The following is a 57,671-nucleotide window of genomic DNA, read 5'->3' on the forward strand; positions in this document are numbered from 1 at the left end:
TAATGGACCTATGGAATCAGTATGGGGAATGATGAAAAGTGAAATTTATAAAGGAAATAAGAACTTTTCTTTTATAAATTATGAACAGGCACTAATAGAATTAGCTAAATATATCCATTTTTATAATACTAATCGAATTACATTAAAAATGGCCAAATCCATAGCTTAGCTATGAATTCGACCAAAAAGACATTTTTATTATTTAGTTGTCTACTTGACAGGGTTCACTTCAGTTTGCGGATTGAGCGTTTTATTTTGAATGCTTGTTTTTTACATTTTCTTCAATTATAAAATATTATGAAACTTGTTCTTCAATTTTTCCATCACTTAGTTTTATTACTTTATCAGCGAATTCAAAAATTCTTTCATCATGAGTAATCATAATTCCTATTGATTGATTATTTTTAACATTATCTCTAATCATTTTAACCACTTCTATTGCCCGGTTAGAATCTAGACTTGCTGTTGGTTCATCAGCTAAGATTAATTTAGGTTCATTCATCCAAGCTCTCATGATAGCTACACGTTGTTTTTCTCCGCCTGATAATTCATTCGGATAAGATTTCAATCTATGTTCTAACCCTATATCTATTAATAATTTCTCAGCTCTTTTTTTAGCTTCATTCTTACTCATTCCGGCCATTTGTCCAATGTACATAAGTTGATCAGTAACGTTTAAATAAGGTATTAAATGTGACGATTGAAAAATAAATCCGATTTGATTTAATCTCATATCTGTTAATTTTTTATCTGATAAATCAACATAGCTTAAATCATCTAAAGTTATATCTCCAGAACTTTTATCTAATAAGCCACCTATAATAGATAATAATGTTGATTTTCCAGAACCTGATGCACCATTTAATACAATGAGTTCACCTTTGTTTGCTGTAAAATTAATATCATTCAATACTTGAGTTTTTGCGTCTTTTTCACCAAATGATTTTGTAACATGTTCTACTACTAATCCCATTATTATTCTCCTCCTATAGCTTCTAGTGGTTCTATTTTCATTACTTTAATAAGTGATAATACTGCACCGATTAATGAAACAATAATAAATACACCAACCATCAATAACATTAAGTTTGTATTTAAGTAGAATGGCATTGTCACTGGCATTACAGTATTTAGTCCTAAGATAATTGCAATAGCTAATGCCACACCTATTAACGTTATGATTAAAATTTGAATCATTAATGATGAAATAAGTTGTTTGTTCTTAGTACCTATTGCTTTCAAAATACCAAACTGGCTTGTTTTTTGAATTGTCATAACATAGAAGAATGCTGTAATCACAATCGCAGAAATTACGAATAAAAATACAATCATAAGATTTAAAGGTTGTTGCTCTGCATTATAACTTGGTATTGCATCCATCAAATCAGATTGTGGAATGACTTTTACATTTTCTAAATCATTAATTTGATTTTTTTGATTACTATTTAAATTATCATAAGCGATTAAAGCAATATGATTGCCTTTCAAATCATTCATTCCCGCTTCATTCACATAAGCCATTGAAGTATGTGAATACATTAAATTATCTGCAAATCCTACAATTTTAAACGTTTGATTCTCATCAGATAATTTAATTTTGTCACCAATCTCAAATCCTTCAGCTTTTAATTTTTCATTTAATAGAACTTCGTTACCGTTACTAGGTAATTCTCCTTCTGAAGGTTTAGGCTGAATGTTATTTGTAAGTTGTGTAAACATGATGTCTGCTTTACCATCATCTGTATTAATTTTTTGCATTGCAGTTCTAATCGTGTCACCTTTTGCAATGTTTTGTACTTTTGCTTCATTTTTACCCGAAATGTCAGATTGTCCTAAATTATTATCCGCATCGTTAGCAATTACATATTCACTTTTTTTCCATTGTTCTACTCCAGAAACGTTCTCTTTAGCTAACCCTTGTGCTAAAGCTGAAATAAATAACACTAAAAATGCTAATAAGAATAAAATCAATGTTACAAGTAAGTATTTAAATTTGTAATACTTAAGTTCTTTTAATGCTAGTTTCATGCTTATCCGTCCTTCTCTCTTGAATTTATATATATATCATATCTTCGCAATGTGAACTGAATATGAACAAATGAGAGAAAAACAAAAAATAAATAATTAAATTAAAAATCGTCATAACTAGCTAAACCTTTAGTCAATTTGTTAGTGTAGTTACACGCCTCTTGATACAATGAAGTTAAATATTACGAGGAGGACTTAAGATGATTAAATCTATATGGAAAGGCAACAAAACATTTACAGCACAATCTAATTTCGGTCATGATATCATTTCAGATGCACCAGCCGCATCCGGTGGCGATGATAACGGGCCATCTCCAGTTGAATTGATGTTAAGCGGATTAGCAGGATGTACTGGAATTGACGTGACAAACATAATGAAAGAAAGATTAGCAGATGTAACAAAATTTGAAATCACAGTAGATGATGAACGAGAAGACACTACATCCCGTGCAGTAAAAAACGTTACACTTACTTTTGATGTTGAAGGAGAAGTAGATTTAAAAAAATTAAAACGCGCAATCTCTTTAAGTGTCGAAAAATATTGCACAGTTGCACACTCACTTAAAGCATCTATAGATCCAAAATTATTTTATAATGGTACAGAAGAAGAACTTTAAATAAAAACTTCTATATTTTACTACTCTCAAAATATAAAATATCGAAATCATATATATTTATAAAATAAAAAATAACCATTCTAGGTAACTGTCAAAGCATTAACTAGATGGTTATTTTTTGATTATTATTACTAATTTACGCTAAATACCCTATTTAATATTCCTCAAATATGGCGCTCTCCAAATGTAAAATGTTGCATAAGAGCTCCACTTTTCCCAATCTTTATTAAGTTCTATCATAAATTCTTTAGAAGGTTTCTGTTCTAATTCTAAAATTAATTTTAAAGCATTTTGCAAACCAACATCTCCTACAGGATAAGCATTTTTTATACCTAATGATCTCATCATGACGTAGTGTGCTGTCCATGGTCCTATACCTCTTAAATCTGTTAGAGCTTTCTCTATTTCTTCTTTATCTGTTAGATTTAACAACATTTTTTTCGTTATAATTTGTGATTGAATTTTATTTGCAATATCTATAAGATATTCTGCTTTTCTACGTGAAAATTTTAGCTCCATTAATTCTTCAATTGTGACATTTGATATTTTTTCTGGTGATGGATGAATGTAATATTGTCTGTCTTTATATGGTATTGATTCACCATATTTTTCAACTAACCTTCGTTTTAATTTATAAGCAAATGATAAATTGATTTGTTGTCCTATGATTCCCCATGTAATAGCTTCGAAAAATTCTGGAATTCTAATTATTCTTAATCCATATAACTCTTCAGTTAATGGTGCTAATATTTTATTATCTTTAACATCATTATAAAATGAAGATAAATCTGTTGAGAAATCAAACCATTCTTCTATATATGAAATAAGTTTTTCTACGATTAAAGGCGTAATCAAATCTTGATTTAAAATTTCTACTTTTAAGTAATGTGGTACGTATGATACGTGTATTAATATATTAAGGTTATTTATTTTAACTGCTTTATAAATTTCTTGATCAACTACGCTAAATAAAATTTCATTTTCATTTCTTTTAAAGTATTCTAAACATTGTTCAAAATCGAAAATCTCTGGACATTCTATTCGAATTTCTTCCACTTCAACCCAGCCCCTTTTATTTAACAAATACTAAAGTTTTAAATCTTTGTTTTTGGAAAATATGTTATAATCGAAATCTATTATCAATTAGGAGAGATACATATGTCTAAAAAATTACTTGTTTTCTTAGCTACCATTTTACTGATTTTAGCTGGATGTAACAACAAAGATGACGATTCATCGAGTAACGAAGCTCATAAATATAAAACAGACGAAGGTAAAACAATCAAAATTCCAAATAATCCAAAACGTGTTGTCGTATTAACAACTAACCAAGGAAACTTCCAAAAACTTGGTATAGATCCAGTCGGTGTGGATGCAGATTTTCCTAAATCTAAATTTGTAGATGATAAAGATGCTAAACGCGTAGGTTCGGAAGATATAGAAGCAGTAACGAAATTGAAACCAGATTTGATTATCACATATAATGCAAATCCTCAAATTAAAAAGTATGAAAAAATTGCACCTACAGTTCCTTTCGACCATAGTAAACGTACTTTTAAAGAAGTTCACGTTGAAATAGGTAAATTGTTAGGTAAAGAAGACAAAGCTAAAGAACAAGTAAAAGAACTAGAAGATTTAATGACTAAAGAAGGAAAAGACGTAAAAGAAAAATTAGGCAAAGATAGCACAGTTTCTATAATGGAAGTCGGGCCTAAAGAATTAACGTTAATCGGAAATAACTTTGGTCGTGGTTCGGAAGTTATCTATCAAGGCTTTGGGTTTAAACACCCTAAATCAGCAGAAGAAGATATTCCTAAAGAAGGTTGGTTATCAACTTCATTAGAAAACTTTAGTAAATATTCTGGAGATTATTTATTAATCCCTACCGAAGATGGTAAAAAACCAAAATCTTCACTAATTGACGGAAGCATATGGAAAAATACTAAAGCTGTCAAAGAAGATCAAGTTTACTATTATCCAAAAAACTTGTTTATGTATTCTGACCCGATATCTATAGAAAAACAAACGAAATATTTAAAAGACATGCTTACAAAATAATAAAAATTTAAAGAGTTCGAGACATAAATCATTGTCTCGAACTCTTTCTTTATATTGGCAGTAATGGACTGGATAATTATGTTACACGTGGAACTCGTCTTGCAACATCTACGATTTTATTTACTAAAACAAAAAAAGGGTGGAACTACGAAATCTTTTTATCAAAATAAGATTTCTGTCCCACTCCCCAATTTTTATTGTACGCGCTCGTTTACGTAATCTTTGAAAGCTTCTACGTCGCCTTCTTCAATATCGATCATTGCTACTTTTCCTTCTGGAAATTCGATAAATAATACACCTTTGTCTTCAATCGTTACCGCTTTAATATCTTGGTAACTGAAAACTCTTCTGTATGGTTCACCGTTCATATCGACACTCATTATTACGCGTTCATTTGTAGTAATATAAGCACCTTTAAATTGTGATTGTTCTCCTACTTTATAAATAATTGTACCAAGTACACTTGGTCCTAATTTTTCAGTAGGATATAATTCATTTACATCTATTTCATTTAATTTCATGATTTATACCTCCATTTTATCTTCAGTACCATTGTACGAGAATACATGACCATGAAACAAATATTATGTTTACAAACTTTAATTTTCTAATTCTTTATATGCTTTTCTTCTTGAAAGTACAATCGTTACTACAAATGCAACAATTATAGCTATTGCCATACCTATAATATAGTTTAACCAACTACCTGTCGCAATTGAAATAAATCCAGGTAACCCAGCTGTACCTAAAGCAATTGCCTTTACTTTAGTCGCTGCAATATAGCACGCTCCTGCTCCTGAACCAACAATAGCTCCTATAAATGGATAACGTAGTTTCAAGTTAACACCAAACATAGCAGGTTCTGTGATACCTAATAATGCTGAAATACCAGCAGCTGATGCTACACCTTTTAATTTTTTATTCTTAACAATAAAGAAAGCTGCTAACGTTGCTGCCCCTTGAGCCACATTCGACATTGCTGCAATTGGGAAGATAAATGATCCGCCAGTTTTTGCAGTATCAGCTATCAATGTAGTTTCAATTGCAATAAAACTATGGTGCATACCAGTTATTACAATCGGACCATATAGTAGACCAAATAACAATCCTCCAATTGCTCCACCTGATTCGTACAACCAAGTTAAGCCATCAGATAATAAGTAACCACCTGAACGCGTGATTGGTCCTACTGCAGCAAAAGTGATAAATGCAGTAAAGAATATTGATAATAACGGTGTTAATAGATTATCTAATGTTGAAGGAATGACTTTTCTAAACCCTATTTCTAATTTAGCAAGAATATATGAAGCTACCAATATCGGTAAAACTTGTCCTTGGTAACCTACCATTTTAATAGATAAACCGAAAAATTCCCACGTCGGAATTTTTTCGCCTTTCGCTAAAGCTTCTGGGTACTCATAACCGTCCATTAAACTAGGATGTACCAATATCATACCTAAAGCAGCACCTAAGAAGGCATTACCTCCAAACCGTTTTGCAGCACTAAACCCGATAAGAACTGGTAAGAATACAAATGGCGCATTAGCAAACACGTTAATCATACTTGCTAAACCTGAAAATTGATCATGTACTTCTATAAAAGATTGATTATCATAAAATAAATCTTTTGCTGTTAAGATATTGTTGAGTCCCATCAATAAACCACCAGCAACTATGGCTGGAATAATTGGAACAAATATATCTGATAACATTTTCACGAATTTTTGTATTGGATTTAACTTTTTAGAAGACTGATTTTTCACTTCTGAAGATGTTGAAGCTTCAAGTCCTGTTAATTTTTCCATTTCATTAAATACTTTATTAACTGTTCCTGAACCAATAATGATTTGATATTGTCCACCCGTTGAAAAAGTCCCTTTTACAACTTCCAGATTACTTAACTTATCTTCATCTACTTTATTTTCATCTTTTAATACTAATCTTAACCTAGTCGCACAATGTGCAATAGCATCTATGTTCTCTTTACCGCCTATCGCATCAATTATGCTTTCAGCTTCCTTTTTATAATTCATTTAATTCACTCCTCTATAATGGTACCGGTTCCCAAAGCTTATAAAAAATAAAATATTCACTTTTTATTGTAACCGGTTCCATTCACTTTGTCAATATCCAAATAATGCATTATTTGGCATCTCCAATAACTACAAGATAAAAAAGGCACTGCTTCTTTAGTTGATTTTTTTCAACCTTGCAGTGCCTTTAATAAATTATTATTTTAGTCGTTAAGATTTATATAGCCGGCTCTTATTTTATTACCTTTTTCATCAAAAGATTCCACATATCCATCTTCTCTAACGTTGTAAGAACCTAATAATTTTCCGTTCTTATCAGTATATGAGAATCCAAAAGTATCATCTTTTTTCTCAGGTTCTTTCCAAATTGTTTTGTCAGTATCTACTTTATCAATACCTTCAAATGCTTCTACTGCATCAAAGACATTATCTCGAGTGATGACTGTATTTTCATCATTGCTTGAATTTGAGAATTCAAAGTCATCAGGATATTGCATAATATATCTTATTTCATCATCTTCATTACTGCCTTCTGTATAAACTGCTATTTGATAACCGTTATTCGGCGTTTTATTGTAAATAACGAATGAGTGTCCTTGCCCTCTTCTTAAGTCTTGTGTAGGTTCGCCATGAAAATCAACAAACTCTTTATAAGACACATTCTGATTCGGTATAATACTATATTGTTCAATTGGATTCCCTGCTCCTAAGTAATACATAACCATAAAGTTTCCATAAACGTAGCCTTCTCTTCCTAAAAAGTTTCTTATATCATCTTCTTCACCATATTTTTGTTGAACTTCTTTTTTATTCATATTTTTTATTAGACCTTTGTAGCCTGTAACATGATTAGCATTCATATAATTATCGGAAAAATCTTGTGACAATATATCAATATTAGGAGTAGATTGTTTGTTGTTTTCATTATTTGTGTCATTATTCTCCGATTTATCCTCCTGTTTAGCATTATTATCTTTGGCTGGTTCGCCTATCGTAATACTACAACCAGATAAAATTATTATTGATGCAAATAAAAATGACACTTTATTTTTCATCTCGTTAAATACCTCCGAATCTTTATTAATATTTAATTTATTATTCCCATTATACCAAATAATATTCAGAAAAATTTGATAACTAGTGAATACTTTTATATAATTACCATTATTAAGAGAAAGGAGTATTAATACAATGAGTGAACGAATTTATGGCAATACACCTTGTTTTTTAGGATCACAAAATTTATCAAAGAGTAAAGATTATTCAACTGATGTATTAGTTTATGGTGTTCCATTTGAAGGCCCGTGTACTTGGGGAGACTACACAGGTTGTGAATTAGGTCCTAAGCAAATTAGGCTGTCTTCAGCAAGATACAGTGGTTATCTTCCTGAATTGGATCATATTGATGTACACGAACATTTAACAATCGGTGATGTAGGCGATGTTTCAACAGTACCTCATGACGTTGATGAAACTGTACAAAACATAGAGAAATTTGCCGAAAATTTATGGCGTTCTGAAAAGTTTCTAGTAGGTTTAGGCGGGGATCATGGTATAACTTATCCAATTTTAAAAGCCTTAACTAACACTGGAAAACGTGTAGGTATCATCCATTTAGACGCACATTATGATAATATGCCGAATTATGAAAATGAGCAATTCGCTCGTAATACACCTTTCATGAGACTTTATGAAACTGAAGGTATTCGTAATGAAAGCCTTATTCATACAGGAATACACGGTCCAAGAAACCATCCTGAAACAGGAAAGTTCGCTAAAGAAAATGGAGCAGTTACGATTACAATCAATGATATACGTGAAACTGACGATTTACGCAAGTTCGCTAAAGATATATATTTGCAAGCAAGTAATGATGTAGATGTTGTATATTTAACGATTTGTAGTGATGTGTTGGACTTTGCTTTTAATCCAGGAGGACCTGTAGATGGCAATGGTTTAACAAGTTATGAATTATTAACAATGATTTATGAATTTGGAAAATTAGGTTTAGTTGGTATGGATTTTGTAGAAGTCTATCCAATGCAAGACGCTAATCAAAATTCATCTCACTTTGTATCTACAGCTGTGCTTTACGTATTAGCAGGACATATAAAACATTTAAATAAAGCTTAATGTTTTTGTAAACGAAGGGAATGGTTTAAATCGTAGAAAATAAAAGGAAAAGTAACTTTGGTATATTCGGACCAGGTATGATTATAACCGCTTCTTTCATAGGTCCTGGAACTGTTACAACGATGACTCAAGGGGGTGCAGGCTTTGGATATAGTCTGCTTTGGGCAGTCTTATTCTCTATTATCGCGACCATTGCGCTTCAAGAAATGGTTGCACGTTTAGCACTCGTTACCAATGAAGGCTTAGGTGAAGCAATCCGGGATATATTCAATCATCATTTACTAAAACTCATCACAGTATGGTTTAGTATGATAGCTGTTGCTGTTGGTTGTGCTGCATACATATCCGGAGATTTGCTAGGAACTTCTTTAGGTGCCGCCTATTTAATAGGAGTGCCTGAAAATGTTATCGCACCTATTATTGGCGTTATCATTTTATGCATAGGTTTAATTGGTAGTTACGATTTAATCGAAAAAGTCATGACTGTTCTTGTATTAGTAATGGGTATTATATTTGTTACGACAGTTATTGTTATACAGCCAGACTTTGGTGCAGTACTCAAAGGAGCATTTGTACCAAGTATACCTAATGGCTCTTTATTAACAGTTATCGCGTTAATAGGTACAACTGTCGTACCTTATAACTTCTTTATACACGCGAGTTCTATTCACGAACGATTTAACGGTATTAAAGATTTAAAGGCAGTACGTATAGATACAATCGTTGCGATAGGTTTAGGTGGTATCATATCCGCTGCAATACTGATCACAGCTGGTACATTAATTGAAGGAGATGAAGTATCAAGTCTTGTTCAACTATCTGAGCCTCTTAAGCCAATTCTCGGAGATTTTGCACCATTATTTATGAGTATCGGACTATTTTCAGCCGGATTATCCTCAGCAATAGCCTCTCCAATGGGCGCAGCAGCAACAATAAGCAGTTGCTTACGTTGGAAAGGTGGCGTTAAAAGCAAAAAATACCGCTTCGTATTCGCTGTTGTTATATTTATCGGTATTATAACTTCAGCACTAGGATTTGAACCTCTTGAAGTACTGTTACTCGCACAAGCTTTAAATGGCGTTATTTTACCAATCATTGCGATTTTAATATTTATCATTTTAAACAAGAAAAATATGATGGGAAAATTCGCAAATGGTATCGTGTTGAATATTATCGGGCTGTTTGTAGTACTTGTAGTATCATTCTTAGGTATTTACAGTCTAGTCGATGCTATTCAAAGTTTATTATAATATGGCTTATTGAATTTTTAGAGGCTGAGACATAAATACATGTCTCAACCTCTATTTTTATTGTCATTTCTTGCAAAACCTGTCAATAACGGTAGTCTTGTTGTCTTTTCTCGTAAAACGTGTCAATAACGATAGCCTTATTGCCTTTTCTCAGTAGTCTTGTCAATAAGGAGTATGTTATGTTGCACGTGGAACTCGTCTTGCAACATTCAGAGGCATTATGTTGCACGTGGATCTCGTCTTGCAACTTTCGGAGGCATTATGTTGCACGTGGATCTCGTCTTGCAACTTTCGGAGGCATTATGTCGCACGTGGACTTTCTCTTGCAACATATCTACCTTTTCATCAGTGAAAATCTGATCTCAAATTATAAAAATATAATAAAAACACCTCCGTATTGGTTCATACTACATGAATCTATACGGAAGTGTTTTTCTATAATCAACTTATATTTGTTTCTACTATATAATCTGTAGATATGTCATTCCCTGCATAAAATTGATGTGATCCTGTTATTTTATAGCCATGTCTTTCATAAAATTCTATAGCTCTGTGGTTATTTTCCCACACGCCTAGCCATAATTTTTTCTTTCCATTGTCACGCGCAATTTCAAATGCTTTTTCCATAAGTATGCTACCTATACCTTTGGATTGAAATTCGCGATACATATACAATCGCTGTACTTCCAAATAGTCTTCACCTTTTGGTTCTGTTTGAGCGTCTCCAATGTTTAATTTCATATAACCTGCTACTTCTCCATTATATCTGGCAAAAAAGTACCATGATTGTTTATTACTCATTTCATCTAGTAATGCCTCTGTACTATAAGCCTCTTTGAAAAATGTTTTTAAATCTTCTTCAGACATTGTATGTTTAAAAGCATCACTAAAAGTTTGTTTACAAATTTTAGATAAAATCGTAACTTCTTCATTTTTAATTTTATCAATTGTTACTGAACACATATTTAGGACCCACTTTCATAATTTTTGAACTATTATATTTTTTACAATCATATCAAATATGTAATCCTTTTGCATATGTTAAACTTAGTTAAAAGGAGGATTTTATTATATGTTAAATTTAACTGTTTATTTAGCAGGTCAAATTCATGATGATTGGCGTGATGAACTTGCACAAAAAGCTAAGCAACAAGACTTACCACTAACATTTGTCGGTCCACAAACAAACCATGATCGTTCAGATAACATTGGTGAAGATATCTTAGGAGAGCAACCTAACAATTATTATAGAGATAACGCTGCTTCTGATATCAACAACTTACGTACACAAGTATTGATGAATAAAGCAGATATTGTTATCGCTTTATTTGGAGAAAAGTATAAACAATGGAATACAGCAATGGATGCGTCTGCTGCGATTACTCTAAATAAACCATTAATTATTGTGAGACCTACAGATTTAATCCATCCACTTAAAGAACTATCTAATAAAGCAAATGTTACAGTAGAAACAATTGAGCAAGCATTGGAAGTTATACAGTACATTTATGAATAATATATTTCCTAGGAAATGATAAAATCAGGCGAGATGATTAACTATCTTGCCTGATTTCTTAGTTTCTTTTTAATTTTATTTGTTTACCATAAGTAAAATATAATTTAGATAACAAGTCAGATATTAATAACCCTAGAGCTATAGCGCTAGATATTAAAGCAACTTGTATCATTGTGACTAATGCTTCATGATAATTGTTAAGCACTAAATTTCTAATTGCTTGATAAGCTGTACCACCGGGAACAAGTGGGATAATCCCTGGGATAATAAAAAGGATGGCAGGAGAGAAAAATTTTCTCGACATATAATGACTCATGATACCAACAAAAAATCCACCAAAGAATGATGCCTGAATATCTGAATAATCATAGAATATACTAATTTGAAACATTCCCCAGCCAACAGCTCCAACTAGACCAGCTGGTACAAGTAAATATTTTGGCGCGTTAAACAATAATCCAAAAAAACAAGATGCACCAAAACTAAATACTATATTTAAAATTATTGTTATCAACGTACCTCACCTCTCAAAAGAAAATTAATAATATAATACCTACACCTGTTCCGATAGCAATAGAGGTAAAGGTCGCTTCTAACCCTTTAGAAATACCTACCAACAGTTGTCCTAGGAATAAATCTTGTATTGCACAAGTTATTAATACACCTGGTACAATTGGCATGACTGCTGATATGATAACGATATTAAGTGTATCTCCACCTAGCCAAATTTGATTATAGATGGCAATTAAGGCAATTGCGGCGGCTGCAATAATCTCTGCAATAAATTTCACTCTCGTCCAAGAGTGCACTAATTCTACTATAGTATAACCTATAGCACCTGCTAAAAAGGTAGCCAATATATCTTGCATATCCCCACTATATAAATATAGAAAGAACAGTGATATAAATCCCGCTATAAAAAATTTAAGTTTCAGTGAGTAAGGTAAAGGTGAAGCATGTATTTTATTCAGTCTTTCCAATGCATCTATAGCAGTAATTTGTTCGTTCACGAGCATTCGTGATACATTATTCGCACGATGAATATCTCCCAAATTTGTATCTCTTTTACTAACACGATATACCCTAATATTATCGTTTACGTCTAAAGCAAAGTTGATGAATGTGGAACTAACATAACACTGGTTATTTGGATAGCCTAGATGTTTTGCCATTCTATACATCGTATCTTCTACTCTGAACGCTTCTGCTCCAGCTTCCAAAAGGACACGACCAGCTTTCATTACAATTTCTTGAACTAACTCTTCAGGAACATTCTGTTTATCCATCCACCCACCACCTCACTTTGCTATACCTATAAGAATATCAAAAATTCAGCTGTAATTTAACTGAAAATTCAATATTTATTTATTTTCTATCTTATTTCCAAAAAATTCATATAAATAGTAAATTGAGCACCATAATTTATGTAATTTTATGAACATTTTTGTTACAACTTGACTTTGAACCCATTTCATAATAGGCTTAATTTTGACGTAAGGAGGATGATAAAATGGGTTTACCACCTATTGATAAACAAATTGGTTTCTTATTATATGTTGCGTCAAAAGAATTAATTAAAAAGTATACACCGTTATTAAAGAAATATAATTTAACTTATACTGGATATATCGTTCTTGTAGCTATAGATGAAAAAGAAGTGATCAATATCAAGACGTTAGGTGATAGATTATACCTAGATTCAGGTACTCTAACACCACTTTTAAAAAAATTAGAAGACAAAGGATTCATTAACAGAGAAAGAGCGGTTAATGATGAAAGAAATTTACGTGTTTCTTTAACTCAACAAGGCATTGAAACACAAAGTGCCATTTTAGACGAAGTCGTCACTTCATTTAAAAAATTAGACATGGAAAATGAACAATACACAGAATTAAGAGACTCATTAGAGTGCTTTATTGATAATACTTTAAGCAAAGATATTCAATAGAAAATTCACATCCACTAATTATTAAAACGCCCTTCAAAGTATACACTAAAAAAGTGAAAACTTAGAGGGCGTTTTTGTATTGAAAGAGAAACATATTAAGTAAAAATTACTATACCTTTATTCATTAGATTGATCATTGTTATCTTCTTTGTTATCTTTACTATCATTTTTTTCCTCGAATTCTACAGAACAACACTCTTGTTCTTTAGGTTTTATCTTTTTAAACATATCTTTAATACTCAATTATCTCACCTCCTTTAAATAATAAGGTTAACGATTAAACCTGTTCCTATAGCTACTACTAAGATTGCCATAATAAAAGAAATTACAAATTTCTTCTGAAATAATTTAGATAGCAAAATGACTTCCGGAATACTAGCTCCTGCACCACCTATTATTAAAGCTACTACTGTGCCTACAGACATGCCTTTAGAAACTAACGCTTCAGCTATAGGGAGCATCGTTTCTGGTCTTATATACATCGGTATACCGATTACAGAAGCAATAATGACAGAAATAATACTGTCGCCACTCGCATATTGAGTAATGAATGCGGCTGGTATAAAACCATAAATGAAAGATCCTATAAACACGCCTATTAATAAATAAGGGAGCATTGGGTATAAAAAAGCCCATGCATCATTCAATGCTTGCTTAAAACGAGACCCTGTTTTATTAGCAAAAAATCCATCACCTTTTACATTTATACCTTTATAACTATTCGCTAATTTCATTTTTGAAAATACAAATCCTGTTAAAATACTCAAAATCGCTATTACGATTAAATAAACAATCGCAACTTGCCAACCTAATAACACCCATAACATAAATATCATAAGCGGATTCATTAAAGGAGAAGCTATCAAAAAGCTAATCGCTGGTCCAAAAGATACTTTTGAGTTCAATAGTCCCGCAAGTATAGGAATTGTAGAACAAGAACAAAAAGGTGTAATAGCACCAAATATCATCCCATATATGTAATTAATGGTTTGATTAGGCTTACTTAAGAAATTTTTAATCTTTTCTTCTGAAACTATTTGTTGAATCAAACTCACAATGAAACTAACTATTATAAATAAAGTCAATAGTTCTAAAAATAACATTACAAATGTTTTCAAAAATTCTATTATTTGCTCCACTTTCACATCTAACCTCCATTTTAATTAATCAATTTTTATTGATATATAAATCAAGAAAAATTGATTAATTGTTTTTAAAAGAAGATACTTAAAGTATCTTACAACAAGTATCTTCATTTAATACTACCTGTATTTGTTTTTCATTAATTTTATAATAATTCCAAGTACCATGCTTTTCAGCAATTAGAATATTCGCATTCACTAATTTCTTTAAATGATAAGAAAGTTTAGATTGTTTCAAATTCAATAATTCCTCTAAATCACAAACACATAAAGATTTGGAAGTACTTTGACTTATAGATTTCAATATTTTAAGTCTAATCTTGTCAGCAAGAGCGTTAAACAAATTTTCATAAAAATCTAATTGTTCTTCGTCATCTAAATTTGAATTGGTTTTAATAATTTCCATAAAACACACTCCTCCCTTATATATATTTAATATAGCTATTACATCAACTTTTTTTGATATAATAACTATAAATTAGATTTTCCAACATTGCAAGTCAAACAATTAACATAGACCTATACCTATATAGATGGTACTCTATTAATAGTTTAGGTTATATATTTATACCTAATGTTTACTATATACTAAAAATGAGGACAATAATTATGACTAACAAAACAATTTATTTTATATGTACTGGTAACTCTTGTCGTAGCCAAATGGCTGAAGGTTGGGGTAAATCTTTACTAGGTGAAGGATGGAATGTATATTCTGCTGGTATAGAAACGCACGGTGTAAATCCTAAGGCAATTCAAGCTATGAAAGAAGTAGACATTGATATTTCAGAACAAACGTCTGATTTAATTGATAATAATATCCTGAAACAATCTGATTTAGTAGTAACATTATGTAGTGATGCAGATAATAACTGCCCTACTATACCAGCCAGTGTCAAAAAAGAACATTGGGGATTTGATGATCCAGCAGGTAAAGATTGGTCAGAATTTCAACGCGTCAGAGATGAAATTGGCGACAGAATAAAACAATTTAAAGAAGTATCGGAATAATAATCTTGTTTGTAACTAAAGGCTGAGACATATGTCTCAGCCTTTTATTTTATAATTATTAAATGTTGTAATAACAATGATTTTATTTCGTTATCTTTAATAAAATAGTAAGCCATCTTCCCCTTTTTATAAAAATTAAGTACATCATTTTTATATAAACTTCTCAAATGATGAGAGGTAGATGCAATACTCATATTTAATGTTACCGATAAATCGCATACACACAACTCTTTTTCTTGAATTAAAGCTAATATAATTTTCAATTTGTTTTCATCACTTATCTTTAGTAATGTATTAATTAATTTTTATGATTTATCTTCATTTATAAACTTCATAGCATTTTCAACTTTCTCTTCATGAATACAAATCACATCACAAGTAATTGTTTTATCCATTTAAATCACTATCCTTTATCATAATATAAAGCTTAACAATGTTGAAATAGTTTTATTTTCAATAACAATAAATACTCCCAAGGCTATATAAATAACAGCCATAATCCAACGACTAAATTTCTCTACAACTTCACCAATTCCAGGTATATTTGCTAAATTCTGAGCTGTGAATACTAAAATAAAAATTAATGTCACAAATACTAACAAAGTGGTTAACAATTCAATACTATTTAACGTTACAAAATATGGAACAAAAAGCCCGATATTATCAGCACCACAACTTGCTACCGTAACTAAAACTACAGTACCAACTAATTTTGATAAACCTTTTTTATTTAATTCTTTCTTGGCTCTTTTTTCTCCCTCACAATCATCATAAATAGCTACTTTAATACCTAAATATATAGGAATTAGACCCAGCAAACCTAAAATCCATTTTTCTGGAACATAATTTAATACAAATGCTAAAAATAAACTCACAATTATTAATATGAGAGAACCTAAATATTGTCCAATATAAATATCTTTATATTCATTTTTAGTGTTTGCCTTAGCAAAATAAATTAAAAGAATTACTAATAAATCAACTGCAGTAGCAACATAAAGCATTGTAGCAGTTATTATTGTCTGAAACATAACACACCTCATTCAAATATATATTTGAATGTATTATAACACTATCCATTGTAAAATCATAAACCGCTATACTCTATTCCCTCTTTAACCCCCTTCTTACTCACTCCTTTTATACATATATCCTCTTTACTATTTGGAATCAAGGCTAATATTATATTTATGTCAACCGGTTGACATTCGATTATTGTAAATATATAATACTTTTAACGAAAACGTTTTCAAATAAAGTTAAAGAGGAGAACTGGTATGAACAAGTATTTTCAAAACTTCCAAAATGTTTCTTATTTACAAAGTTCTATGACAATGTTTTTATATTTTGCATCATGGTCTATTTGGTGGTCTCTATTCCAAATTTGGCTTGCATCAGAAGATAATGGTTTAGGATTATCAGGTAGAGAAATCGGTACAATATATTCAGTAAACTCATTTGTAACAATTTTATTTTTATTTGGTTATGGAATAATACAAGACAAGCTTGTTATTAAAAGAACATTAATTATTTTCTGTGCTTCTATGTCTGTATTAGTTGGTCCATTTTTTACTTTAGTATATAAAAGTTTGATTCAAAATCATTTCTTTATTGGTGTAATAGTAGGTTCTATCTTCCTTTCTGCTGGATTCCTCTCTGCAACTGGTGTTTACGAAACAGTTTCAGAGAAACTAAGCCGTTTATTTAATTTTAAATACGGTCAAGCTAGAGCTTGGGGTTCTGTTGGATATGCGATATCAGCTTTAGTTGCAGGTCATTTGTTTGTTATAGATCCTGAGCTTAATTTTTGGTTAGGTTCTTTAATAGCTTTAGTACTATTATTAATTCTTATTTTTTGGAGATCTAAAAGTGAGAAGGTTAAAATTAGAAATTTACGAGATAATCCTGGGGACGATGCTATACCATCAGCTCGAGACTTCATGAGGACACTTAAAATGAAACATCTGTGGATTGTAATGTTGTTCATTATGTTTACAGCTACTTTCTACGGTATTTATGATGGGCAAATGTTCCCAGATTTCTATACAAAACTATTTGATGATCCAAAAACTGGGCAAACTATGTATGGTAATTTAAATGCTATTCAAGTGTTCTGTGAAGCTTTAATGATGGGGGTTGTTCCTATTATCATGATGAAAATAGGAGTAAAACCTACATTGATGCTTGGCGTTTCAGTCATGTTTCTTAGAATAGGTTTAAGCGCTGCTACCGATAGTACTGTTTTAATGTCTATGATTAAAATGATGCATGCGTTAGAAGTACCATTATTTATGTTACCGGCATTTAGATATATCACATTACACTTCGATCCAAAGTTATCAGCAACACTATATCTAGTAGGTTTACAAATATCTGGACAAATCGGTTCAGTAATACTTTCTACACCATTAGGTATGTTAAGAGATGCTGTTGGTTACAATTATACATTTATCATTATTTCTGTCATCGTAATGGTTGCAGGTATATTCGGGCTGTTTATGCTGAAAAATGATGATGAAATGGTCGATGGAGATGCGTTTATTAGAAATGCTCAAATAACGAATTAATATAGTTCTTCTTTTCTCTTGGAAACAAAAAAGATAAATAAAACGAGTCTGGAACATTTTTAATGTTTCAGACTCGTTTGTTATATTGTAAGAACTGTTTTTTTAAAATAAGGTTTCTGTCCCACTCCCTAATTTTATCTATTATAAGTATGGAAAGGACAAGTTATAATATGATCATCAATTATGCCTATGCTTTGTAGAAAAGAATATACGATTTTTGGGCCGACAAACTTAAATCCACGCTTTTTCAAGTCTTTACTAAGTTGAATGGATAGTTCTGATTCTGCAGGTACTTCATTAATATCCTTCCATTCGTTTATTATAGGTTCATTTTTTACATAAGACCATAAAAAGTTAGATAAACTGCCCCACTCTTCTTGAAGTTTTATCACTTGCACTGCATTGTTTCGAACGGACTTTAACTTTCCCATATGTTTTATGATATTATATTGTTCTTTAATGTCTTCAATTTCTTTGTCTGTTAGTTCGGAACATTTTTTTATATCGAAGTTATGAAAGGCTTCTTGATAATCTTTTCGTTTTTGAATGACAGTTTCCCATGACAATCCTGCTTGAGCGCCTTCTAGCGATAGCATTTCAAATATATATTGGTCATCTTTACTCACCCTACACCATTCATTTTTGTGATAATCTTTCATTAAGTCGCTTTTAGGCCAAGTGCATTCTTGAATCATTCCATCACCTATTCTTCTTTTTTCTTCTTATCTAAATCATAGTTATGTATCATAGATAATAAAATTGTTACACCAAATATACCCAATATAATTATTGCTTCCCACATTCCTAGGTTAAATGGCTTACCGTATGCTGTATATATACCTTTAATAGCTAGATATGAAAATAAGGCTACTGTTTCAAATTTCAGAACATCTATTAAAAACTTAGCACTTGAAATCTGCTCGTTACTCGGTGGACCATATAATGTAGAAACATTTATATACCGATCCAATTTAGTCCCACGTGTTATGAAATGTAATACTCCCCAGATTATTAGACCTAAAGTTGGTAAAAAGAAAATAAAGGCTTTTATAGCCCAAGCATCCGCTTCGCCTGAGACATTATAATGACTTGGAATTTCACTAGGCAACGAAGGATAATTAATCAATATAATTAATAGAGTAGCAATCCATAAACATATACCAGAAATATCTAAAATTCGTTTAATCACGGTTTGTCCTCCTTATTAAAAAAAGCAACAAGTACACTATAAGTGCTTGCTGCTTTTAAAATTAACTTATTAAATAGATTATCGCTTATTTAAGTTTACCAAGCAAATAATCCGACGAATGCTGCTGTTAATAGTGATACTAATATACCTGATAACAACATCATTGGCACATATTTAGAAACAAAGTTAGATACATCATCTTTAACGATACCTTTTAAAGTACCAATTATCATTCCAATTGTAGAGAAGTTAGCAAATGATACTAAGAATGTACTGATAACTGCAGCTCTATGCGTAGAATATTCACCTATTTCTTTGCTGATAGTGCTCATAACTACGAACTCATTCGTTACAATTTTGAGCGCCATTTGTTGTGCTACAACCCAAGCTTCTCCGAACGGCAAGCCTAATAGCAATGCAAATGGATACATAAAGATACCAAGTATATACTCTAATCTTATTTCTGGTAAATATGGAATAGGATCCATAATGCCTAATAATTTATTTATCAAGTCTGCTATCGCAACAAATGCAATAACGAATGCGATAATGATTAATACCAATTTACCGGCGTTAATAACTGAATCTCCTAAGAATGAGAAGAATGGTTGTTTTTCTCCTTCGTCTATTTCAGCTACCACATCCTCTTCTGGATCTAAATCAAATGGATTTAATATTGTTGTAACGATGATTGCATTAATGATGTTTAATGGAATAGCTGTTAATACAAATTCTCCCGGAATCATTTGTATGTAAGAACCAACAATCGCACCTGAAACGGAACTCATAGACATCATTGCAACTGTTAATACTCTCACTTTATTCATAGATGTTAATTGTTTAGATGATACTGCTAAAGCTTCTGTGTTTCCTAAAAACATCATTTCAATTGAGAAGAATGATTCAAATTTAGGTTGTCTTGTTATTTTTGAAATGACTAAACCTAAGAATGAGATAAATTTAGGTAATATACCTAAGTACATTAAAATATCAAATACTGGTACTACAAGTAGAATTGGTAATAAAGCAGAAACTGCCATATCCATTTTTCCTGGTCCCGGTGCTACAAAACTGTCGAATGCAAACCCAATACCTGAGAATGCAGACTCTAATAACCATGACACGCCATCTGCCGCACTTTTAACAAATTTTGCCCCGAATGAAAATTGAGTGAAGAACCATGCTAATACTAAGTTAATAACAATAAGTATTAGAACCGATTTCCAATCAATATTCTTCTTATCCCTAGAAAAAAGAAAAGCGACTCCAATGAATATTAACAAACCAATTATATTGATGATTAAAAACATCGTTATTTGTCCACCTTTATGATTAATTAAAAACAACATCATTATACCATGCATAACCTATGTATGTTACTAGATTTAAGAAAGAATTTTACAAATTTTTAATAAATTATGACATATAAAAAGCAATTGAGCACAGTGGCTCAATTGCTATAACTTTTAATCATTATTTGCTTTATATTCTTTTTGTTATTTGTATGTTTGGTCAAATTGATCAAATTGATTAATAGATTGATCGCATTTCATACTTATAGCTAAATACACTATATAACCAGAAACCAGTACCATGATTAAAGTATAAACTGTTAACACATAAATATTTGAAATAATAAATGTATTAAACAGCAACAACATGAGTATCAATATCGCATCTATAATGCTTAATGAAATGACACATACGCGTTCCATACTAACCCTTCTTTACTTCATAATATGACCTCTAGCTCATAGCTATACTGTCTTACGCAATGAGATACATGTTACTACAAAGTTATAGTGAATTCAATACGTTTTCAAGAAGTTTTTTTAAAAGAATTTTACCGACTTTTATTTATTTTTGAAATCTAAAAATTCAATCTATTTATTATAATATGATATAGTTTGATATATAGTAAACATAAAAATATTGGAGGCGTTTTTTTCATGGAAAATTATAATTTAATTGATGGACACGTAATACCTCAAGTCGGTTTTGGTACATATAAATTGAATGGCGCATCAGGTGTTCATGCAATTGTAAATGCACTTAACAATGGTTATAGAGTATTAGATACTGCATATAACTATGAAAATGAAGGTACTGTAGGTAAAGCGATGCAGCAAAGTCATGTTAGTCGCGATCAAATTATTGTTACCTCTAAATTACCTGGTCGCTATCATAGTTATGAGCAAGCAGCTAGAACAATTCAAGAATCTATATACCGTCTTGGCGTTGAGTACATTGATTTATATTTAATTCATTGGCCAAATCCTAAACAAGGTTTATACGTAGAAGCTTGGAAGGCATTAATTGAAGCTCAAAAAATGGGACTGGTAAAATCAATTGGTGTTTGTAACTTCTTACCAGAACATCTTGAAACTTTAGAAAAAGAAACAGGTGTACTACCGGCTGTTAACCAAATTGAACTGCATCCGTACTTTAATCAGAAAGATGCTATTAAATATCATGAAGAAAAAGGCATCATAACTGAAGCATGGAGCCCGTTAGGTCGTGCATCAGAAGTTATTCACGATAAAAACATCGAACAAATCGCAGAAAAATATAATAAAACAATTCCACAAATTATATTAAAATGGCATGTGCAAAATGGTGTAGTTCCAATTCCTAAGTCAACATCAAACGCAAGACAAATACAAAATCTTGATATTTTCGACTTCTACATAGAATCAGAAGATTTACACACTATAGACAATTTAACTAAATCTGATGGTAGACTAAAAGACCAAGATCCAGCAGAATACGAAGAGTTTTAATAACAAAATTAATTAAAGGAGTCTGGGTCATAAATAATTGTTCCAGACTCTCTTTTTGTATTGGCAGTAGCTTTAAGCATTAACCTTTAAATAAGTCTTAGTTAAATGATAAGGTATATATATAAAAGATAAGGAGTGATTTTTGTGACAGAGCTTTCAAAATTAGGTAAAACAGATATCAAAGTTAATCCAATTGGTTTAGGTACAAATGCTGTTGGTGGGCACAATTTATATCCAAATCTTGATGAAGAACAAGGTAAAGATGTTGTGAGAGCAGCAATTGAAAATGGTGTTACCCTTCTAGATACTGCGTTTATATATGGACCAGGTCGTTCTGAAGAACTCGTTGGAGATGTTGTCAAAGAATACAATAGAGAAGATGTTGTAATCGCAACTAAGGGTGCTCATTATTTTGACGGCGATGAAACAAAACTCTCCAATGACCCTGAATTTTTAAAAGAACAAGTGGAAAATAGTCTAAAAAGATTACAAACTGATTATATAGATTTATATTATATACATTTTCCAGATGAAGACACACCAAAAGATAAAGCAGTAGCAACACTACAAGAATTAAAAGAACAAGGTAAAATTAAAGCAATTGGTGTTTCAAACTTTAGTTTAGAACAATTAAAAGAAGCAAATAAAGATGGACATGTTGATGTCGTACAATTAGAATATAACTTATTAAATAGAGAAAACGAAGAAATTTTAAATTATACAGCAGAAAACAATATTACTTTTATCCCTTACTTCCCATTGGTTTCTGGACTATTAGCGGGTAAATATGATGAAAATACAACATTTAATGACTTAAGAGCAGATAATCCAGAATTCCAAGGTGAACGATTTAAAGAAAATCTTAAAAAAGTCGATAAATTACGTGATATTGCTAAAGAACACAATGTTGAAGTTGCACACATTGTACTTGCTTTCTATTTAACAAAACCATCATTAGATGTTATTATTCCAGGTGCTAAACGTAAAGACCAAGTCATCGATAATTTAAAAACTTTAGATGTAAAATTAACAAAAGAAAACTTAGATACAATTGAAAAATTATTCCCAGTTGAATAATTTTTAGGATTTAACTGAAAATAAAATATTATATATTCGAAATTACCCACCTAAATTATAACTTTAGTGGGTAATTTTTTATTTATTAAATTATTACAATCTATTCAATGATATTGATTATCATTTGCAGATGTAGGATAATACTCGTAAGTAGAAAAATAGGAGGAATCACGATTTATGAATATAACAGACGTTACGATTATTGGCGGGGGTCCAGCAGGTTTGTTCGCAAGCTTCTATTCGGGATTAAGAGGAATGAGCGTAAGAATTGTTGATTTCCAAGATAAATTGGGTGGGAAAATGCATGTGTATCCAGAAAAAGTTATATGGGATATTGGTGCACTTGCTCCAAAACCTTGTTATGAAGTTATACAAGATCTAGTAGAACAAGGGTTACATTTTAATCCTGAAGTATGTTTAGGGGAAAAAGTAGTAGACATTCAAAAAGTAGAAGAACAACATTTCATAATATCTACAGATAAAGAAAATGAATATCATTCAAAATCTATAATTATTGCTGTCGGCGGCGGAATTATTAAACCACTTACACTTGATATAGAAGGTGCAGAGCGTTTTGAACTATCAAACTTAAACTATGTTGTACAATCTATCCAAAAATATAAAGATAAACATATATTAATTTCAGGTGCTGGGAACTCAGCTCTAGACTGGGCTTGTGACCTATCTGAATATGCTAAAAGTGTTACAATCTGTTATAGAAAAGAAGAAATATCAGGTCACGAACACATGAAAAATCTCCTAGAAAAATTAGACGTTATTAAGAAACCTAGTATGGTCATCAAACAGTTAAACAGTCAGCCAGATAAACCTGTTATTTCAGAAGTTGTGTTAGAACATGTTGAAACGAAAGAACAAGAAGTGATTCCAGTTGAAGAAGTGATTATTAGTCATGGTTTCGATCGTGAATCTGAATTGCTACACAATGCACAAACAAAAGTTAACTTAGTAAATGATTTCTTTATTGAAGGCTTAGGTAATACACAAACGTCAGTACAAGGTATCTTTGGAGCTGGAGATATTCTTAAACACGATGCAAAAGCACACCTTATCGCATCATGTTTCAATGACGCAGCTAATGCAGCAAACTTAGCTAAAAGTTATATAGATCCTGAAGCACAGGCAGGCGGCCGTGTATCAAGCCACAACGATATTTTCAAAGAAAAAAATAAAGAAGTTATTAAAAAATATATTTCACAATCATAAATGTATAGCAAACCACCGATTCATTAGTTGAATCGGTGGTTTTAATTGGACTGAGTATGTTAAAGGGAGATCAAATGTTGCACGTGAACCTCGTCTTGCAACATTCTCACCTTATATGTTGCACGTGAACCTCGTCTTGCAACATTCTCACCTTATATGTTGCACGTGAACCTCGTCTTGCAACATCCTCACCTTATATGTTGCATGTGAACCTCGTCTTGCAACATTCTCACCTTATATGTTGCACGTGAACCTCGTCTTGCAACATCCTCACCTTATATGTTGCATGTGAACCTCGTCTTGCAACATTCTCACCTTATATGTTGCACGTGCGCCTCGTCTTGCTACATAGAACTTCATATATGTGTTCAACTCAAATATACTAAACTATAAACAAGCATGATAATACCTCCAAGCAACATAGCTATACTTGGTAAAAGGTTCTTTTTCTTATTTTCATTATTATCTGTTATGTCTTTTATTATAGAAGTCACCGCTATGATAATTAACATTATCATAGCAATATATGCTACTATCATCTTCTTGTCTCCTTTTTATTTTAACAATAACATTTCTTTATCTTGTTGAATATCTGTATTTATATATGTTGTTTTAAAATATTTTAGATACGATTTAATTTCATCTATACTTAGTTTCTTTTCGTAGTCTATTTCGTTATAAAAATTTTGTCTTGCAAATTTCGTGTTTTCACTCTGAAACATTGTTCGATACTTTTTAGGTGTTATACCATAATGTAATTTAAATGAGCTAATGTATGCTGACACGTTATAAAATCCATGTTTTTCTGATATATCAATGACTTTTTCATTTGTATGAATCAAATCGTAAATACTATTCAATAACCTAATATCCGTTAAATAATCTTTAAAATTCATACCCATTTGTTCTTTAAACATTTTTGAAAAATAAGACTCCGATAAATGATATTTAGATGTAAAAGTGTTCATAGTGATTTTCTCATTATAGTTAATATAAATATAGTTCTTGATTTCTTCGATGACAGGGTGTAAACCTTCAGTAGAAATTGTGTCCATATCATAAGAAAATTCGAAACTCGTTTTTATATTCTCTACTATATATAGTAATGTTTTTAATATTTTAATATTTTTATCGTCATCTTTTGTTAAATATATACTGCAAAGTTGAATTAACTGCTCTCTCAGTTGAATCGTTTCTGATTGGTTTTTCAATTGGAATTGATTAGTTAATAATTCAGGAATAAGGTTATCAAGTAGTGATTCATAAAAATGTATTTGTACGACGATATTTCCTTCAGAAACATCCAACTTATAACATTCATTATGCTTCAATAAAAATATTTCTCCTTCTCGATAAGTTGTACTTTCAGAATTGATGGTCAACATAACTTGCCCTTTTAACACCACAAAGAAAGATAATCCATTATGATTTCTATATTTAGTTGCAGAGTATTTAAAGTATTTGATTTCGTATATATTTTTCATACCAAAAACTCCTAATAAAATATTTTTTTATTTTTAAAAGCATTGCTAAATTTAGCATTAATATTTTAACTTGTTTTACAATAAATTGAAATTAAATTCTTTATATTTTTTGAATTTTTTTGTTTTATTAGATAATGAAAAATACACTCTAAAAAATGAAACCATTCATCTTTTAGAGTGTATTATATATTTTATAGTATTTTATTTTACAATTTCTTGTCCACGTTTATTCCATGTGAATATAAAGCTTAACATTGCTAACACACTTACAATTGTTAACAATAAGAAACCAGAATCCCATCCTAAGTTATCTACAACAAGACCCATGATAATATTAGCCATAACTGCACCACCTAAATAGCCAAACAAACCTGTTAGTCCTGCTGCAGTACCTGCCGCTTTTTTAGGTACATAGTCTAATGCTTGTAAACCAATTAACATTACTGGTCCATAGATTAAAAAGCCTATTGCGATTAAAGCAATATTATCCACCAATGGATTTCCAGGAGGATTTAGCCAATAAATAACAACGGCTATTGTTACACCTAACATGAATATGAAGCCAGCTGGTCCCCTTCTACCTTTAAATACTTTATCTGAAATATATCCACATAATAATGTACCTGGTATACCTGCCCATTCATATAAGAAATAAGCCCAACCAGATGCATTTAAATTAAAATCTTTTTCTTCGCTTAAATAAGTTGGAGCCCAATCAAGCACACCATACCTTACAAAATAAACAAATATATTTGCAATTGCTATCATCCAAACCCATTTATTATTTAGTACATATTTAAACAATATTTCTTTAGTTGTCAGTTCTACTTCTAATGTTTCTCTATTTTCATTTGGATAATCTTGTCTATAATCTTCAATTGGTGGTAATCCCATCGATTGAGGTGTATCTCTAACAAGAATATATGACACTAAAGCAATAATTAGTGCGAGTATTGCTGGATAAATAAATGCCCCTTCGAATCCTTTTAAATATCCAAATGAAAGTGTACCTGTGATAGAGATACCTAATAGAGCAAGTGGAGCCATTAACCCGCCACCCACATTATGTGCAACGTTCCAAATTGCAGTCTTACTTCCACGTTCACTCACACTATACCAATGTACAAGCACTCTGCCTGATGGCGGCCATCCCATACCTTGGAACCAACCGTTTAGGAATAGCATGATAAACATAATCGTAACGCTTGATGTTAAGACAGGAATAAAACCCATCAATAAGTTAACAATAGCAGTTAATACAAGTCCTAAAGTTAAAAATATTCTCGCATTACTCCGGTCACTAATGGTTGCCATAACAAATTTACTAAACCCGTAAGCGATTGAAATAGCTGATAAGGCAAAACCTAATTCTGATTTGCTAAATCCTTCATCAATTAAAGCAGGCATCGCGAGTGAAAAGTTCTTACGTAATAAATAATAACCTGCATACCCTAAGAAGATCCCAATAAATACTTGGAGTCTCAGTTTTTTATACGTATCGTCTACCTCTTCTTTAGGTAAAGGTTCAATATGTTTAGCTGGCTTTAGAAAATTGAACATGCTTTAAACCTCCTCGAATATTAATTTTTTGTAAAGTTTGTTAAGGAATTGTAAAATCTCGTTTCTTAACCCAATAATAGATATTGGTATTGCTAAAGTCAATGACATTTAAACTATTTTATTTTGATACTTTTATTGTATACAGCTATGTTAAAATGTTTTATATATGGTCAAAATACGTTAGATAATGATTTGTACATACTTTCTAATAAAACGATATTGAAAAAATTATTCGTACTGAAATACATATTTTAACGAATACGAAGGAGGACAAATCATGAACTTTATTGTCTGGCTTATTATCTTCTGTGAAATCGCATTTTGGGTAGTTATCTTATTAGGTTTGGTTACAAGATATATATTTAAACGTAAAAATCTCGGTTTATTCTTCTTAGCATTAACACCCGTGCTAGATTTAATATTGCTTGTTTCAACAAGTTTAGATTTATACCACGGTGCTACCGCAGAACTACCTCACGCTATTGCAGCAGTGTACATTGCAGTTTCAATTGTATTCGGTAAAAGTATGATTCAATGGGCGGATGAAAGATTTCAGTATTATATTATGAAAGAAGGTCCAAAACCTTATAAACCGAAAGGCATTGCTTATGCTAAACAATACGGAAAAAGCTGGGTTAAACACTTAATATCTTATATTTTAGGAACTGGTATATTACATCTTATTATTTTTATCATTCACGACCCCAAACGTACAGAAGCAATGGATGATGTCATTAATTTATGGACAATTGTAATTATAATAGATTTAATCATCGCAATAAGTTATTTCATATGGCCACCACACGATAAAAAAGCTTAAAATTATAAGCGTCAAAAAATTTAAAACAGATAAAGTATATGGCAAAATACTTTATCTGTTTTTTCTTTCTCCAATTTTGTATGTTGAAATGCTAACTAATAAAGACTATACTTGTTTCTGATAAGGAGGGATCTCAAGATGCTATTAAATGTGTCATGTTCTCTACAATTATTCATACCCAAAGTTCAAATTAAAATAAGAAGGGATTAATTATGAATAATTTTATTCAACCATATCAATATATAAGTATTAAAGAACATTCAGAAAAACTATTTAACGTATATAAATCAGTCAATGACCCAAAAACAATCGATACTTTTCAAGCAATAACAAACGATCATATAGAACAACTTTTCACAGAAAAATATTCTGAAGTAGATAATTTCATAAACATCATTATGAATCCAAAAATCAATCGTTCACAAATTGAAAAAGTATTGCTTGGCTTAAAAGTTTATGTCATTCCTTTTCAACAACCGTCATCTAAACAAATAGAAAAAGTCTTCAAAAAGACTAAAAAACTTAAACAACCAGATTGGGATAACATTGATTTAAAAGAAACATCATATATCGGATGGAACGATTCTGGAAAACAGAAAAAATATATCATCATGTATGAAGATGATAAATTGACTGGTGTAGTTGGTGATTTATCTACAACTATTAAACCAGGTGTATGTAGTATTTGTAAGAAAGAATCTAATGTTTCCATGTTCTTATCAACTACGAAATCTAAAGGCGATGGCACATATACAAAGAACGGCAATTATATATGTCACGATAGTATTCGCTGTAACCAACAATTAGATCAACTAGAAGGTCTATACGATTTCATACGCACAGTTAAAATGAAATAATGAATGAAAACAAAGGATCCAGGACAAATTTATGTTCTGGATCCTTTGTTATATATGAGGGTATTATAGTGCCTCTAATGGGCAATAAATTTCAGTCTAGCACGTTACATTTTCTAACGGGCTAGTGAATGTAAACAAGCACGTTAGCGCATTATTCTCAATCATCTTAATGTAATTTTATCCTAAATTCATAAGATACTCTGCTCTTACGGGCAAGAAATTTGGGATTAGCACGTTACATTTTCTTACGGGCTAGTCGTTGTAAACAAGCACGTTAGCGCTTGATTCTTCATCACCTTAATGTAATTTTATCCTAAATTCATTGGATACTCTGCTCTTACGGGCAAGAAATTTCAGTCTAGCACGTTACATTTTCTAACGGGCTAGTGAATGTAAACAAGCACGTTAGCACATTATTCTTCATCTTTATTATGTGATTTCACCCTAAATTCATTGGATACTCTGCTCTTACGGGCAAGAAATTTCAGTCTAGCACGTTACATTTTCTTACGGGCTTGTGGTTGTAAACAAGCACGTTAGCGCATTATTCTTCATCTTTATTTGGATTTATATACTAAACTCTTTTTATATCCAACCTTTTTCTATAGCAATTTGCCAAGCGTCGAAACGGTTTTCCGCTTCTAATTTTTCTATGATTGTCGATGTGTAATTTCTTATCGTCCCATCTGACAAAAATAGTTCTTTAGAAATCTCTTTGCTCGATAATCCTTTTCCAATCTTTTTAAGTACTAGTTGCTCTTTAGGATTTAAAGGGTTTTTATATTTAAGCATAGAAGTCATTAATGTTTCGCTATATTCCTTTTTACCATCCATTACATTTTTTATAGTTGTAACTAATTCATCTATTGAACGCTCTTTAAGTACGTATGCATCAATATCATTTGCAACTGCACTTTCAAAATATCCGGGGCGCTTAAATGTAGTCACGATAATAACTTTCGTATCCATATTAGACTCTTTAATTGCTTTTAATACTTCTAGACCTGTCATTTTCGGCATTTCTACATCTAATATCGCTACATCTGGTTTCTTTTCTTTTATTAATGTGAGTGCACTTTCTCCATTTGCAGTATCACCCAAGATTTCTAATTCATCGTTTAATTCCATAAGCTGTACCATGGCTTTTCTCAACATTTCTTGATCTTCAGCTATGACAATTGAAATCATAATGTATCATCCCCCTTTTGGTAAGCTAATTGTCATTTTAAAGCCATCATCTATATTATTCACTTCCAAATCCCCATTAAATACATTGATTCTTTGCTTAATGCTATTAAAATCATTATCGTTTATTTTTTTCATACCTTTGCCATCATCTTCAATAACCATAATAATATTTTGATCATTTTCTATAATTGTCCCTGTTACTTTTGTTGCTTGAGCGTGTTTTATCACATTATTTATTGCTTCTCTTAAAACCATAGATAATGCTGATTGCTTTGTAGGGCTGAGTATACTAGCACGAATTGCATGATTAAATTCAAACGATAAATTTGCATTTTTTAATAATGTGTCCATTGTTTCTACTTCTTCTTCAAAAGATTGAAGTTTCAAGTCATCAACTATCGCTCTTACTTTTACTAGAGCTTCCTTAGATAATTCATTAACTGATGCCATTTCTTCTTTAGCTTGTTCGATATCATTATCAGCTAACTTCATCGCTAATTCAGACTTAATACTTAAACTAGCAAATACATGACCTAAAGTATCATGTAAGTCTTGACCAATACGATTTCTTTCTTGTTCAGCAATTAATATATTAATATGTTCGTTTTTACTATTAATTTCTTTTTTTAACTTATCAGCTTCAATAGCTTTAAAGTTACCTAACAAAAGCAAAATAAAAACAATACTCATAGGAGAAAGAATAAACAAATAATCTTTATAATCAAGTACAACTATCGTTAGGCTCAATGAAAATGCAATGAAATACATAAGCACTTCAATAGAATTTAGCTTTACCTGAAAAGCATAAGGTATAATGAATGCCCCATAAAAGAAGAACATAATATCAAAAGCATGGAAAAATGCCACAAAATATATAATTCCTAAAAAGTGAATCAATAGTAATACTCTTCTTAATTTAACCTTTTCCGTTAAATCTTCATAAATCATAATCAAATAACTTAAAATAAAAAGGATGGTAACAAAAATACCACCCCATAAAGGACCTTTATAGCTTAATAGAGTTAAACTCAGTATTGGAAAAATCAAATAAACGGTGTTTGCAGTACCTATTGGATTCGCTTTAACTTTATCTAATATGGACAATTAAATCACTTCCGTTTTTTTACGTATAAATAATGCTGTACTTATAAATATTATACAATAAACTATTAAAATAAATAGAGATTCATAGTGAAAGCTACCGCTCGTTGTAAAAGAAAGTGAGAGCTCTCTTAAATTATAAGTTGGTGTTAAATAAGAAATTTCTTTTAGCCAATTTGGAAATTGGTCTGTAGGAAACCATAGTCCTCCTATTACAGCAAGACCTAAATACAGGATATTCGCTATTGCACTAGCTTTTTGAATATCTTTAATTTGTGATATGAGCACTCCTATAGATAAGAACATGCTTGATCCTATCCATAATAAAATAGCTGATCCTATCCATTCTCCTATAGACATCTCAACACCTTTATACAACGCTCCAGTTACAAATAAAGCAATTATAGACATACAAAACATGCACATTAATTTCATAATTTTACCAGCATAATAATGTATTGGAGATAAAGGTGTTTTAAACAGATTTTTAGCCCAACCTAATTTCTTATCTTCAATCATTTCAAGTGGGAAAGTCATGATACAGAAACTGCTTAAACTAAAAGTCGCCATGCTAAACATATATTCTTTGTAAAACTTTGCTTCATATTCCTTTGGTAAATCTAACATAGCTGTGAAAATTAAATAAAAAACAAGTGGTAACATAATTGAAAGTATTAAATATGCTTTCTTTCTAGACAATAAAATGAGTTCAGATTTAAAGTAAGCCCATAACATAGGACATCAATTCCTTTCTTCATCTTTTTTGAATATAGTATCCATTAATGACTCTTTCGTAATTTCAATTTCGTTAAAATCAACATTATTCTCTATCAATGTTCTTATTATCGGATTCACATCTTCAGTTTTTATATTCAAAATGTCTTTTAGTTCTTCAATTTCAATATCTTTAAGATTTTCAATGATTTTTTTGTTTTTTAAAGGAATTTGGATATTTGTTTTATGGTCACTATGACGAATTTCACGTGGCGTGCTATCGACTATAAGTTCACCTTTATTAAGTACTATGACACGGTCAGCCATTCTTTCCACTTCTTCAATATAATGAGATGTATAAAATATTGTTTTTCTTTCTTTTTTCATTTGGTCAATTACTACCCAAAAATGCTTTCTCATTTCAGTATCCATTGCACTTGTAGGTTCATCTAAGATTACAAAGTTAGGCTTTCCAATGATGGATAATGCAAAATCAAGAATTCTATGCTCACCGCCAGATAATTTGGAAGCGAATTGTTCTAATTTTTCATCATTAAATCTAGTAATTCTTTTAAAGTCTTCAATTGAAATTGTTTGTTTATAAAACGATTTATATAAATTAAATAATTCTTTTACTTTCATCACATCTAGAAATGCTGACGTTTGAAATAATATGCCCATATATTTTTTATCGAGTTGGTATTGGTCACTTTCAATCGTTCCATTGTTTGGCTTTCTATCACCAATAATCATATCTATTAACGTTGATTTTCCTGCACCATTCGGCCCAATTAAAGCTGTACATTCACCTTTATTAATTTGAAAAGAAACATCATTCACAACTTTTTTACCATTATAAACTTTCGTTACATTTTGAACTTTAATCACTATGGCCACCACCTTTTATAAGATTGGTTTAAGTATAAATTATATTAGCTGTATGTATAAGTACAAATTGTCACGAATACACTATGACAATTGTCATAAAGTTAGTACATTTCACACTTCTCACATAAAAAACCAACCTATCGAGTGATAGATTGGGGGTTAAACTCTTATTTATTTCTTGCTCATCATATAATAAATCATAACAATCACAATTAAGATTAATTGTGGTATAACCGTCTCATATGTTGGATATAATCCTATAAGATCTATAAATGGTAAATGATTAATTGTGTGTTGAGGCAAAATATTGAGAATTTGTAGCGTGTGTACACTTACGCCTAATATTTTAAATGCTAATAGGAATATAAATAGTGACATAATAAAGAATAGTCTATGTATTGGTATCCATTTTGTAATTTGATTAAAGAATACGGCTATTAAAATTAAAATAAATACTGCTACTAATATTCCAAGTATGAGAGACCATGTTGAAATCTTACCTACTATACCTAAATAGAAAATAATAGTTTCCGCACCTTCTCTAAATACTGATAAAAATGCTACTAAACCGAATGTTAGTAGACTACCTGTAGACATTGCTTTATCCATGTTTTTATTAATAAATTTTTCCCATGATTCTAAACTTGATTTTGAATGTAACCAAGCACCTACAATAACCATCAAAATAACCGAGCATATACCCACTATACCTTCTGTTAATTCACGTGTAGATCCTAAATTTTCAAATATTGCCTTAAATATGAATGCTAAAGCTATACTTAATATAATTCCTAGCAAGCTTCCACTCATTATCCATTTAGATGCTTTTGTTTGTTCTGCTTTACGAGTAACTGTTAACAAAGCCATAATAATTAGCAATGCTTCTACACCTTCTCGTAAAAGGATTAAAGCTGCGTCCCAAAATGTATATCCTGCTTTAGAAATAGTTGATTTAATTTCTTGATCCAATGTCTCAAGTTCTGCTTGTATATCATCTTTATTGCTTCCATTTATTTGCCCTACATATTGTGGTATTTTCTGTTCTATTTTTGTGTACAGTTCACCATTTCTTGTGCCAATTTCATTTTCCACGTTTGGCCAAGCAACAATAAAGCTTTGTAAATCTTGTTTTGTTTTACTTAGTTTATTATTTTTGATATTTCTGATTGCTTCATCTAGATACTCATTTAAAACCGTTACAACTTGGTTGCTCGTTTTTGCATCTGACTGCTTACCTGCATGATAGTCATCAAGTTCTTTTTTGAGTTGGTCTACTTGCATTTGGGCACTACCTTGCTCGATTTTATCTTTTGTAAGTTCTATTCTAATAAACATCAATGCTGTTTCTATTTTACCGTAACGCCCAATATTTTCTTCTCTCACAATTTTTTCGTTGTTTGTCCAAGTTGAATTCAATTTATTATTAATTACCACCGCTTTGTCAAAGTCTTTGTTAGAAATAGCTGTACCCATCTCTTTAATCAACGGTTGCATTTGATTTTGCAATTTATCTCTTTTTGCTTGTTTGTCTACTGGATTTAATACTTTTTCATAATCTATCAAATCTGTTGTTAAAGTATTAAGCGATTTTATTTTTTCATCATTTGAGTTACTTTTTTCGATATTTTCTATATCATTATTAATTGTTTTAACTAATTTATGATCTTTTTTGTTAACTTTTGACCAATTTTCTTTAATATCCTTAAAGTGTGCTTCAAAAGCTTTTGTATCCTTGTCTTGGAGTGCTGTTTTGGCATCTGTCACACTAATATAAATATTACTTAAACTTATTTCCGCTTTAACAGTTATAGGGATAACTAGGCACATTAATATGGTAATACTAAATGCGATTAAATAACGCTTCACCTAAATATCCTCCTTCTTGAATACCAGGTAAACATAGAAAAATACCTGAACCTCTATGTGTGATATATTCATTCAATTTATCTTGAGCGCCCATTTTGCTTTGAATTTTAATGAATTGTTCCGGTGCTCTTTGGAATGATAAAAATAATAGCCCTGCATCAAATGCGCCAGTTTGTTCATTAATACCATCTGAGTATGAATAAGAACGTCTAAGCAAATTAGATTTCGCCTGTTTTGCTAAACTGACATGTGATTCATCCTCTATTAATTTCTCTCCATTTTTATCTTTTATATTTCTATCAAACTCGTCAAATTCTTTCTCTTTACCCAATGGAGCTCCGGAATGTCGATACCTTCCAAATGTAGCTTCCTGTTCACCAAGTGCCGTTCTATCCCATGTTTCTAACAACATTTGTATTCTTCTTACAACTAAATATGAACCGTTTTTCGCCCACCCGTCTTGAATAAACACATACTTATCTAATTCAGTTTGATTATGTATAGACGGGTTTCCAGTGCCATCTTTAAATGAAAATAAATTTCTAGGCGTTTCCATTTTTCCATTTTTTACTTTGATAGAATTAAATCCAGATTGACTCCATTTCATAGAAACTTCACCTTTAGCTACTCTTATCAAATTTCTAATAGCATGGAAATTCACTTGTGGATTATCAGAGCAAGCTTGTATACATATGTCTCCGCCAGTATATTGTTTATCTAATTGGTCTTTAGGAAAATGAGGTAAGTCTTTCAACAATTCAGGTTTATACTTTTCAAGGCCAACTTTTTCGAAAAAGGATGGACTTATACCAAAAGTTAATGATAAATGATTAGCATCTATACCGATTGTTTCACCGGTATCTGGACTTGGTAACATTTTATTTTGGCCTAACTCTTTTACTGGTTCCCCATTCATTAAATGAACGCTATAATTCGTCCAAGTTTTAAACATTTCTTTAACATCAGAAACAGACATTTTATTAATCGTTAACACTACAAAATAAATATGTTTCTGCAAATCAGTTGTAATACCTGATTGGTACTTACCATAAAATTCCACTTTATTTTTTACATCTGTTTTATCTTTTGCAAAATATTGAGAAGCTAACAAGGTTCCACCGACACCGGTAGAACCTAAAATGAGGCCAGCACCCCCAACTCCAGCAAGCTTCAAAAAATCCCTTCTTGCTATATGGTTGTCCTTGTTAGTCATAAGTTATCACTCCGTAATGACTGCCATTTGACTTAATGATTCACCTAATTTATCAACTGCTTCAGATAATTTTTTCGTATCCTCTTTTGATAATTTAGTATAGTCGACATAGCCGCCATCTTTCGTTTCATATTTTGCTAATAATTTGTTAACGTTATCAAATCTTTCTTGCGTTGTTTCAGCAACTTTTTTATCTTTTTCAGTTACTTTATCTTTAAAGATTTCAAAGATTTTTTCTGCTCCTTCAATATTTGCTTTGAAGTCATATAAATCTGTATGTGAATAAATTTCTTCTTCACCAGTTATTTTTGAACTTGATACTTCATTTAATAAATCAATAGAACCTTGCAACATTAATTTTGGTGTTACGTCTACAGTATCAACTTTTGCTCTTAACTCTTTTACATCTTTAAGTAATTGGTCTGCAACAGGTCCCATATCTTTTGTAGAGTTTTCTTCCCATAAAGTTTTTTCTATTTTATGATAACCTGACCATTCGTTTTCCTTTTTCTCTTCCTTCATATCAGCTAAGCGCGCATCAATTTTAGGATCCAGTTCGCCAAAACTTTCCGCTACTGGCTCTGATCTTTCATAATACATACGCGCTTTTGGATAAATCTCTTTAGCTTTTTCAACGTCGTCAGCTTTAACAGCCTCTACAAACTTTTCAGTTTCAGTTAAAAATGTATCTAATTGTTTCGTTGTGAAATCTTTATATGCTTTTGTTTCTTTAGAAAAATCAACTTTTGTAGTTTCTTTCGTTTCTTTATCACCATTAGTTTCCTTTTTCTCATCATCATTACCACAAGCAGTTAATATTAAAGTACTTGCTAAAAGTGTTGTTGCTATTCTCTTCATGATTGGATTCTCCCCACCTAATTGATATTCATTATCACTCTTTTAATTTATTCCTATCTTTACTATTAGTCAATAAGAAATTTCAATAAAATGTAAATTAAATTGAGGGTAATCAAGGTAAAAAAGTATTAAAAAAATAGGCTGGGACATTTATTTATGTCCCAACCTGTCTAAACATTTCATATTAGTCTTGTTCTTGTTCTAATATTTCTTTCGTTTTAGCATCAATCGTAAATTCTGTTGTGTCTTTATTTCCTTCTTTTAAGTCAATAGAATAAACAAGTTTACCGTTTTCTCTACTTAATGACCATTCTTTTAAATCTCCTGATGCTTTATCTTGAGCTACTTTTAAAGCATCTTCGAATTTAGCTGCATCAGATAACTTAAATGTTTTGTCATTGTCGTCATCATCTTCTTTTTCGTTTTCAACGTTAGTAACAGAATTATCTTCTGCATTGATCAAGACTTTATTTTCATCTTGTCCATCTAATAATTCAATTTTATAACTCCACTCACCAGTTTCTTTTTCGAATGATATGTCTTTCAAACCACCTTTTTCTTCTTTTTGAGCTGTTTTAACTGCTTCTTCAGGTGATACTTTCACATCATTCCATTTTACAGTTTTTTCAGTTGCTTTATTATCAGATTTATTATCTGACATTGTAGAATCATCTTTATTGTCATTATCTTGACTGTCATTTTCTTTTTCAGTTTGTTCTGATTTTTGATCTTTTTGATCGTCTTTCATATCGTCGTCATCATTATTATTTTCGCAAGCAGATAATACTAGACCTGAAGCTAAAAGTAATGACATCCATTTAAATTTCATAATTATACCTCCTCAAGCTGATTACTATTTATATATTCACAGTTTCTTAATATTTTAAACATTTATTTATTTTATTAGACAAATATTGAATTATCAGTTATATTAATAGAAACAATAAAATAGCTCGTAAGTCTTATTAAGAGTAGGCGGAGGGAATTGGCCCGATGAAACCTCAGCAACAGGCGTAAGTACTGTGCTAAATCCAACAAGTATCAACTTGAAAGATAAGAAGATTCTCTAAACAGCTCTTCTTAATCTTAAGATGAGCTGTTTTATTGTTACTAAAACATTTAGGAGGCAATATTATGAGAACAAGAGACGACATTTTATCAGAATTAGTAGAGTTAAAACAAAACCCACCACAAAGTTTTTCAGGATCTATGCATAAAACAAATAAAAAAAATGCTTTGATTGGTGAACTGGTGGATTTAGAGAATGAACAAAATCCTGAACGCTATAAGCATAAATCACAATTCAATGAGTTCGATATTCATATTACAATCACTAAAAAATAATTAAAACCCCCGCTAGCGTATAAGCAGAAGTCTTTATACGTTAGCGAGGATTTTTTTATTTACAAAGAATTAAATAAATATTTGAAGTTACTCAGGCTAACCTTTTAATGTTTCACCTTCTGCTTCTAATATAATTTGCATTGCTACTAATTTAGCAATATGATTACCACTTGCAGCAGAATCGATAAGTTGTGAAGGCATTGCACCATTTGTTTCACCAGCTACAAATAACCCTGGAATAGAAGTTTCTCCAAAGTCATCTTTTTTAATACCTCCATTTTCATCTCTTTCAATTTGAAGTTCTTCTAAAAATGAAAATTTTGTATCCCATTCAACTGATATAATCGCACCATTCCTAGAAATTCTAGTACCATCTTCATATATCACTTCATTTATCATTCCATCATCATGTTTAAATTCCGATACTTTACCTTGAACAAGCTTTATATTTTTCTTTTTTAAAAATGATTTATCATCTTCGGTTAATTCTGAAAAGTCTTGTGAACTTATAACTAAATCATTAGTCCAATTGCTAACTAATTTAGCCATATGCATCACTAGTTCTGGAGATACATCTACGAGTAATGATTTATTTCTTAATTCATAACCGTCACACCAAGGACAGTAAAATGCAGATTTTCCGTAAATTTCTTTCACACCTTTTATATTAGGTAATGTCTCTCTTAATCCAGTACATAACATAACTTTCTTAGCTTTGTACGTTTCATTTTTCGTTTTCACTATGAAAGTATTGCCTTCTTTAGCAATCTTTTCAACTGTATCTTGCACGCGCGTTACATCTTCATATTTATCAACATCCGATTGTGCTTTTTCCCTTAATTCTTCTGGTGTTACACCATCTTGTGTTAAAAACGCATGTGAAGTCTGTGTCACTTTATTTCTCGCATTATCATTATCTATTACCAATGTTGTTTTTAAAGCTCTTCCTAAAGTTAAAGCACTCGCTAATCCAGCTGGACCTCCACCTACTACTATACAATCAAACATATTTATACCACCTTTTCCACATATATTAAAGAGTCTTAATATCTATGATTAGCTGTTAAAAAAAGATTTAATTTACATTAAATCTTTTAACGTCTTCGATTTTAAAGATTTCGTCATTTCATCCTCCGCAGAGTTTAAAATAGACTGAACTTTACATTCCGGACCATGATTAAAACTATCTTCTATCATGCTTCTATGACCATCGATTGCAGTAATGATGTCATATATTCTAATGGTTTCCCAATTATTCACTAAATAATAACCACCCTTAGCACCAGAAGCCGATTTAATCACACCAGCTTTGACAAGTTGAGTTAAAATTTTAGATAAATACGTAACAGAAACATTTAGCACGTCAGATAACCTCTTTACAGTTACAGGCTGATTATCACCATTGCTTATTAAATATAGTAATGAATGTAAAGCATAATCTGTACCTTTAGATATCTTCATGTTACACCTCTGTATTATAGATATTGTGTGTCTATAATATCATATATATTATTATTGTCTATAGATAAGCTTAAGGATTTAAAATTTATATTTTATTCTAACTATATGAGTCCTCTAATAAAAACCAATTTTTAGCGTAATATAGCAAAAAATTTTATTGACATACGAGTAAAGCTGTTACATATTTATATATAGTAATGATAATGATTATCATTAACGAAGGAGGATATTATATAATATGAAAAACCTAACTAAATTATTTATAGTTACACTAGTATCCATCATATTGATGGCAGCTTGTGGAAGTAACAACTCAGAAAAATCTTCTGAAGCTAAAAAAGATAATGAGACAGTAAAAATCGAACACGCTATGGGAACGACGGAGATTAAAGGAAAACCAAAACGTGTTGTTACGTTATATCAAGGTGCAACAGATGTCGCCGTTGCTTTAGATGTTAAGCCAGTGGGCGCTGTTGAGTCTTGGACTCAAAAACCAAAATACGATTACATAAAAGAAGACTTAAAAGACACTAAAATTGTTGGTCAAGAGCCATCACCTAACTTAGAAGAAATTGCTAAATTAAAACCTGATTTAATAGTAGCTTCTAAAGTAAGAAACGAAAAGCAATATGAACAACTTTCTAAGATTGCACCGACTATAACTCATAATACCGTATATAAGTTCAAAGATACTCTTGAAATGATGGGTAAAGCTCTAGGTAAAGAGAAAAAAGCAGATGAATTATTAAAAAATTATAATGAGAAAGTTACACAATTCAAAAAAGATGCGAAAGGAACATTCGGAGATAAATGGCCTGTTTCAGCTTCCGTTATTAACTTCAGAGCAGATCATGCTCGTATTTACGCAAGTGGTTATGCTGGCGATATTTTACATGATTTAGGTTTTAAACGTCCCGAAGAACAAGAAAAACAAGTTAGTAAAGGAAAAGATATTATTCAGTTAACGACTAAAGAAAGTATTCCACTAATGGATGCAGATCATATCTTCATATTTAAAAGCGACACATCTGCTAAGGATGAGAAGTTGGCTGAAAAAACAAAGGAAGAATGGACTTCTAGTAATCAGTGGCAGAATTTAAAAGCAGTCAAAGAAAACCATGTTTCAGATAATATCGATGAAATTAATTGGAACATGGCTGGTGGTTACACATCTTCACTTAAATTAATAGATGATTTATACGATAAATTAGACATTAAAAAACAATCTTAACTTTTAAGGAGCTTCATTATGTTACTTAAACCGCAGTACAAATTATTGCTCTCTAGTTTATGTCTGATCATTATAACAATTTTAAGTTTAACAATTGGAAATACGCTTGTATCACTACCTCAGTTGATACAAGCGTTGTTCCACTTTGATAGTAAAAACGATATTCATACTCTAGTTTTTGAATCACGTTCTTCTAGAACTATAATTGCTTTATTAACAGGAGCTTCGTTAGCAGTATCAGGATTGTTTATGCAAGTATTGACCCGTAACCCGATTGCATCGCCAGGACTTTTTGGAGTTAATGCTGGGGCTGTATTTTTTGTTATTGTTGGTTTAACTCTATTTAGTATACAATCCTTTCAATTCTTAATTTTTCTATCTTTCTTCGGTGCAATTTTAGTTACTATAATTGTGGTTACCCTTGGTATGTTTAAACAAGCACGCTTTTCACCCAAGCGAGTTATTTTAGCAGGGGCTGCCATTTCTGCATTATTCAGTGCTTTCACGCAAGGTATTATGATAATGAATGAAAGTAATTTACAAAGTTTTTTATTTTGGTTAAGTGGTTCCGTATCAGTTCGTAATATATGGGAATTTCCATGGGTGATACCAATTATCTTTATTACGCTTTTAATTGCGTTTTTTATGTCCGCACACTTAAATATTTTAATGACTAGTGATGATATTGCTAAATCGCTTGGACAAAAAGTTATATTAACAAAACTCACTATAATTTTAATCATCAGTATTCTTGCTGGAATATCAGTAGCAATTGCCGGTTCTATCATGTTTGTTGGTCTAATAATACCTAATATCAGCAAAAAATTATTGCCACTAAACTATAAATATTTAATACCATTCAACGCTATAAGTGGCGCTATACTCATGTTGTTATCAGATATCGTTTCCCGTATTATCATTGCACCATTAGAACTACCAATTGGTGTTATCACAGCAATAATCGGCGCGGTTACACTTATATATATTATGAGGAAGGACGTACAAAACATATGAATGAGACACTATCTAAACAAGACACAAATCGTTTAATCAGCGCATTAATAATATTATTAATACTGTCATTCATAAGTTTAATGTCTGGATCAACATTCATTTCACCCATAAAAATTATATCTTATATCTTTAATCCTATTGAAAGTCCAGACCAATTCACAATAGAAGTACTACGTTTACCACGTATCATTCTTGCTATAGTTGCGGGTGCTGCTTTAGGTGCAAGTGGTCTTATTTTACAAAATATTTTAAAGAATCCAATTGCATCACCTGATATCATTGGGATTACAGGAGGGGCCACTCTTGGTGCAGTATTGTTCGTCGCCTTTTTAACTCATATAAGCATCATATGGTTACCGTTATTTTCTTTAGCAGGTGCCACGCTGACTATGATATTACTTCTCTATTTTCAACAAAAAGGAAACATTCAAGCTACAACTCTAATCATAGTCGGTATAGCTTTACAAACATTGTTTGCTGCACTCGTTAACGGAATCCTTGTTATGACTAAACAACTTTCAGCATCGAAAGCTTATACTTGGATTATTGGTAGCTTATCTGGTGCGACTTTTGAAAACAGCTTAATGTTAGGGACATTTTTACTCTGTATACTACCTTTACTAATCATTATTATTCCGAGAATGAAAATCTCTCTGTTGCATGATGATATTGCAACAGGTCTAGGGCTTAGAGTCAATCAGACAAAATTATTACAAATGTTAATCAGTACAATTCTCGCTGCATCTGCTATTAGCTTTGTAGGTAACATAGGGTTTGTAGGTTTAATTTCTCCACATATAGCAAAAACATTAATAAAAACCAATTACTTTAAACGATTATTAATGTCAGCAATTTGTGGGGCAATTTCTATTGTTATTGCCGATTTAATAGGTCGAACAATTTTTATACCGAATGAAGTACCCGCAGGTGTTTTCATTGCTGCATTCGGGGCACCTTTCTTTATATATTTATTATTAACAACAAAAAAATTATAAATTAAATTTGATATTATAATTTATAAAAACCCTTAAAATCATTTGATTTTAAGGGTTTTTATTACAGGCTATACTCTTTTAATATTATAGATATGAAGTTCTCTCACTAAAAATCTTCTAATTGTTCAAATTGCGACATATATAAGTCTTTATATTTACCACCTTGTGCCATCAGTTCATCATGGCTACCCATTTCCTTAATTTGTCCTTGTTCTATAAATACAATTCTATCTACGTGTCTAATCGTACTTAATCTATGTGCAATGATTAATGATGTTCTACCTTGTGATAGATTTTTGAATGCTGACTGTATTTTATTTTCTGTTTCTACATCTAGAGCACTTGTTGCTTCGTCTAATATAATGATTGGTGGGTTTTTCAAGAACATTCTCGCGATTGAAATACGTTGTTTTTGTCCACCTGAAAGTTTCGTTCCTCGTTCTCCGACAACTGTATCTAAGCCAGCTGGTAATTCATCTACAAATGATCTTAACTGCGCTTGGTCGACAGCTTCATTGATTTCTACTTCTGTCGCGTTTAAGTTACCATATATTATATTATCTCTTAACGTTCCACCAAATAAGAATACATCTTGTTGAACAACACCAATTTGTTTTCTTAAAGATTCTAATGTATAAGATTTAATATTTTTATTATTGATTTTAACTGCACCTTCTATAGGATCATAGAACCTTGGTAATAACGAACAAATCGTTGTTTTACCTCCCCCACTCGGTCCTACAAGCGCTATTTTTTCACCTTGTTCAATTTTAATTGATAACTGATCTAGCACTAACTTTTCACCGTATTTAAATGATACATTTTCATATTCTATGATGTCCGGTTCATCAGTAAACTCTACAGCATCCTCACTATCTTTAATTTCAGGATCCATATTTACGATTTCTTTAAAGTTTTTAAACCCTGCAATACCTTTCGGGAATAACTCAATAATCATATTTATAGCTTCTAAAGGTTTAAATAGTAAATTCGTAATCATAATAAAAGCTACGAAACCACCGTATGACAATGAACCATTTAACACGAAATAGCTTCCCATAATCAATACGAAAATCATAGTTAATTTTTGTGCAATATGACTGATTGTTATATTCCAAGACATGAACGAATATGCTTTTAATTTAGTTGCTCTAAAATTATCATTAACTTTTTTAAATCTTGATAGTTCATAACCTTCATTTGTAAAAGCTTGAACAAGTCTCATTCCACCAACATTATCTGAGATTAATTCGTTAAATCTAGATACGTTACTAAATAAACTTTTAAAAGCTCCAGACATTTTATGGTTGAAATAAATAGTCAGTACAAAAATAATCGGTATAACACAGAAAGTAATCAATGCTAATTTCACATCAATTGTTAACATGATAACAAATGAACCAATCAACGTCATAAGTGCTACGAATATATCCTCAGGTCCATGATGGGCTACTTCCCCAATATCCATCAAGTCATTCGTTAAACGACCAATAATTTTACCCGATTTCTGGTTATCAAAAAATCCAAAATTCATTTTTTGAATATGTTCATACAGTTCATTACGAATGTCTCTTTCAATATTAGTCCCCAGTTTATGCCCCCAATACGTTACGATGAATTTTAATACAGATTCAACAACGTATATGAATAATAAAATAAAAACAAATATTACAATCCAACTCCAATTCTTAGTTGGTAGCAAACGGTCTATAAATATACTCGTAATTAATGGAAAAATGAGTTCTAATATACCTACAAACACAGCTGAACCAAAATCTAAGAAAAATAATCCTTTATAGGGTTTATAATATTGGAAGAATTCCTTCATAATTAACCTCCTATGAATAAATTTAATCAAAGACCATTATACTATAATTTTAAAATTTTACTTTAGTTTTCTAAAAATAAATAAATTTAATTATTATTGCAAACTAAAATAATATATTATTGATTAATTAAAAGAAGATATTGAACATATAGAGAGTTGGTTAGACAAATCAGAATTTTTTGTGGATGCTTGTTGCCTTTTCTTATGAGTCTTGGCAATAAGGAAAACGCTAAGTACATGCTCCCTTCGTCTTGCAACTTTTATGAGTCCATTCCTAGCGCTTATACATAAAAAAACAATCCAAGGCATATATAAATGTCTCGGACTGTTTCATTATAATGAGATTCCTGTCACGCTACCTCGTTCATCTATTAAATTAAAGCATCATTACCTTTTTCTTGTTCTACTAATTTACTGTCATATATTTTAATGAATGGTAACCAAATTAAGAATGCGACTATAGCGCATATTATTGATACAAATACTGCCATTAAACTACCTGCTGTGCCTATAAATGCGCCAAAACCAATTGGAGACGGCCATGGTACTTGTGCAATGATTGGTTTTACAAGTTCTAATTTAATTGTCCAATATCCAATTGATGCTGAAACCATAGGTGCTAAGAAAAATGGTATCGCTAAAAACGGGTTATAAACTATTGGCAATCCAAACACGAGGGGTTCATTAATATTAAATATGCCAGGAACTAATGAAGCTTTACCCAATACTTTTAATTGTTCTGACTTTGCTAACAATGCAATAAAGAGACATAAACCTAGTGTTGCACCAGATCCACCTATAATTACAAAAGTATTTTGGAACTCACCTGCAAATGGTATATTCGCACCATCAATATTTAATTGCATATTTGATAATACAATTGGTGTAATAAAAGCACCAATAATGTTTGCTCCATGTATGCCTACTATCCAAAGTGCATGTATTAAGAAGTAAATGACTAGTATACCAGCCCAACTACTCGTTAAGTTAACTACGAAACCAAAGGGAACTGCAATAATTTTAAAAATATCTGTATTAAATGCTACTAGTATACCTGTAAAAGTTAATATGACAAACGCTACTAAAAATGCTGGAATAAGCGCTGTAAATGATCTTGAAACACCTTCTGGTACTGCTTCTGGCATTTTAATTATCCATTTACGTTTCACACATAACCTATACAATTGTACTGCAATAATAGACATAATAATTGCTGTAAATATCCCAGTTGTACCTAGTCTAGTCACACCATCTGCAGACATCTCCCAACCTTTAAATATATTCATATCTTTATTCGCAATATTAACCAAAACCATTTTGCCATCTTCCATCACTAATTGTGGGATGGCCATAAAATAAGCAAACATTGATAACAATGCTCCGTTTAATGGGTTAACATTTAAATCTTCTTCATCAGCATAAATCTTCGTATATTCATATCCAATAACTAAACAGAAATATAATGCTAATATTCCCATTGTCGCTTTATTGGCTAACATGTATAAATCGCCAATCTTAAAAAACGTACTGTTCCAGAATCCTTCTAAAAACGTAAAAGTCTGTGGTATAACATTTAATACTAAAAACATAGATCCTACAATTGTAAAAGGTATACACGCCATCCCAGCGGCCATAATCGCTCTTACTATTCTAAACGAAGCTACTTTCCCCATCGGACCCATCAAGTATTTCTCTAAAAATGCGAATACTTTATTTTCTGATTCCATAAAAAGACCCCTTTTCTATGTTAATTCATAGCATTTTCAAATTTTTTCAATCGTTTATAGTGCCAATCTTTGTCTTGTCTAATATTGTTTAATCTAAATAAAATAAATCCACTTATTAAAATACCAACTGCTAAAACACAAATAATGAGTAATCTTGATGCGTATTGATTAATCATAAATGGATATAACTGTTCAAACATCGGTGTAAATAAAACAATTGGTATGATCAATAAATTCACGCCAGTTAAAATCCTAAAACAATAAAACGTATACTTAGCATTATTAGAGTGATTTCCATACATTTTCACTTGTTCTGCTACGCTAATTAAAATGATAATCATCATTAGAAGAGGTATAACAAATGTCCATGAACGACTCGTTATAAGATAGAAAAACCAATATAAATTAGAAAAGAAAAATAGTGCTGAAGCGTATCTCACCAATAAGTATCGATTGAAATACATAGACTTTATACTCGTCTCTTTTCTATTCTTTTCAAATGTTGCTTTTGTCTTTTTATTCATTTTCATCCCTCATTTAAGCAGTTTCATTTACTTTTTTATAAAGGTGTAACATTTCAGATGCAACTTCTTTTAAAGTCATCGTCGTCATGAGATGATCTTGTGCGTGAACCATTATTATTTCCATATTGATAGATTCACCAGACGCATACTTCTGTAATAACTCAGTTTGCGATTGATGTGCTAACGTAATCTCTTCATTAGCATCTTCTAACTGTTCAAATGCAATTTCATATTTTTCTTCACGCATATTTTTAAATGCGTCATGTATCGTCGTTCGAGCTGTTCCACTGTGTAAAATAATCTCAAACGCAACTACTTGAATATCTTCCTGTTCCATAAGCTAATCCCCTTTATTAACGATATTGATTTATCATAAAATCTTTAAACATTTGATAAGTTTTACATTCCATCAGCTTCTGTATATTTTCTTCAGAGTCGATCAAATTTACTATGACATCGATAATCGTTTTTAATTCATTATCATTATATTTTGAAGGAGAAAGCATGATGACCACTTTAATGTTCTGATATGCATCATTCCAATATATACCTTCAGGAATAATTGCAACTGCAATACTCGAATAATCTCCTACAGGTTGGGCAGTATGCGGCACTGCTACTGCCTCACTAAATAACACCGTACTTAATTCTTCTCTATAGGCAAGTTGATTTCTCAGCTTACATTCAAAATCTCTATCTTCTTTAATACTTAATTGTTGAATTAGGCGATTATAAATACTTTCTTTGTCTATTGATCCTTCAATATAATTAAATAAATAATCGCTACAATATTGGTCAAAATAATAACTATATTGCTGTAACTGCACGTTATCTTTATCTTCCAATTGATGACTCTGCAATCGTTTCGTGTCTTGCTGTTGAATGTATGTATTAATATTTCTTATATCTACTTCATTTAACAATACATTCACTTGAATGACAGGTACTTTAAATACAATTGTTGATAAATCAATAGAAGATATAATTAAATCTATTGATTCTAGCTTTTTATCCGTTATTTCATAATAACTAATGACATCTACAATGTTCATTTGCATGTTAAATTCTCGTGCAACACGAACTTTTAATACTTGTGCACTTCCATATCCAGTCGCACAAATTATCAATACATTTAATTTTTCTCGCTGTTCATATTTTTCTATAGCTGCTAGTAAGTGAAGCGTTAAATATGCCCACTCGCCATCGCTCACATTTTGGTCCTTTAATTCTTGTAATTGACTAAAATATTGCCTTGTCATTTCAAGTACATCATTATTTTGATTTCGTATATCATTCAAAATAGGATTCTCTAAATGTATTCCATTTTGAACTCGCTTCAAAAGTGGTTCTAAATGAGTAACAAGTCCATATAATAATTGATTGTCTGAAGACATTGGATAGTCGAAATCTGTTTCAATCTCTTTCAAAATCTTTTCAACACGTTTAGACAAATTACTTTGTGAGTGACTTTGTAACTGTTTTGTACCTTTACTCATAATATGCAAACTTATATATTTCGCTTCTTCTTCAGGAAAAGAAATTTGATAAATCCTTTCGACTCTAGAAAGGATTTTTTTAGCTACAATCATCTCTTTTTCTGTTAATACTTCTTCATTAGATGTGATAGTATTTAAAGAATATCCATCCAAAAGCCTTCTAATCATCAAACCTAAATGTAATACTAAGTTTTGCAATATATAATCTGACAAATAAACTTTTGATTCTCTCGTCTCATCCACAACAATGATTGCTAATTCTTCCATATTAATTTGTTGTAAGAGTGGTGTATCTTGAAAATACTTATTTATCGAACTAAAAAAACTATTTCCCAAGAAATAATCCATTATAAAATGTCTTTTATCTCTTTCATCACCTTTTATAACTAGACCGTTTTGCTGTTTACTAACAAGTTCTAAATTATAATGCGCAATTAATTTCTTTATACTTGAAATATCTTGTGAAATAGTAGATCGTGATATATACAATTGATTACTTAATTTCTCAATAGTCATACATTTTTTATTAAAAAGAAGTAAATTCAATATATAATACTGTCGATCTTTTGCATCATTGATATTTTCTTGTTTAGATTCATCTAAAGATAAATATTGTTTTAAAAATTTTTCAAACTCTATCACTAAATCTACCTTTAAAAAGTAACCAAATCCTTGTTTTGAGATAAGTGTGGCACCGTTCTTTTGAACTTCGGGTTTAAGTTGTTTGATGTATTTCCTAACTGTTCTATCTGATATCTCTAACATTGATGCTATTTCTGAACTTTTAACAAACTCATTGCGTCGTTGTGATAAATAACTGAGTATATCTATTTCTCTCTGACTTAGCATAAGCTCCCCTCATTTCATAGAGAATATTATACTGATTATTCTGTTTCTTTTAAAATCAGGTTTGCTAATTTTTCAATCCCCATTGGAATTGGAACATAAGCCTGTGCTGGTATATTAACAACAGGTTTATTTACTTTATCACCTGTTTCTTTTAACTTTTTATAATACATTTTTGTTTGTGGACTGACTAAATATAAATCAAATGATTGCTTTTCAATCATTTTTCCACCTTCATTTGCTGAAATTGCATCCACTTCTATTTCATGACCTTTTTCTTTTAAAAATGTTGTTGTTTTCTTTGCCATCAGTGAAGATGACATTCCTGCTGCACAAATTATTAATACTTTTTTCATATTTATTACCTCCGATTTTTATAAATTTTCACCGTTAGATTGAATGACTTTTTTGTACCAATAGAATGAATCTTTTCTAGACCGCTCTAAAGTTCCATTACCTTCATTATCTTTATCAACATGAATAAATCCATAACGCTTTTTCATTTCTCCAGTTCCTGCAGAAACTAAATCTATACATCCCCATGGTGTATAACCCATTAAGTTCACACCATCTTCTTCAACAGCTTTAATAAATTGTTCTATGTGTGCTTTCAAATATTCTATTCGATAATCATCATGTATTATGCCATCTTCCCCAGCTTCATCAATTGCACCAAAACCATTTTCTACAATAAATAAAGGCAATTGGTACATATCAGTAAACCAGTTCAACGAAAAACGTAACCCCTCTGGATCAATTTGCCATCCCCAGTCAGAAGCTTTTACATATTCATTTCTTACTAAATCTCTCGTTTCAACATAATCATAATATTCGTTAGATTGTTCATGTGAAATTGCAAATGACATATAGTAACTAAAGCCAATATAATCTACAGTTCCTTCCTGTAAATCATTCAAATCTTCTTCTGTAATATCTAAATTAAAAGACTTATTCTTGAAATATTGCTGCATGTGACTTGGATAAGAACCGTGTACATGAACATCTGTAAAATAGTATCTTTTTTGCATAGCTTTTTGAGCCATTAATATATCTTTAGGATTACACGTTGCAGGGTAAATTGGGCACATCGCAATCATACAACCTATTTCGAATTCCGGATTAATATCATGACCAATTTTTACCGCTTTAGCACTTGCAACTAGTTCATAGTGTGAAGCTTGATACATAATCTGTTCTCTATCTTCACCTTCTTTATATCTCACGCCTGAATTTGTAAAAGGCGCAAAATCTTCGTTGTAATTAGCTTGGTTGTTTATTTCATTAAATGTCATCCAATATTTAACTTTATTCTTATAACGTTTAAAACAAACTTCTGCAAAACGAACGAAGAAATCTATTACTTTACGGTTTCGGAAACCACCATATTCTGTTACTAAATGATAAGGCAATTCAAAATGAGAAAGTGTTACGACTGGTTCGATACCGTATTTTAAACATTCGTCAAATAGATCATCATAAAATTGAAGACCTTTCTCATTTGGTTCTAACTCATCACCATTTGGGAATATTCTTGTCCAAGCTATAGATGTTCTAAAACATTTGAAGCCCATTTCACTAAATAATTTAATATCTTCTTTATATCGATGATAAAAATCTATCGCTTCATGGTTCGGGTAATTTTTGCCTTCGATTACACCATTGGTAATTTCTCTATGATGACCATGAGAAGCTGCTGTCATAACATCAGCAACACTAATTCCTTTACCATCTTCTTGCCAAGCACCTTCAAGTTGGTGAGCAGCAACAGCTCCACCCCACAGAAAGTCATCGCGTAATTTAGACATTCATATCTTCCTCCTTGTGAACTTGTTATATTAGATACACTTTTATTGTAAACGTTTACAATTAGGTATAGCATCTTGGATACTTCCGTATTACTCCGGAAGTTATGTATTGAATACGGAAATATAATATTTCGAGAATAACGATGGCCTTATTGTCTTTTCTTGCCAAACGTGTCAATAACGATAAGCTAATTTGCAAGTGGACACCCACGTGCAACGTAGTTTATCCTTATTTCACAAAAAACCACCACTCAATTCTTCTTTAATTGAGTGGTGGTTCGTTTTTATTTTCTTATTAACGATTAATGGATCGTGCTATTCTTGAGACTGTATGTCTTTGTCCTCTTATCGCTTTGCTTAGTGCGTATATGTTTTCGACTGGTGCTAGACCACCGTATCCTGCATCTCCAATATGCTGTATGTCTACGCCTAATGTTTTATTTTTTATAGCCATTTCTTTAATAGTAGATTCATCTGCGCTTTCTTGTGATGTTCCAATGGCACTCATAACAAGCGCTCCGTGTTGATGTGCAACTTTTACTGCTTCACGAACTTCTTCTTCGGACACACCCCAAACTGTTCCTACTGCTGGCACAAGTATGATATCAGCACCCGCTTCTACAAATCGCGTTATAACTTCTAAATCGACTACTGCTTCGTCTACACCTGAACCGTGCATTTTACCCGCTATAATCAATCCATCAAAATGATTTTTTGCTGTTTCAATTGCTTCTAATATATTTAGGTTCGTTACACCTGTAGCTGGATTACCTGTTAAACATACAAAATCAAATCCTAGTTCATTTGCGTGCTTAAATGTTTTTTCTGTTGCTTTTCTACCGTACGATATTTCTAATTTCGATTCGGCCATTTTGGCTTCGTCATCTACAGGTTCTAAGTTAACGCCAATAGGTCTGCCTACTAGATTTTTTAAATCTTTAATTGGCTCTCCGGTACCTTGATATTCTTTGTTATATAATCCCTTTATTTCTGGGTTCACGACATCAAAAGCATTTAATAAAATCATATCCGCACCAAAAGCAGTTGCCATTTCTGCATTTGTAACATCTAGTACAAGCGCTGGATCGTGTACAACAATGTTCTCACTTAACACTGTTCTACCTTCACTAGCTTTAATGCTTTGTTTTAGTTCTTCTTTCGAAAACTTTGAAATATCAGATGCATTAGCACTTATCAAACGTTTTACCACACAATCACCCTTCCGCATTTTATACAGTTTAACGATATATAGAAACACATGGTTAGTCAAATAATTATTGTTTCTTAGCTTTAACCATTAAAAATGGAGGAAATTGCTTTAATTTATTAATTCGTTTCTCATCAAAATATTGAAAAACTTCCTCTGATTGACCTAAATCTTTAACATATTGAATTTCAAGACCATGCTGAATTAAATTATTAAAAATTGTTTCGATTGTATGATGATATTTTTTAACATTTTGATCCAACCAATATGAAGTTCGACTTGTTTCATCAAAGTAATGTTCCATTCTTAAATAAACACCATCACTATCCTCTTTCTTTACTTCCGGATCCATTGTAGCCGTTTGTATAGGATGCTCCATTGTGAATAATAACGTCCCATCTTTATTCAACAATTCACTGATTTTTTGACAACATAAATTAAAGTCTTCTATATAATGTAATACGAGTGACGAGACAACAACATCAAAAGTTTCTTCGCATTTAAAATCCATAAAATTTGTACAATGAAGATCCACTTGTTCAGTGTTAAAATGTTCCCGACATTCGCTTATCATCTTTTGAGACTGATCTATACCTACTACCCTTGCAGGTTCATAATCCAAAATATATTGAATTAAATTCCCCATACCACATCCAATATCTAACACTGCTTTACCTTTTATCACAGGCATAGCACGCTTTACTTCAGGCATCTCGACTACTTCATTGTAACTCAAATCATTTTGTCTTTTTTTCTTATAACTTTCAAAGAAATCAGGATGGTCATATATATTATTCACATTTAAAGCCCCCCTTTCAAATATTAATTATAATGGATACACCAATCCCCTCATTATTGATGATTGTAGTCATGATGTGACCAATGATTTCCTTCAAATTCCGGTGTCACTATTTATTAGCAGTAGCTTCAAATGTTATAGTTTGTGTTGAACTTGTAGGATATTTTCCATGTTCATAGTCAGCTGAAATTATTATGTTTTCAAATCCGATATGTTCAAGTATCATTTTAAATTCTTCAATTCCATACCAACGAATCGAAAATTGTTCTAATTCTGTCTGTATCAATTCACCATTACGCCATTTTTCATATCTATTATGAGATGTTGTATGTTGATGGATATAATCAATCTCAATTAATTTACTCTCTAATGTGATTTTTTCGGAATTCTGATTTTCCCAAACTCTAGTTGAGGTATTGTCAACCTTTAAGTCCGTTTGTAAAAATATATCTACAATCAACTTACCACCATCAGTAAGATGATTATAAAAATTATTTAAAGCATTAAAGGAATCTTCTCTTTCATGTAGTAATAAAAATGTTCCTGTAGGCACAATTATGGCTTCATATTCTGCATTTAATAAAAATGATTCCATTTTTCCTTTAAATATCTTAGGATTCAATCCTTGTTTTTCACAGTTTTTTCTACATATTTCTAACATTTCTTCCGAGAAATCCAAGCCAGTAACTTTCAAACCTTCTTCTAAAAGAGGAATGAGTAGCCTCCCAGTACCAACTCCCGGTTCAAGAATAGGTCCCGTACAAGATTTTAATCTATCTTTATAAAATTCTACATCACCAAATGAGTGTCCGATATATTTATCAATATCATAGACTTCTGAAGAAAGTTTACTATAATAACCAAACATACTATCTATCCCCTTTTTGGGTTATTTTACTATTAGTTTAAAACATTATTCTAAACTTGTCACAATATAATCAAATACCAAAAATAAAAAACAGAGAAACCTCAATTCAATAAGGTTTCTCTGCTTTTTGTTATTAATGAGCTAACATTTCTTCTTTAACTTCATCTTTAGACAGTTTTGAAGGGTAATATGTTGGCCAGTTGTCTAATTCTTTTAATACTTTATCTTTGTCATTTCCAGTAAAGATATGGAAGTGAGCTGATTTTTTAGGATAGATATTGTGATCGCTAAATTGTACATATTTAGGTAAGTCATCGTTTGAGTCACCTTTTAATTTAAAGCTATATCTTACGCCTCTATTTCCTTTTTCGTATTTAAGAATGTCGTAACCATCATATTCATATTCACCAGTTGATGTTTTTCCATCTTTAGTGAAACTGATTTGATTACCTTCGATTTTAATGTTTTCTACGTCTGTTTTATATCCTTTGTCATAGTACTCTTTGTATTCTTTAGCTGACATTTTACCGTCTTCAGCTTTATGTTTAAATACTTCATCTAGTGTACCGTCTTTTAAAAGTGGATAAACTGATTGCCAGTCACCTTCGTAATCTGATAGTTCACGATCTTTAACTTGTTTATCTTTGAAGTAGCCATTTTCAATTGCTTTATCGTGTGCTGCTTCTTTTTTCTCGTCTTTAGTTTTAATTTTATCATTTAAAGCTTTCTCGATGTTTTTAATGTTTTCTTTCATAAATGATTGATAAGAAATATCTTTGTCATTTAATTGTTCTTTCGATAATGATTCCATGTTGTTAAATGTAAGTGGTTTAGCATCTGTTTCTTTTCTAATTGTGTCAGTTACTTTTCCTGAAATATTGTTTTCATACAATACATATTTTGCATCTGTATCTCTAATTTCTTTAACAATTTCAGTTAATTCTTTTTGTGACGGATCTTCAGCATTCATACTTTGTACGCCTTTTTGTACGAATCCATAACGATGAGCTAAATAACCCAATGATTCGTGAGAAATGAATACAGTATCTCCCTCATGCCCTTTTGTTGCTTTCTTCATATCTTTATCGATATTTTCTAAATCTTTATTTAATTTTTTGAAATTCTTTTCATATTCATCTTTGTGATCTGGGTCTTTTTTAACTAATTCATCTTTAATACCTTTGATGAAATCTTGGTCTATTTGTGGATCTAACCATACGTGTGGGTCATAACCGCCATGATGATGATGTTCGTGATCGTGTCCTTCATGTTCGTGTTCTTCATGACTTTCACCATGCTCATGGCCGTGCCCTTCATGGTCATGCTCTTCACCATGTTCATGTTGATCAGTTAATAATTCAGATTGATCAATACTATTTTGTAATGATAATTTTTTATCATCTTTCTTAATAGTAGATGCGACTTTTTTCGCAACTGGATCTAAATCGTCACCAGTGTATACGAATAAATCTGCTTTGCTCGCATTTAAAATATCTTTTTGTGTAGGTTCATAACTATGTAAATCCGTACCTGGTGGATAAATAGATTCTACTTCAACATGTTCTCCACCGATTTGTTCAATAAAAGATTTTAGCGGATAAACTGTTGTTTTAATTTGCAATTTATCTGAGTCGCTTTTACTACCTTTGTTACTGTCGCCTTGGTTACATGCAGCAAGTAACATTGCACAGACGAAAATGATTGCAAATAAGCCCGTCCATTTCTTCATCTAAAACACTCCTCTTCAAATAGTAACGTTTACGATTTAAAATTATAAACTTTAATTCACAAAAACACAAGACTACATTTCAAAATAATTACATTTATATATAAAGAAACGTTTACTTTGTTGTAATGTAAACGTTTTAGTATAATAGTGTAGAATCTTTTATAAAGAAGGAAGGGTTAATAAAATGGCAAAAGAAAGAAAAATTATTATGGACTGTGATCCAGGACACGATGATGCTATCGCTCTAATATTAGCAGGTGCTAAAACAAGTCCATTAGACATATTAGCAGTCACAACAGTTGCAGGAAATCAATCAGTCGATAAGAATACAAATAACGCATTAAACGTATTAGATATTATTAATAGAGGAGATATTCCAGTCTCAACAGGTGCTACAAGACCTCTTATTAAAGAAGCAGAGTTTGCTGAAAGTATTCACGGTGAAAGTGGATTAGATGGTCCAGAGTTACCTAAAATACCTAATCTCAAATCAACTGATAAACATGGTGTAGATGTTATTGTGGAAACTGTCTTAAACAGCGATGAAGCTGTTACATTGGTTGCTACTGGCCCACTTACAAACGTAGCAATGGCACTTATTAGAGAACCTAAAATAGCAGAGAACATTGATGAAATCGTAATTATGGGCGGTGGCACATTCGGTAACTGGACACCTACTGCTGAATTTAATATTTGGGTAGATGCAGAAGCAGCTAGAAGAGTTTTTGAAAGTGGTATCCCAGTTGTAGTCTTTGGTTTAGATGCAACACATCAATTATTAGCAGATGATTTAGTTATCGACCGCTTCAGTAAAATAGATAATAAAGTTTCTAATTTCGTTGTAGAATTATTAAAATTCTTTAAATCTACATATAAATCACAATTTGATATGGATGGCGGTCCTATACACGACGCTTGTACAATCTTATATTTATTAAATCCAGAAATATTTGAGTTACAAAAAACATACATCCAAATTGAAAATCAAAGCGAATTAACATACGGTACTATGTCAGTTGATTTAAATGACACATATAATAAAGAAACAAACGCTCTTTTTGCAACAGCTGTTAATCTCGATTTAGCATGGGATTTAATGGATAATACATTAAGAAGTTACTCAGAATAAAATACCTTTATCCAATAAAAACAAGGCTCCCAATCCAAGTAATTGGGAGCCTTGTTCATATTCTCCAAGACATTTCCTATATTATAACTTTCTTTTCTTATTACGAAGGTTTAATACATTTACTACATCTCTTATGTAGTCACCTTTTAAGTTATAACTAAATTTATAAATGATATAACTAGCGATAACACTTATGATTGGCAATGCAATCATAATAAAACGCAATCCATTTTTTGTGTGTTCAGTTTGAACTTCGCCTGGCTGATAACCAAATAAATCTAGTCCCCAGCCTGTAAATAGTGCTGCGACAGCCATTGCTGTTTTCATTAAAAATGTTTGTGTAGATGTAATAACACTTTCATTTCTTTGACCAAATTTCATATCACTATAGTCTATAACGTCTGCTATAGATACTGTAATAATTCCCATAATAAAGCCAGTTCCTATTTTAATAAACGCTGTTCCAACCATAACAGGGATTGCTGCTGTTGGTGCGATATAACCAGCAAATAATATAATAATTAATCCTATAGTTAAAGAAATTGC

At 31.2% G+C, this 57,671-nt stretch carries 61 protein-coding genes, 1 pseudogene and 1 riboswitch (1 of these 63 running past the window's edge); of the genes and pseudogenes, 19 read left to right on the plus strand and 43 right to left on the minus strand.

The window, feature by feature from the left end; translation table 11 throughout:
* The first annotated feature begins 10 nt into the window (after nt 1–10).
* Complete coding sequence (locus LQ682_RS14290; RefSeq protein WP_157782683.1) at nt 11–169, plus strand: IS3 family transposase; 159 nt, start codon at nt 11–13, stop codon at nt 167–169.
* Nucleotides 170–295: 126 nt separating this feature from the next.
* Here the strand turns inward: LQ682_RS14290 and LQ682_RS11910 are convergent, their stop codons facing one another.
* Together LQ682_RS11910 and LQ682_RS11915 are read right to left on the minus strand one after the other, a co-directional pair.
* Nucleotides 296–973 carry an ABC transporter ATP-binding protein gene (locus LQ682_RS11910; RefSeq protein WP_218729407.1) on the minus strand — a complete coding sequence of 226 codons (678 nt, stop codon included), beginning with the start codon at nt 971–973 and terminating at the stop codon, nt 296–298.
* Nucleotides 974–975: 2 nt separating this feature from the next.
* Nucleotides 976–2,028: an ABC transporter permease gene (locus LQ682_RS11915; RefSeq protein ID WP_103269238.1), complete on the minus strand. Its 1,053-nt coding sequence runs from the start codon at nt 2,026–2,028 to the stop codon at nt 976–978.
* A 200-nt stretch (nt 2,029–2,228) separates the two neighbouring features.
* On the opposite strand from LQ682_RS11915, the gene LQ682_RS11920 reads away from it, so the two are divergent.
* Nucleotides 2,229–2,645 carry an OsmC family protein gene (locus tag LQ682_RS11920; protein ID WP_103269239.1) on the plus strand — a complete coding sequence of 139 codons (417 nt, stop codon included), beginning with the start codon at nt 2,229–2,231 and terminating at the stop codon, nt 2,643–2,645.
* Between the two features lie 150 nt (nt 2,646–2,795).
* Here LQ682_RS11920 and LQ682_RS11925 read toward each other — a convergent pair whose 3' ends face one another.
* Entirely contained in the window at nt 2,796–3,701 is a 906-nt protein-coding gene (locus tag LQ682_RS11925) for a DNA-3-methyladenine glycosylase family protein (protein WP_103269240.1), read from the minus strand.
* 102 nt (nt 3,702–3,803) lie between these two features.
* Between LQ682_RS11925 and LQ682_RS11930 the strand changes: the two genes are divergently transcribed.
* The gene (locus tag LQ682_RS11930; protein ID WP_239724343.1) at nt 3,804–4,703 is read left to right on the plus strand and encodes an ABC transporter substrate-binding protein; all 900 of its coding nucleotides are present in this window, start codon (nt 3,804–3,806) and stop codon (nt 4,701–4,703) included.
* Between the two features lie 194 nt (nt 4,704–4,897).
* Here LQ682_RS11930 and LQ682_RS11935 read toward each other — a convergent pair whose 3' ends face one another.
* The 3 genes from LQ682_RS11935 to LQ682_RS11945 all read right to left on the minus strand — a co-directional run bounded on the left by LQ682_RS11935 (nt 4,898) and on the right by LQ682_RS11945 (nt 7,791).
* A complete protein-coding gene (locus LQ682_RS11935) occupies nt 4,898–5,224 on the minus strand; it encodes a hypothetical protein (protein ID WP_016998408.1) in 327 nt (108 codons plus the stop codon).
* A 78-nt stretch (nt 5,225–5,302) separates the two neighbouring features.
* Nucleotides 5,303–6,736 (minus strand): sucrose-specific PTS transporter subunit IIBC, encoded by a 1,434-nt coding sequence (locus LQ682_RS11940; protein WP_239706041.1) that lies wholly within the window; start codon nt 6,734–6,736, stop codon nt 5,303–5,305.
* A 203-nt stretch (nt 6,737–6,939) separates the two neighbouring features.
* A complete protein-coding gene (locus LQ682_RS11945; RefSeq protein ID WP_064210836.1) occupies nt 6,940–7,791 on the minus strand; it encodes a hypothetical protein in 852 nt (283 codons plus the stop codon).
* Between the two features lie 136 nt (nt 7,792–7,927).
* On the opposite strand from LQ682_RS11945, the gene LQ682_RS11950 reads away from it, so the two are divergent.
* Nucleotides 7,928–8,869, plus strand: coding sequence for an agmatinase family protein (locus LQ682_RS11950; RefSeq protein ID WP_103269242.1), 942 nt, complete (start codon nt 7,928–7,930; stop codon nt 8,867–8,869).
* Between the two features lie 77 nt (nt 8,870–8,946).
* Nucleotides 8,947–10,119 (plus strand): Nramp family divalent metal transporter, encoded by a 1,173-nt coding sequence (locus LQ682_RS11955; RefSeq protein WP_064210835.1) that lies wholly within the window; start codon nt 8,947–8,949, stop codon nt 10,117–10,119.
* A 441-nt stretch (nt 10,120–10,560) separates the two neighbouring features.
* On the opposite strand, the gene LQ682_RS11960 is transcribed toward LQ682_RS11955, so the two are convergent.
* Complete coding sequence (locus LQ682_RS11960; protein WP_064205333.1) at nt 10,561–11,082, minus strand: GNAT family N-acetyltransferase; 522 nt, start codon at nt 11,080–11,082, stop codon at nt 10,561–10,563.
* A gap of 109 nt (nt 11,083–11,191) precedes the next feature.
* Here LQ682_RS11960 and LQ682_RS11965 point away from each other — a divergent pair, with 109 nt between their 5' ends.
* Complete coding sequence (locus LQ682_RS11965; RefSeq protein WP_016998414.1) at nt 11,192–11,635, plus strand: YtoQ family protein; 444 nt, start codon at nt 11,192–11,194, stop codon at nt 11,633–11,635.
* A 58-nt stretch (nt 11,636–11,693) separates the two neighbouring features.
* Here the strand turns inward: LQ682_RS11965 and LQ682_RS11970 are convergent, their stop codons facing one another.
* Both LQ682_RS11970 and LQ682_RS11975 read right to left on the minus strand, forming a co-directional pair.
* A complete protein-coding gene (locus LQ682_RS11970; protein WP_064205335.1) occupies nt 11,694–12,149 on the minus strand; it encodes a threonine/serine exporter family protein in 456 nt (151 codons plus the stop codon).
* 13 nt (nt 12,150–12,162) lie between these two features.
* Nucleotides 12,163–12,921, minus strand: coding sequence for a threonine/serine exporter family protein (locus tag LQ682_RS11975; RefSeq protein WP_239724344.1), 759 nt, complete (start codon nt 12,919–12,921; stop codon nt 12,163–12,165).
* 224 nt (nt 12,922–13,145) lie between these two features.
* On the opposite strand from LQ682_RS11975, the gene LQ682_RS11980 reads away from it, so the two are divergent.
* Entirely contained in the window at nt 13,146–13,583 is a 438-nt protein-coding gene (locus tag LQ682_RS11980) for a MarR family winged helix-turn-helix transcriptional regulator (protein WP_239724347.1), read from the plus strand.
* A gap of 117 nt (nt 13,584–13,700) precedes the next feature.
* Here LQ682_RS11980 and LQ682_RS11985 read toward each other — a convergent pair whose 3' ends face one another.
* The 3 genes from LQ682_RS11985 to LQ682_RS11995 all read right to left on the minus strand — a co-directional run bounded on the left by LQ682_RS11985 (nt 13,701) and on the right by LQ682_RS11995 (nt 15,131).
* Nucleotides 13,701–13,826 carry an alcohol dehydrogenase gene (locus tag LQ682_RS11985; RefSeq protein WP_070045510.1) on the minus strand — a complete coding sequence of 42 codons (126 nt, stop codon included), beginning with the start codon at nt 13,824–13,826 and terminating at the stop codon, nt 13,701–13,703.
* Nucleotides 13,827–13,840: 14 nt separating this feature from the next.
* Nucleotides 13,841–14,728 carry a permease gene (locus LQ682_RS11990; protein WP_082894565.1) on the minus strand — a complete coding sequence of 296 codons (888 nt, stop codon included), beginning with the start codon at nt 14,726–14,728 and terminating at the stop codon, nt 13,841–13,843.
* 82 nt (nt 14,729–14,810) lie between these two features.
* Nucleotides 14,811–15,131, minus strand: coding sequence for an ArsR/SmtB family transcription factor (locus LQ682_RS11995; protein ID WP_016998420.1), 321 nt, complete (start codon nt 15,129–15,131; stop codon nt 14,811–14,813).
* A gap of 203 nt (nt 15,132–15,334) precedes the next feature.
* On the opposite strand from LQ682_RS11995, the gene arsC reads away from it, so the two are divergent.
* Nucleotides 15,335–15,736 (plus strand): arsenate reductase (thioredoxin), encoded by a 402-nt coding sequence (gene arsC, locus LQ682_RS12000; RefSeq protein ID WP_064210832.1) that lies wholly within the window; start codon nt 15,335–15,337, stop codon nt 15,734–15,736.
* A 44-nt stretch (nt 15,737–15,780) separates the two neighbouring features.
* Here the strand turns inward: arsC and LQ682_RS12005 are convergent.
* A pseudogene (locus LQ682_RS12005) lies at nt 15,781–16,131 on the minus strand (ArsR/SmtB family transcription factor).
* Nucleotides 16,132–16,149: 18 nt separating this feature from the next.
* The gene (locus LQ682_RS12010; RefSeq protein ID WP_239724354.1) at nt 16,150–16,767 is read right to left on the minus strand and encodes a CadD family cadmium resistance transporter; all 618 of its coding nucleotides are present in this window, start codon (nt 16,765–16,767) and stop codon (nt 16,150–16,152) included.
* 246 nt (nt 16,768–17,013) lie between these two features.
* Between LQ682_RS12010 and LQ682_RS12015 the strand changes: the two genes are divergently transcribed.
* Nucleotides 17,014–18,303 (plus strand): oligosaccharide MFS transporter, encoded by a 1,290-nt coding sequence (locus tag LQ682_RS12015; RefSeq protein ID WP_016998422.1) that lies wholly within the window; start codon nt 17,014–17,016, stop codon nt 18,301–18,303.
* Nucleotides 18,304–18,437: 134 nt separating this feature from the next.
* On the opposite strand, the gene LQ682_RS12020 is transcribed toward LQ682_RS12015, so the two are convergent.
* The 4 genes from LQ682_RS12020 to LQ682_RS12035 form a co-directional block, all read right to left on the minus strand.
* The gene (locus LQ682_RS12020; RefSeq protein ID WP_070045506.1) at nt 18,438–18,998 is read right to left on the minus strand and encodes a DNA-3-methyladenine glycosylase I; all 561 of its coding nucleotides are present in this window, start codon (nt 18,996–18,998) and stop codon (nt 18,438–18,440) included.
* Nucleotides 18,999–19,006: 8 nt separating this feature from the next.
* Nucleotides 19,007–19,492 carry a DUF1648 domain-containing protein gene (locus tag LQ682_RS12025; RefSeq protein ID WP_239724356.1) on the minus strand — a complete coding sequence of 162 codons (486 nt, stop codon included), beginning with the start codon at nt 19,490–19,492 and terminating at the stop codon, nt 19,007–19,009.
* A gap of 95 nt (nt 19,493–19,587) precedes the next feature.
* Complete coding sequence (locus tag LQ682_RS12030) at nt 19,588–20,802, minus strand: NupC/NupG family nucleoside CNT transporter (RefSeq protein WP_070045517.1); 1,215 nt, start codon at nt 20,800–20,802, stop codon at nt 19,588–19,590.
* 186 nt (nt 20,803–20,988) lie between these two features.
* Entirely contained in the window at nt 20,989–21,207 is a 219-nt protein-coding gene (locus tag LQ682_RS12035; RefSeq protein WP_016998426.1) for a hypothetical protein, read from the minus strand.
* Nucleotides 21,208–21,441: 234 nt separating this feature from the next.
* Between LQ682_RS12035 and LQ682_RS12040 the strand changes: the two genes are divergently transcribed.
* From LQ682_RS12040 to LQ682_RS12050, 3 genes are all read left to right on the plus strand, one after another.
* On the plus strand, nt 21,442–22,272 hold the full coding sequence (locus LQ682_RS12040) for an aldo/keto reductase (RefSeq protein ID WP_239724357.1): 831 nt from the start codon (nt 21,442–21,444) through the stop codon (nt 22,270–22,272).
* A 144-nt stretch (nt 22,273–22,416) separates the two neighbouring features.
* Entirely contained in the window at nt 22,417–23,349 is a 933-nt protein-coding gene (locus LQ682_RS12045; protein ID WP_239724365.1) for an aldo/keto reductase, read from the plus strand.
* Between the two features lie 183 nt (nt 23,350–23,532).
* Nucleotides 23,533–24,573 (plus strand): NAD(P)/FAD-dependent oxidoreductase, encoded by a 1,041-nt coding sequence (locus LQ682_RS12050; protein WP_239724397.1) that lies wholly within the window; start codon nt 23,533–23,535, stop codon nt 24,571–24,573.
* A gap of 368 nt (nt 24,574–24,941) precedes the next feature.
* Here the strand turns inward: LQ682_RS12050 and LQ682_RS12055 are convergent, their stop codons facing one another.
* The 3 genes from LQ682_RS12055 to glpT form a co-directional block, all read right to left on the minus strand.
* Nucleotides 24,942–25,112, minus strand: coding sequence for a hypothetical protein (locus LQ682_RS12055; protein WP_016998430.1), 171 nt, complete (start codon nt 25,110–25,112; stop codon nt 24,942–24,944).
* A gap of 15 nt (nt 25,113–25,127) precedes the next feature.
* Nucleotides 25,128–26,057 (minus strand): AraC family transcriptional regulator, encoded by a 930-nt coding sequence (locus LQ682_RS12060; protein WP_016998431.1) that lies wholly within the window; start codon nt 26,055–26,057, stop codon nt 25,128–25,130.
* A 201-nt stretch (nt 26,058–26,258) separates the two neighbouring features.
* Entirely contained in the window at nt 26,259–27,617 is a 1,359-nt protein-coding gene (gene glpT, locus LQ682_RS12065; protein ID WP_016998432.1) for a glycerol-3-phosphate transporter, read from the minus strand.
* 277 nt (nt 27,618–27,894) lie between these two features.
* Here glpT and LQ682_RS12070 point away from each other — a divergent pair, with 277 nt between their 5' ends.
* Nucleotides 27,895–28,437, plus strand: coding sequence for a hypothetical protein (locus LQ682_RS12070; RefSeq protein ID WP_239724366.1), 543 nt, complete (start codon nt 27,895–27,897; stop codon nt 28,435–28,437).
* 212 nt (nt 28,438–28,649) lie between these two features.
* Nucleotides 28,650–29,294 (plus strand): FusB/FusC family EF-G-binding protein, encoded by a 645-nt coding sequence (locus tag LQ682_RS12075; RefSeq protein ID WP_239724374.1) that lies wholly within the window; start codon nt 28,650–28,652, stop codon nt 29,292–29,294.
* A 585-nt stretch (nt 29,295–29,879) separates the two neighbouring features.
* On the opposite strand, the gene LQ682_RS12080 is transcribed toward LQ682_RS12075, so the two are convergent.
* From LQ682_RS12080 to LQ682_RS12115, 8 genes are all read right to left on the minus strand, one after another.
* A complete protein-coding gene (locus tag LQ682_RS12080) occupies nt 29,880–30,482 on the minus strand; it encodes a response regulator transcription factor (RefSeq protein WP_147641082.1) in 603 nt (200 codons plus the stop codon).
* A gap of 6 nt (nt 30,483–30,488) precedes the next feature.
* Nucleotides 30,489–31,586 (minus strand): sensor histidine kinase, encoded by a 1,098-nt coding sequence (locus tag LQ682_RS12085; protein ID WP_239724375.1) that lies wholly within the window; start codon nt 31,584–31,586, stop codon nt 30,489–30,491.
* Nucleotides 31,587–32,318: an ABC transporter permease gene (locus LQ682_RS12090; RefSeq protein ID WP_016998436.1), complete on the minus strand. Its 732-nt coding sequence runs from the start codon at nt 32,316–32,318 to the stop codon at nt 31,587–31,589. It lies immediately after the preceding gene.
* Between the two features lie 6 nt (nt 32,319–32,324).
* A complete protein-coding gene (locus LQ682_RS12095) occupies nt 32,325–33,185 on the minus strand; it encodes an ABC transporter ATP-binding protein (RefSeq protein WP_239724376.1) in 861 nt (286 codons plus the stop codon).
* Between the two features lie 171 nt (nt 33,186–33,356).
* Nucleotides 33,357–35,051 (minus strand): FTR1 family iron permease, encoded by a 1,695-nt coding sequence (locus LQ682_RS12100; protein ID WP_239724377.1) that lies wholly within the window; start codon nt 35,049–35,051, stop codon nt 33,357–33,359.
* A complete protein-coding gene (gene efeB / locus LQ682_RS12105; protein ID WP_239724382.1) occupies nt 35,026–36,264 on the minus strand; it encodes an iron uptake transporter deferrochelatase/peroxidase subunit in 1,239 nt (412 codons plus the stop codon). Before efeB ends, LQ682_RS12100 begins: the two co-directional genes overlap by 26 nt.
* Nucleotides 36,265–36,270: 6 nt before the next feature.
* Complete coding sequence (gene efeO / locus LQ682_RS12110; protein ID WP_016998440.1) at nt 36,271–37,122, minus strand: iron uptake system protein EfeO; 852 nt, start codon at nt 37,120–37,122, stop codon at nt 36,271–36,273.
* Nucleotides 37,123–37,306: 184 nt separating this feature from the next.
* A complete protein-coding gene (locus tag LQ682_RS12115) occupies nt 37,307–37,951 on the minus strand; it encodes a PepSY domain-containing protein (protein ID WP_239724384.1) in 645 nt (214 codons plus the stop codon).
* A 130-nt stretch (nt 37,952–38,081) separates the two neighbouring features.
* Nucleotides 38,082–38,182: riboswitch (SAM riboswitch) on the plus strand.
* Nucleotides 38,183–38,256: 74 nt separating this feature from the next.
* On the opposite strand from LQ682_RS12115, the gene LQ682_RS12120 reads away from it, so the two are divergent.
* Nucleotides 38,257–38,466 (plus strand): hypothetical protein, encoded by a 210-nt coding sequence (locus tag LQ682_RS12120; protein WP_103269250.1) that lies wholly within the window; start codon nt 38,257–38,259, stop codon nt 38,464–38,466.
* A 96-nt stretch (nt 38,467–38,562) separates the two neighbouring features.
* On the opposite strand, the gene LQ682_RS12125 is transcribed toward LQ682_RS12120, so the two are convergent.
* Together LQ682_RS12125 and LQ682_RS12130 are read right to left on the minus strand one after the other, a co-directional pair.
* Nucleotides 38,563–39,474, minus strand: coding sequence for an NAD(P)/FAD-dependent oxidoreductase (locus tag LQ682_RS12125; RefSeq protein WP_103269251.1), 912 nt, complete (start codon nt 39,472–39,474; stop codon nt 38,563–38,565).
* 72 nt (nt 39,475–39,546) lie between these two features.
* Nucleotides 39,547–39,927 carry an RrF2 family transcriptional regulator gene (locus LQ682_RS12130; protein ID WP_064204800.1) on the minus strand — a complete coding sequence of 127 codons (381 nt, stop codon included), beginning with the start codon at nt 39,925–39,927 and terminating at the stop codon, nt 39,547–39,549.
* 238 nt (nt 39,928–40,165) lie between these two features.
* Here LQ682_RS12130 and LQ682_RS12135 point away from each other — a divergent pair, with 238 nt between their 5' ends.
* The 3 genes from LQ682_RS12135 to LQ682_RS12145 are packed head-to-tail and all read left to right on the plus strand — an operon-like array spanning nt 40,166 to nt 43,167.
* On the plus strand, nt 40,166–41,158 hold the full coding sequence (locus tag LQ682_RS12135; protein WP_070045481.1) for an ABC transporter substrate-binding protein: 993 nt from the start codon (nt 40,166–40,168) through the stop codon (nt 41,156–41,158).
* Nucleotides 41,159–41,176: 18 nt separating this feature from the next.
* Nucleotides 41,177–42,172 carry a FecCD family ABC transporter permease gene (locus LQ682_RS12140; RefSeq protein WP_070045480.1) on the plus strand — a complete coding sequence of 332 codons (996 nt, stop codon included), beginning with the start codon at nt 41,177–41,179 and terminating at the stop codon, nt 42,170–42,172.
* The gene (locus LQ682_RS12145) at nt 42,169–43,167 is read left to right on the plus strand and encodes a FecCD family ABC transporter permease (protein WP_070045478.1); all 999 of its coding nucleotides are present in this window, start codon (nt 42,169–42,171) and stop codon (nt 43,165–43,167) included. Before LQ682_RS12140 ends, LQ682_RS12145 begins: the two co-directional genes overlap by 4 nt.
* A 106-nt stretch (nt 43,168–43,273) precedes the next feature.
* On the opposite strand, the gene LQ682_RS12150 is transcribed toward LQ682_RS12145, so the two are convergent.
* The 11 genes from LQ682_RS12150 to adcA form a co-directional block, all read right to left on the minus strand.
* Entirely contained in the window at nt 43,274–44,998 is a 1,725-nt protein-coding gene (locus LQ682_RS12150) for an ABC transporter ATP-binding protein (RefSeq protein WP_026023582.1), read from the minus strand.
* A 368-nt stretch (nt 44,999–45,366) separates the two neighbouring features.
* Entirely contained in the window at nt 45,367–46,722 is a 1,356-nt protein-coding gene (celB, locus tag LQ682_RS12155) for a PTS cellobiose transporter subunit IIC (protein WP_016998448.1), read from the minus strand.
* A gap of 20 nt (nt 46,723–46,742) precedes the next feature.
* Entirely contained in the window at nt 46,743–47,246 is a 504-nt protein-coding gene (locus tag LQ682_RS12160; RefSeq protein ID WP_016998449.1) for a hypothetical protein, read from the minus strand.
* A 13-nt stretch (nt 47,247–47,259) separates the two neighbouring features.
* On the minus strand, nt 47,260–47,583 hold the full coding sequence (locus LQ682_RS12165; RefSeq protein WP_016998450.1) for a PTS cellobiose transporter subunit IIA: 324 nt from the start codon (nt 47,581–47,583) through the stop codon (nt 47,260–47,262).
* A gap of 16 nt (nt 47,584–47,599) precedes the next feature.
* Nucleotides 47,600–49,591 carry a BglG family transcription antiterminator gene (locus LQ682_RS12170; protein ID WP_016998451.1) on the minus strand — a complete coding sequence of 664 codons (1,992 nt, stop codon included), beginning with the start codon at nt 49,589–49,591 and terminating at the stop codon, nt 47,600–47,602.
* 35 nt (nt 49,592–49,626) lie between these two features.
* Complete coding sequence (locus LQ682_RS12175; RefSeq protein ID WP_016998452.1) at nt 49,627–49,944, minus strand: PTS cellobiose transporter subunit IIB; 318 nt, start codon at nt 49,942–49,944, stop codon at nt 49,627–49,629.
* A gap of 18 nt (nt 49,945–49,962) precedes the next feature.
* Nucleotides 49,963–51,393 (minus strand): 6-phospho-beta-glucosidase, encoded by a 1,431-nt coding sequence (locus tag LQ682_RS12180; RefSeq protein ID WP_064204794.1) that lies wholly within the window; start codon nt 51,391–51,393, stop codon nt 49,963–49,965.
* Nucleotides 51,394–51,688: 295 nt separating this feature from the next.
* Nucleotides 51,689–52,603 (minus strand): DUF7916 family protein, encoded by a 915-nt coding sequence (locus LQ682_RS12185; protein ID WP_103269252.1) that lies wholly within the window; start codon nt 52,601–52,603, stop codon nt 51,689–51,691.
* Between the two features lie 64 nt (nt 52,604–52,667).
* Complete coding sequence (locus LQ682_RS12190) at nt 52,668–53,399, minus strand: class I SAM-dependent DNA methyltransferase (RefSeq protein WP_103269253.1); 732 nt, start codon at nt 53,397–53,399, stop codon at nt 52,668–52,670.
* 109 nt (nt 53,400–53,508) lie between these two features.
* On the minus strand, nt 53,509–54,267 hold the full coding sequence (locus tag LQ682_RS12195; RefSeq protein WP_070045469.1) for a class I SAM-dependent methyltransferase: 759 nt from the start codon (nt 54,265–54,267) through the stop codon (nt 53,509–53,511).
* A 133-nt stretch (nt 54,268–54,400) separates the two neighbouring features.
* Nucleotides 54,401–55,996, minus strand: a complete 1,596-nt coding sequence (adcA, locus tag LQ682_RS12200) for a zinc ABC transporter substrate-binding lipoprotein AdcA (RefSeq protein WP_103269254.1) — start codon at nt 55,994–55,996, stop codon at nt 54,401–54,403.
* Nucleotides 55,997–56,180: 184 nt separating this feature from the next.
* On the opposite strand from adcA, the gene LQ682_RS12205 reads away from it, so the two are divergent.
* Entirely contained in the window at nt 56,181–57,125 is a 945-nt protein-coding gene (locus LQ682_RS12205) for a nucleoside hydrolase (protein ID WP_070045465.1), read from the plus strand.
* Between the two features lie 81 nt (nt 57,126–57,206).
* Here the strand turns inward: LQ682_RS12205 and melB are convergent, their stop codons facing one another.
* Nucleotides 57,207–57,671 carry the 3' portion of a melibiose:sodium transporter MelB gene (gene melB / locus LQ682_RS12210; protein ID WP_239724393.1) on the minus strand. The gene runs 909 nt beyond the window's last position, so the window shows 465 of its 1,374 coding nt (coding positions 910–1,374); its start codon lies beyond the right edge, outside the window; it ends in the stop codon at nt 57,207–57,209.

This window comes from Mammaliicoccus sp. A-M4, assembly GCF_022386955.1.
GTDB classification, from domain to species: domain Bacteria; phylum Bacillota; class Bacilli; order Staphylococcales; family Staphylococcaceae; genus Mammaliicoccus; species Mammaliicoccus lentus.

Excerpts from the sequence above, each read along its gene's own strand:
- LQ682_RS14290 (WP_157782683.1), top strand. The coding sequence starts at position 11 with ATGGAATCAGTATGGGGAATGATGAAAAGTGAAATTTATAAAGGAAAT.
- LQ682_RS11910 (WP_218729407.1), bottom strand. The coding sequence starts at position 973 with ATGGGATTAGTAGTAGAACATGTTACAAAATCATTTGGTGAAAAAGAC.
- LQ682_RS11915 (WP_103269238.1), bottom strand. The coding sequence starts at position 2,028 with ATGAAACTAGCATTAAAAGAACTTAAGTATTACAAATTTAAATACTTA.
- LQ682_RS11920 (WP_103269239.1), top strand. The coding sequence starts at position 2,229 with ATGATTAAATCTATATGGAAAGGCAACAAAACATTTACAGCACAATCT.
- LQ682_RS11930 (WP_239724343.1), top strand. The coding sequence starts at position 3,804 with ATGTCTAAAAAATTACTTGTTTTCTTAGCTACCATTTTACTGATTTTA.
- LQ682_RS11935 (WP_016998408.1), bottom strand. The coding sequence starts at position 5,224 with ATGAAATTAAATGAAATAGATGTAAATGAATTATATCCTACTGAAAAA.
- LQ682_RS11940 (WP_239706041.1), bottom strand. The coding sequence starts at position 6,736 with ATGAATTATAAAAAGGAAGCTGAAAGCATAATTGATGCGATAGGCGGT.
- LQ682_RS11945 (WP_064210836.1), bottom strand. The coding sequence starts at position 7,791 with ATGAAAAATAAAGTGTCATTTTTATTTGCATCAATAATAATTTTATCT.
- LQ682_RS11950 (WP_103269242.1), top strand. The coding sequence starts at position 7,928 with ATGAGTGAACGAATTTATGGCAATACACCTTGTTTTTTAGGATCACAA.
- LQ682_RS11955 (WP_064210835.1), top strand. The coding sequence starts at position 8,947 with ATGATTATAACCGCTTCTTTCATAGGTCCTGGAACTGTTACAACGATG.
- LQ682_RS11960 (WP_064205333.1), bottom strand. The coding sequence starts at position 11,082 with ATGTGTTCAGTAACAATTGATAAAATTAAAAATGAAGAAGTTACGATT.
- LQ682_RS11965 (WP_016998414.1), top strand. The coding sequence starts at position 11,192 with ATGTTAAATTTAACTGTTTATTTAGCAGGTCAAATTCATGATGATTGG.
- LQ682_RS11975 (WP_239724344.1), bottom strand. The coding sequence starts at position 12,921 with ATGGATAAACAGAATGTTCCTGAAGAGTTAGTTCAAGAAATTGTAATG.
- LQ682_RS11980 (WP_239724347.1), top strand. The coding sequence starts at position 13,146 with ATGGGTTTACCACCTATTGATAAACAAATTGGTTTCTTATTATATGTT.
- LQ682_RS11995 (WP_016998420.1), bottom strand. The coding sequence starts at position 15,131 with ATGGAAATTATTAAAACCAATTCAAATTTAGATGACGAAGAACAATTA.
- arsC (WP_064210832.1), top strand. The coding sequence starts at position 15,335 with ATGACTAACAAAACAATTTATTTTATATGTACTGGTAACTCTTGTCGT.
- LQ682_RS12010 (WP_239724354.1), bottom strand. The coding sequence starts at position 16,767 with ATGTTTCAGACAATAATAACTGCTACAATGCTTTATGTTGCTACTGCA.
- LQ682_RS12015 (WP_016998422.1), top strand. The coding sequence starts at position 17,014 with ATGAACAAGTATTTTCAAAACTTCCAAAATGTTTCTTATTTACAAAGT.
- LQ682_RS12020 (WP_070045506.1), bottom strand. The coding sequence starts at position 18,998 with ATGATTCAAGAATGCACTTGGCCTAAAAGCGACTTAATGAAAGATTAT.
- LQ682_RS12030 (WP_070045517.1), bottom strand. The coding sequence starts at position 20,802 with ATGTTTTTAATCATCAATATAATTGGTTTGTTAATATTCATTGGAGTC.
- LQ682_RS12035 (WP_016998426.1), bottom strand. The coding sequence starts at position 21,207 with ATGGAACGCGTATGTGTCATTTCATTAAGCATTATAGATGCGATATTG.
- LQ682_RS12040 (WP_239724357.1), top strand. The coding sequence starts at position 21,442 with ATGGAAAATTATAATTTAATTGATGGACACGTAATACCTCAAGTCGGT.
- LQ682_RS12055 (WP_016998430.1), bottom strand. The coding sequence starts at position 25,112 with ATGATAGTAGCATATATTGCTATGATAATGTTAATTATCATAGCGGTG.
- LQ682_RS12060 (WP_016998431.1), bottom strand. The coding sequence starts at position 26,057 with ATGAAAAATATATACGAAATCAAATACTTTAAATACTCTGCAACTAAA.
- glpT (WP_016998432.1), bottom strand. The coding sequence starts at position 27,617 with ATGTTCAATTTTCTAAAGCCAGCTAAACATATTGAACCTTTACCTAAA.
- LQ682_RS12070 (WP_239724366.1), top strand. The coding sequence starts at position 27,895 with ATGAACTTTATTGTCTGGCTTATTATCTTCTGTGAAATCGCATTTTGG.
- LQ682_RS12075 (WP_239724374.1), top strand. The coding sequence starts at position 28,650 with ATGAATAATTTTATTCAACCATATCAATATATAAGTATTAAAGAACAT.
- LQ682_RS12080 (WP_147641082.1), bottom strand. The coding sequence starts at position 30,482 with ATGATTTCAATTGTCATAGCTGAAGATCAAGAAATGTTGAGAAAAGCC.
- LQ682_RS12090 (WP_016998436.1), bottom strand. The coding sequence starts at position 32,318 with ATGTTATGGGCTTACTTTAAATCTGAACTCATTTTATTGTCTAGAAAG.
- efeB (WP_239724382.1), bottom strand. The coding sequence starts at position 36,264 with ATGACTAACAAGGACAACCATATAGCAAGAAGGGATTTTTTGAAGCTT.
- efeO (WP_016998440.1), bottom strand. The coding sequence starts at position 37,122 with ATGAAGAGAATAGCAACAACACTTTTAGCAAGTACTTTAATATTAACT.
- LQ682_RS12115 (WP_239724384.1), bottom strand. The coding sequence starts at position 37,951 with ATGAAATTTAAATGGATGTCATTACTTTTAGCTTCAGGTCTAGTATTA.
- LQ682_RS12120 (WP_103269250.1), top strand. The coding sequence starts at position 38,257 with ATGAGAACAAGAGACGACATTTTATCAGAATTAGTAGAGTTAAAACAA.
- LQ682_RS12125 (WP_103269251.1), bottom strand. The coding sequence starts at position 39,474 with ATGTTTGATTGTATAGTAGTAGGTGGAGGTCCAGCTGGATTAGCGAGT.
- LQ682_RS12130 (WP_064204800.1), bottom strand. The coding sequence starts at position 39,927 with ATGAAGATATCTAAAGGTACAGATTATGCTTTACATTCATTACTATAT.
- LQ682_RS12135 (WP_070045481.1), top strand. The coding sequence starts at position 40,166 with ATGAAAAACCTAACTAAATTATTTATAGTTACACTAGTATCCATCATA.
- LQ682_RS12140 (WP_070045480.1), top strand. The coding sequence starts at position 41,177 with ATGTTACTTAAACCGCAGTACAAATTATTGCTCTCTAGTTTATGTCTG.
- LQ682_RS12145 (WP_070045478.1), top strand. The coding sequence starts at position 42,169 with ATGAATGAGACACTATCTAAACAAGACACAAATCGTTTAATCAGCGCA.
- celB (WP_016998448.1), bottom strand. The coding sequence starts at position 46,722 with ATGGAATCAGAAAATAAAGTATTCGCATTTTTAGAGAAATACTTGATG.
- LQ682_RS12160 (WP_016998449.1), bottom strand. The coding sequence starts at position 47,246 with ATGAATAAAAAGACAAAAGCAACATTTGAAAAGAATAGAAAAGAGACG.
- LQ682_RS12165 (WP_016998450.1), bottom strand. The coding sequence starts at position 47,583 with ATGGAACAGGAAGATATTCAAGTAGTTGCGTTTGAGATTATTTTACAC.
- LQ682_RS12170 (WP_016998451.1), bottom strand. The coding sequence starts at position 49,591 with ATGCTAAGTCAGAGAGAAATAGATATACTCAGTTATTTATCACAACGA.
- LQ682_RS12175 (WP_016998452.1), bottom strand. The coding sequence starts at position 49,944 with ATGAAAAAAGTATTAATAATTTGTGCAGCAGGAATGTCATCTTCACTG.
- LQ682_RS12180 (WP_064204794.1), bottom strand. The coding sequence starts at position 51,393 with ATGTCTAAATTACGCGATGACTTTCTGTGGGGTGGAGCTGTTGCTGCT.
- LQ682_RS12195 (WP_070045469.1), bottom strand. The coding sequence starts at position 54,267 with ATGTTTGGTTATTATAGTAAACTTTCTTCAGAAGTCTATGATATTGAT.
- adcA (WP_103269254.1), bottom strand. The coding sequence starts at position 55,996 with ATGAAGAAATGGACGGGCTTATTTGCAATCATTTTCGTCTGTGCAATG.
- LQ682_RS12205 (WP_070045465.1), top strand. The coding sequence starts at position 56,181 with ATGGCAAAAGAAAGAAAAATTATTATGGACTGTGATCCAGGACACGAT.